50 protein-coding genes (1 of these 50 running past the window's edge) are annotated in these 53901 nt (G+C 37.5%); 41 read left to right on the plus strand and 9 right to left on the minus strand.

Annotated features, from left to right (window positions below):
• The 6 genes from rnr to rplI all read left to right on the plus strand — a co-directional run.
• Positions 1-1973, plus strand: the 3' portion of a protein-coding gene (rnr, locus tag H4J69_RS06465; RefSeq protein WP_404842628.1) for a ribonuclease R. It extends 415 nt beyond the left edge of the window; 1973 of the gene's 2388 nt are visible here — the last part of the coding sequence; its start codon lies beyond the left edge, outside the window; the stop codon is at positions 1971-1973.
• Positions 1974-2066: 93 nt separating this feature from the next.
• Positions 2067-2819: a 23S rRNA (guanosine(2251)-2'-O)-methyltransferase RlmB gene (gene rlmB / locus H4J69_RS06470; protein ID WP_070375544.1), complete on the plus strand. Its 753-nt coding sequence runs from the start codon at positions 2067-2069 to the stop codon at positions 2817-2819.
• A gap of 243 nt (positions 2820-3062) precedes the next feature.
• Positions 3063-3482: a 30S ribosomal protein S6 gene (gene rpsF, locus H4J69_RS06475; RefSeq protein ID WP_070375545.1), complete on the plus strand. Its 420-nt coding sequence runs from the start codon at positions 3063-3065 to the stop codon at positions 3480-3482.
• Positions 3483-3519: 37 nt separating this feature from the next.
• Positions 3520-3810 carry a primosomal replication protein N gene (priB, locus tag H4J69_RS06480; protein WP_083277989.1) on the plus strand — a complete coding sequence of 97 codons (291 nt, stop codon included), beginning with the start codon at positions 3520-3522 and terminating at the stop codon, positions 3808-3810.
• A gap of 58 nt (positions 3811-3868) precedes the next feature.
• Entirely contained in the window at positions 3869-4096 is a 228-nt protein-coding gene (gene rpsR, locus H4J69_RS06485; protein ID WP_070375547.1) for a 30S ribosomal protein S18, read from the plus strand.
• Positions 4097-4116: 20 nt separating this feature from the next.
• Positions 4117-4569 (plus strand): 50S ribosomal protein L9, encoded by a 453-nt coding sequence (rplI, locus tag H4J69_RS06490; RefSeq protein WP_182175428.1) that lies wholly within the window; start codon positions 4117-4119, stop codon positions 4567-4569.
• 140 nt (positions 4570-4709) lie between these two features.
• Here rplI and H4J69_RS06495 read toward each other — a convergent pair whose 3' ends face one another.
• Positions 4710-5639: a 1-aminocyclopropane-1-carboxylate deaminase/D-cysteine desulfhydrase gene (locus H4J69_RS06495; RefSeq protein WP_182244120.1), complete on the minus strand. Its 930-nt coding sequence runs from the start codon at positions 5637-5639 to the stop codon at positions 4710-4712.
• A gap of 115 nt (positions 5640-5754) precedes the next feature.
• On the opposite strand from H4J69_RS06495, the gene H4J69_RS06500 reads away from it, so the two are divergent.
• From H4J69_RS06500 to H4J69_RS20325, 12 genes are all read left to right on the plus strand, one after another.
• On the plus strand, positions 5755-6660 hold the full coding sequence (locus H4J69_RS06500) for an MSHA biogenesis protein MshI (protein ID WP_182244119.1): 906 nt from the start codon (positions 5755-5757) through the stop codon (positions 6658-6660).
• Entirely contained in the window at positions 6660-7265 is a 606-nt protein-coding gene (locus H4J69_RS06505; protein ID WP_182244118.1) for a PilN domain-containing protein, read from the plus strand. Before H4J69_RS06500 ends, H4J69_RS06505 begins: the two co-directional genes overlap by 1 nt.
• Positions 7258-7956 carry a hypothetical protein gene (locus H4J69_RS06510; protein WP_182244117.1) on the plus strand — a complete coding sequence of 233 codons (699 nt, stop codon included), beginning with the start codon at positions 7258-7260 and terminating at the stop codon, positions 7954-7956. The genes H4J69_RS06505 and H4J69_RS06510 overlap by 8 nt, the downstream gene beginning before the upstream one ends.
• Positions 7949-8290 carry a hypothetical protein gene (locus tag H4J69_RS06515; protein ID WP_182215557.1) on the plus strand — a complete coding sequence of 114 codons (342 nt, stop codon included), beginning with the start codon at positions 7949-7951 and terminating at the stop codon, positions 8288-8290. The genes H4J69_RS06510 and H4J69_RS06515 overlap by 8 nt, the downstream gene beginning before the upstream one ends.
• A gap of 14 nt (positions 8291-8304) precedes the next feature.
• Positions 8305-10014, plus strand: a complete 1710-nt coding sequence (mshL, locus tag H4J69_RS06520) for a pilus (MSHA type) biogenesis protein MshL (RefSeq protein ID WP_182230504.1) — start codon at positions 8305-8307, stop codon at positions 10012-10014.
• 12 nt (positions 10015-10026) lie between these two features.
• Positions 10027-10935, plus strand: coding sequence for an ExeA family protein (locus tag H4J69_RS06525; protein WP_182215554.1), 909 nt, complete (start codon positions 10027-10029; stop codon positions 10933-10935).
• Complete coding sequence (locus tag H4J69_RS06530) at positions 10932-12086, plus strand: lipopolysaccharide assembly protein LapB (RefSeq protein WP_182230503.1); 1155 nt, start codon at positions 10932-10934, stop codon at positions 12084-12086. The genes H4J69_RS06525 and H4J69_RS06530 overlap by 4 nt, the downstream gene beginning before the upstream one ends.
• 2 nt (positions 12087-12088) lie before the next feature.
• Positions 12089-13804: a GspE/PulE family protein gene (locus H4J69_RS06535; protein WP_182244116.1), complete on the plus strand. Its 1716-nt coding sequence runs from the start codon at positions 12089-12091 to the stop codon at positions 13802-13804.
• Positions 13805-13818: 14 nt separating this feature from the next.
• Positions 13819-15054, plus strand: coding sequence for a type II secretion system F family protein (locus H4J69_RS06540; protein WP_182244115.1), 1236 nt, complete (start codon positions 13819-13821; stop codon positions 15052-15054).
• A 139-nt stretch (positions 15055-15193) separates the two neighbouring features.
• Positions 15194-15727, plus strand: coding sequence for a hypothetical protein (locus H4J69_RS06545; RefSeq protein ID WP_182244114.1), 534 nt, complete (start codon positions 15194-15196; stop codon positions 15725-15727).
• 139 nt (positions 15728-15866) lie between these two features.
• Entirely contained in the window at positions 15867-16463 is a 597-nt protein-coding gene (locus H4J69_RS06550; protein ID WP_182215546.1) for a type II secretion system protein, read from the plus strand.
• A gap of 44 nt (positions 16464-16507) precedes the next feature.
• Positions 16508-16969, plus strand: coding sequence for a prepilin-type N-terminal cleavage/methylation domain-containing protein (locus H4J69_RS20325; protein WP_182244113.1), 462 nt, complete (start codon positions 16508-16510; stop codon positions 16967-16969).
• Between the two features lie 63 nt (positions 16970-17032).
• On the opposite strand, the gene H4J69_RS06560 is transcribed toward H4J69_RS20325, so the two are convergent.
• Complete coding sequence (locus tag H4J69_RS06560) at positions 17033-18664, minus strand: PglL family O-oligosaccharyltransferase (protein WP_182244112.1); 1632 nt, start codon at positions 18662-18664, stop codon at positions 17033-17035.
• A 232-nt stretch (positions 18665-18896) separates the two neighbouring features.
• On the opposite strand from H4J69_RS06560, the gene H4J69_RS20330 reads away from it, so the two are divergent.
• The 16 genes from H4J69_RS20330 to H4J69_RS06640 all read left to right on the plus strand — a co-directional run bounded on the left by H4J69_RS20330 (position 18897) and on the right by H4J69_RS06640 (position 37463).
• Positions 18897-19394 (plus strand): prepilin-type N-terminal cleavage/methylation domain-containing protein, encoded by a 498-nt coding sequence (locus H4J69_RS20330; protein WP_182221269.1) that lies wholly within the window; start codon positions 18897-18899, stop codon positions 19392-19394.
• A 26-nt stretch (positions 19395-19420) separates the two neighbouring features.
• Positions 19421-19921 carry a type II secretion system protein gene (locus tag H4J69_RS06570; protein ID WP_182244111.1) on the plus strand — a complete coding sequence of 167 codons (501 nt, stop codon included), beginning with the start codon at positions 19421-19423 and terminating at the stop codon, positions 19919-19921.
• A complete protein-coding gene (locus H4J69_RS06575) occupies positions 19908-20483 on the plus strand; it encodes a type II secretion system protein (RefSeq protein ID WP_259367722.1) in 576 nt (191 codons plus the stop codon). The genes H4J69_RS06570 and H4J69_RS06575 overlap by 14 nt, the downstream gene beginning before the upstream one ends.
• Positions 20484-20557: 74 nt before the next feature.
• Entirely contained in the window at positions 20558-21376 is an 819-nt protein-coding gene (locus H4J69_RS06580) for a PilW family protein (protein WP_182244110.1), read from the plus strand.
• Complete coding sequence (locus tag H4J69_RS06585) at positions 21366-21818, plus strand: MSHA biogenesis protein MshP (RefSeq protein ID WP_182221268.1); 453 nt, start codon at positions 21366-21368, stop codon at positions 21816-21818. The genes H4J69_RS06580 and H4J69_RS06585 overlap by 11 nt, the downstream gene beginning before the upstream one ends.
• A gap of 194 nt (positions 21819-22012) precedes the next feature.
• Complete coding sequence (locus tag H4J69_RS06590; RefSeq protein WP_182215532.1) at positions 22013-22564, plus strand: PEP-CTERM sorting domain-containing protein; 552 nt, start codon at positions 22013-22015, stop codon at positions 22562-22564.
• A gap of 710 nt (positions 22565-23274) precedes the next feature.
• Entirely contained in the window at positions 23275-24318 is a 1044-nt protein-coding gene (locus H4J69_RS06595) for a rod shape-determining protein (protein ID WP_070375565.1), read from the plus strand.
• Positions 24319-24454: 136 nt separating this feature from the next.
• Complete coding sequence (gene mreC, locus H4J69_RS06600) at positions 24455-25375, plus strand: rod shape-determining protein MreC (RefSeq protein ID WP_182244109.1); 921 nt, start codon at positions 24455-24457, stop codon at positions 25373-25375.
• Entirely contained in the window at positions 25362-25841 is a 480-nt protein-coding gene (gene mreD / locus H4J69_RS06605; protein ID WP_070375567.1) for a rod shape-determining protein MreD, read from the plus strand. Before mreC ends, mreD begins: the two co-directional genes overlap by 14 nt.
• A gap of 36 nt (positions 25842-25877) precedes the next feature.
• Positions 25878-26495, plus strand: coding sequence for a nucleoside triphosphate pyrophosphatase (locus H4J69_RS06610; protein ID WP_182215530.1), 618 nt, complete (start codon positions 25878-25880; stop codon positions 26493-26495).
• The gene (gene rng, locus H4J69_RS06615) at positions 26492-27958 is read left to right on the plus strand and encodes a ribonuclease G (protein WP_182175473.1); all 1467 of its coding nucleotides are present in this window, start codon (positions 26492-26494) and stop codon (positions 27956-27958) included. The genes H4J69_RS06610 and rng overlap by 4 nt, the downstream gene beginning before the upstream one ends.
• A gap of 243 nt (positions 27959-28201) precedes the next feature.
• Complete coding sequence (locus H4J69_RS06620) at positions 28202-32143, plus strand: YhdP family protein (protein ID WP_182244108.1); 3942 nt, start codon at positions 28202-28204, stop codon at positions 32141-32143.
• On the plus strand, positions 32136-32972 hold the full coding sequence (locus H4J69_RS06625) for a carbon-nitrogen hydrolase family protein (protein ID WP_182244107.1): 837 nt from the start codon (positions 32136-32138) through the stop codon (positions 32970-32972). The genes H4J69_RS06620 and H4J69_RS06625 overlap by 8 nt, the downstream gene beginning before the upstream one ends.
• 26 nt (positions 32973-32998) lie before the next feature.
• Positions 32999-34438: a metalloprotease TldD gene (gene tldD / locus H4J69_RS06630; protein WP_182175476.1), complete on the plus strand. Its 1440-nt coding sequence runs from the start codon at positions 32999-33001 to the stop codon at positions 34436-34438.
• A gap of 257 nt (positions 34439-34695) precedes the next feature.
• Complete coding sequence (locus H4J69_RS06635) at positions 34696-34935, plus strand: hypothetical protein (protein ID WP_182244106.1); 240 nt, start codon at positions 34696-34698, stop codon at positions 34933-34935.
• Positions 34936-35021: 86 nt separating this feature from the next.
• Positions 35022-37463 carry a TonB-dependent receptor gene (locus H4J69_RS06640; RefSeq protein ID WP_182242241.1) on the plus strand — a complete coding sequence of 814 codons (2442 nt, stop codon included), beginning with the start codon at positions 35022-35024 and terminating at the stop codon, positions 37461-37463.
• A 62-nt stretch (positions 37464-37525) separates the two neighbouring features.
• Here the strand turns inward: H4J69_RS06640 and H4J69_RS06645 are convergent, their stop codons facing one another.
• Entirely contained in the window at positions 37526-38356 is an 831-nt protein-coding gene (locus H4J69_RS06645) for a S1 RNA-binding domain-containing protein (RefSeq protein ID WP_182215524.1), read from the minus strand.
• A 70-nt stretch (positions 38357-38426) separates the two neighbouring features.
• A complete protein-coding gene (locus H4J69_RS06650) occupies positions 38427-38879 on the minus strand; it encodes a TerB family tellurite resistance protein (RefSeq protein WP_182215523.1) in 453 nt (150 codons plus the stop codon).
• 189 nt (positions 38880-39068) lie between these two features.
• On the opposite strand from H4J69_RS06650, the gene nagX reads away from it, so the two are divergent.
• The 5 genes from nagX (at position 39069) to H4J69_RS06675 (ending at position 45903) form a co-directional block, all read left to right on the plus strand.
• On the plus strand, positions 39069-40220 hold the full coding sequence (gene nagX / locus H4J69_RS06655; RefSeq protein WP_182244105.1) for a transmembrane glucosamine N-acetyltransferase NagX: 1152 nt from the start codon (positions 39069-39071) through the stop codon (positions 40218-40220).
• A gap of 266 nt (positions 40221-40486) precedes the next feature.
• Positions 40487-41686 (plus strand): efflux RND transporter periplasmic adaptor subunit, encoded by a 1200-nt coding sequence (locus H4J69_RS06660; RefSeq protein WP_182244104.1) that lies wholly within the window; start codon positions 40487-40489, stop codon positions 41684-41686.
• 3 nt (positions 41687-41689) lie between these two features.
• The gene (locus H4J69_RS06665) at positions 41690-44905 is read left to right on the plus strand and encodes an efflux RND transporter permease subunit (protein WP_182244103.1); all 3216 of its coding nucleotides are present in this window, start codon (positions 41690-41692) and stop codon (positions 44903-44905) included.
• A 174-nt stretch (positions 44906-45079) separates the two neighbouring features.
• Positions 45080-45382 carry a hypothetical protein gene (locus tag H4J69_RS06670; RefSeq protein WP_182215516.1) on the plus strand — a complete coding sequence of 101 codons (303 nt, stop codon included), beginning with the start codon at positions 45080-45082 and terminating at the stop codon, positions 45380-45382.
• 95 nt (positions 45383-45477) lie between these two features.
• Complete coding sequence (locus H4J69_RS06675) at positions 45478-45903, plus strand: hypothetical protein (RefSeq protein ID WP_182244102.1); 426 nt, start codon at positions 45478-45480, stop codon at positions 45901-45903.
• 340 nt (positions 45904-46243) lie between these two features.
• Here the strand turns inward: H4J69_RS06675 and H4J69_RS06680 are convergent, their stop codons facing one another.
• The 3 genes from H4J69_RS06680 to H4J69_RS06690 all read right to left on the minus strand — a co-directional run bounded on the left by H4J69_RS06680 (position 46244) and on the right by H4J69_RS06690 (position 49448).
• Complete coding sequence (locus H4J69_RS06680) at positions 46244-46771, minus strand: histidine phosphatase family protein (RefSeq protein WP_182244101.1); 528 nt, start codon at positions 46769-46771, stop codon at positions 46244-46246.
• 33 nt (positions 46772-46804) lie between these two features.
• A complete protein-coding gene (sthA, locus tag H4J69_RS06685) occupies positions 46805-48241 on the minus strand; it encodes a Si-specific NAD(P)(+) transhydrogenase (protein ID WP_182175485.1) in 1437 nt (478 codons plus the stop codon).
• Between the two features lie 88 nt (positions 48242-48329).
• Positions 48330-49448, minus strand: a complete 1119-nt coding sequence (locus tag H4J69_RS06690) for a fatty acid desaturase (protein ID WP_182244100.1) — start codon at positions 49446-49448, stop codon at positions 48330-48332.
• A gap of 229 nt (positions 49449-49677) precedes the next feature.
• Here H4J69_RS06690 and fabR point away from each other — a divergent pair, with 229 nt between their 5' ends.
• Positions 49678-50295, plus strand: a complete 618-nt coding sequence (gene fabR, locus H4J69_RS06695; protein ID WP_070375583.1) for an HTH-type transcriptional repressor FabR — start codon at positions 49678-49680, stop codon at positions 50293-50295.
• A 5-nt stretch (positions 50296-50300) separates the two neighbouring features.
• On the opposite strand, the gene trmA is transcribed toward fabR, so the two are convergent.
• A complete protein-coding gene (gene trmA, locus H4J69_RS06700) occupies positions 50301-51398 on the minus strand; it encodes a tRNA (uridine(54)-C5)-methyltransferase TrmA (protein WP_182230488.1) in 1098 nt (365 codons plus the stop codon).
• 247 nt (positions 51399-51645) lie between these two features.
• Between trmA and H4J69_RS06705 the strand changes: the two genes are divergently transcribed.
• Positions 51646-52914: a DUF5610 domain-containing protein gene (locus H4J69_RS06705; protein ID WP_182244099.1), complete on the plus strand. Its 1269-nt coding sequence runs from the start codon at positions 51646-51648 to the stop codon at positions 52912-52914.
• A 60-nt stretch (positions 52915-52974) separates the two neighbouring features.
• Here H4J69_RS06705 and H4J69_RS06710 read toward each other — a convergent pair whose 3' ends face one another.
• Complete coding sequence (locus H4J69_RS06710; RefSeq protein ID WP_070375587.1) at positions 52975-53418, minus strand: RNA-binding protein; 444 nt, start codon at positions 53416-53418, stop codon at positions 52975-52977.
• Positions 53419-53901: the final 483 nt, after the last annotated feature.

Raw genomic sequence — 53901 nt, forward strand, 5'->3', positions numbered from 1 at the left:
CCGGTATTGTTGGCCGTTTCTATGTTGAACATGGTATCGCTTATATTGTTCCAGACGATGCGCGTATTAAACAAGATATTTTGATTGAACCCGAAAGCAAGCTTGGTGCACGCCACGGACAAATGGTGGTGGTCAATGTTCTGCATCGCCCATCAAAACGCAATAATGCCGTAGGTGAAGTGATTGAAGTCTTAGGTGACCATTTAGCACCAGGCATGGAAATTGACATTGCTCTACGTGAGCATGATTTACCGCACGAATGGTCGGCTAGCGTTATTGAAGAAGTTGCAACAATAGCAGACGAAGTCGAAGACGAAGCAAAAATTTCACGAGTTGATTTACGTGACTTACCGCTAGTTACTATAGATGGCGAAGACGCCAGAGATTTTGATGATGCTGTTTACTGTCAGCCTGAAGAATCCGGTGGCTGGCGTTTATGGGTGGCTATAGCCGACGTAAGTTACTACGTACGTAATGGTACAGCGCTTGATGATGAAGCTATATCTCGTGGTAATTCGGTGTATTTCCCGAGCCAAGTTATTCCTATGTTACCGGAAAAACTATCTAACGGTTTATGTTCATTAAACCCTGATGTTGACCGTTTATGTATGGTTTGTGAAATGACTATCAGTGCGTCAGGTGAGTTGTCGGGTAGTAAGTTCTACTCTGCGGTTATGCGCTCACATGCTCGTTTTACTTATAGTAAAGTAGCAGCAATTCTATCGGGTGAAGACGCAACCGAAAAGGCAGCGTTGCGCGAACAATATCAGCCATTAGTCGGCGATTTAGAAAATTTATATCAAATGTATTTAGCATTAAAGACCTCGCGAACTAATCGTGGTGCCATTGCCTTTGAAACCTCCGAGTCTCTATTTTTGTTTAATAGTGATCGTAAAATAGAATCGATTGTGCCGCTTATTCGTAACGATGCGCATAAAATCATTGAAGAATGTATGGTTTTAGCGAATGTGGCAACGGCAAAATTTGTAGAAAAACACCAAATGCCGGGCTTATTCCGTGTTCATGACAAACCGAGTGAAGATAAGTATAAAAACTTTGTCAGTTATTTAACTGAACTCGGCATATCCTTGCCAACACGAGAGCAACCTGAACCTGCTGATTACGCTAATATTTTAAACCATGTTCAAGGTCGTCCAGACCAAGAGTTGATCCAAACCATGTTGCTGCGCTCTATGCGCCAAGCAGTTTATCAAAGTGAAAATTTAGGACATTTTGGTTTAGCACTCGAGTCTTATAGTCATTTTACTTCGCCAATTCGTCGTTATCCAGATTTGGTTATTCATCGAGTGATTAAAGCGATTCTGGCAAAGCAAGCACAAAGCGCTAACGAAAGTAATGAAGCGAATGCCGGATTTTACCAATACTCACCTGAAGAAGTTATTGAACTAGGAGAGCATTGTTCAATGACCGAACGTCGTGCTGATGATGCGACTCGTGATGTTGCTGATTGGTTGAAATGCGAATTTATGCAAGATCACGTTGGTGATACTTTCACCGGTGTTATTTCAACCGTTACTAATTTTGGTCTATTTGTACGCTTAACCGATTTACATATCGAAGGCTTAATTCATATAACCTCTTTAGGGCATGACTATTATCACTTTGATGATGTTCGCATGTGTTTGAGCGGTGAACGTTCGGGCACTAAATATCGTATTGGTGATGTTTTAGAAGTTAATGTTGCCGCAGTAAACTTAGATGAGAAAAAAATAGATCTCGTTTTGTCGGGTGAACAAGCCCCGAAAAGTAGTGGTAAACCTGATGGTAAATCGAAAGCTAAAAGTACAGGGCTGAGAAAAAACGCCGATCAGGGCTTTAATAGGCCCAAGGGAACTAGCGACAAAGGAGCGCCTAAAAAGCCAAAAGACAAGAAAACAGAAAAATCAAAAGCTAAAAAGCGTACCGCACGAAAAAAACGTCCAGGTAAAAATGCTCGTAAAACGGCTGAGTAATATCGGTTAAAAAGTCGTAACGATTAACGTTCGACCGATACGTAATGAAGCTCGATATAGAGTAATTAAAGAAGAAGTTGAAAAGAGAATAACATGGCAAAACAAGACGAATTAGTATTTGGCATTCATGCTGTTAATGAATTAATTAAACGTGCTCCAGAACGCTTTATTGAGCTTTTTTTATTAAAAGGTCGTGAAGATGAACGGTTAATGACGATCATTAATTTGTCAAAAAAGTATGACATATCCACCCAGCTTGTTAGCCGTAAGGTCCTTGATGAAAAAAGTGATGGCGAACAGCATCAAGGCGTCTTAGCACGTATTACTCAAGGAAAAACTTACACCGAAAATGATCTCGTTGATATTCTAGCCCAAGCCAAACAAAAAGATGAAACACCCTTTTTATTAATTCTTGATGGTGTCACCGATCCTCATAATCTTGGTGCGTGTCTTAGAAATGCAGATGCGGCCGGTGTACAGGCTATTATTGTTCCAAAAGATAATGCGGCCCGCTTAACAGCAACAGTGCGTAAGGTTGCTGTTGGTGCAGCTGAAACCGTGCCATTGGTACAAGTGACAAATTTAGTACGTACGATGAAACAGTTGCAAGACAATGGTGTTTGGATTATTGGTACAGCAGGAGAAACGGATCATTGTTTGTACGATGAGAAATTAGCTGGCCCAATGGCATTAGTGATGGGCGCAGAAGGCAAAGGTATGCGTCGATTAACCCGTGAAAACTGTGATCAATTAGTTAAATTACCTATGGCTGGCAGTGTTTCAAGTTTAAATGTTTCTGTTGCTACCGGCATTTGTTTGTTTGAAATAGTACGCCAACGCCGTTAATGCTTACCTACATTTATGGTAGTTAAGTTGCTCCACAGCTTTAAACCTCAATAAAATCATCAAAGAAGTCATTTTCTTGGTGATTTTTTTGTTTATTGCCCTGTATCCTTATATTTATCTTGCCTTCGCTGCTTATATTTACTACACTTCGCGACCTTAATTCAGCCCGAACTTTTTGTTCCTTGCCTCTTTCTGGTGTTTGGCTGAGCCAGCTAATGAGGCTACAACCGTAAGGAGCTCGTAATGCGTCATTACGAAATCGTATTTATGGTTCACCCTGATCAGAGTGAACAAGTACCTGGCATGATCCAGCGCTATACAGACTTGATCAATGCTGCTGAAGGCAAAGTCCACCGTCTTGAAGACTGGGGCCGTCGCCAATTAGCATACCCAATCAATAAATTGCACAAAGCACACTATGTTTTATTAAACATTGAAGCGCCACAAGCAGTTATTGATGAGCTTGAAACAGCTTTCCGTTACAATGATGTTGTTATTCGTAACATGATCATGCGTACTAAAGACGCAGTAACAGAAGCGTCAGCAATGGCTGCTGCTAAAGAAGAACGTCGCGACGATCGCCGCGAAGTTAAGAAAGATGCTCCAGCTGTTACAGAAGCACCAGTTGCTACTGAAACTACAGAAGAAGCTGCGAGCGAATAAGTAACTCGTGACAAACTCTCTTTATGAGAATTGCCTTGTGTTGGTAGGTGAAGTGGTAAAACCACCGAAAAAATCAACAAGCCCTGCAGGTATTCAGCATTGTCAGTTTTCAATGGACCATAAGTCCATACAAAATGAAGCTGGCATGAACCGACAAGCATTTGTCCGGATACAGGTTGTCGCAACAGGTGAGCTGTCACAAAACTTAACTCGTGATTTAATTGCGGGCAGTAAGCTCAAAGTGACTGGTTTTATAAACCGTCATGAATCAAGAAATGGTAACCCACTTCTTGTCTTACATGCTCAACATATTGAAATGATTAATTAAGGTGGTTTTTTTGGTTGGTTAATCTACCCAATAAAAACACCATATTTAGGAGAAATCCATGTCTCGTTTTTTTAGACGTCGTAAGTTCTGCCGCTTCACAGCGGAAGGTGCTACCTCTATCGATTATAAAGATATTGCTACACTGAAAAACTATATCACTGAAAGTGGTAAAATCGTTCCTAGCCGTATTACTGGTACTGCCGCTAAATATCAACGTCAACTTGGTCGTGCGATCAAGCGTGCTCGTTACTTAGCTTTATTACCATATACTGATTTACATAAGTAACCTAAAAAGGGGTTTTGAAAATGGAAGTAATACTTCTTGATAAAATCGCCAAATTAGGCGGCCTTGGTGACAAGGTATCAGTTAAATCTGGTTATGCACGTAACTTCTTATTACCGCAAGGTAAAGCAGTTTTTGCATCTGAAGCTAACGTTGAACATTTTGAAGCACGTCGTGCTGAAATTGAAACAGCATTAGCAGCAACTTTAAAAGCTGCTGAAGCTAAAGCTGCTAAAATCGTTGAATTGGCTGAAATCACTATCGCATCATCTGCGGGTGAAGAAGGCAAATTATTCGGTTCTATCGGTACTAAAGATATTGCTGATGCAATTACTGAAGCAGGCGTTGAAGTAGCGAAAGCTCAAGTGCGTATGCCTTTAGGTACAATCCGTGAAACGGGTGAATTCGAAATCGCAATTCACTTACACAACGATGTTGATACTAACATTAAAGTTGTTGTTATCGCTGAAGCTTAATTTAGTTCGCTAAATTACGTTGATAAAATACCGTTATTTCTTTTTAAGAATAGCGGTATTTTTTTGCCTATTGTTTCCGATAGTATAAATATTTATGCCTGTAAATTATCACTGTAAAATAATTCCCCTCTAAAATATCATCAAAAAGTAGGCATATTCCAGTCGTTAGCGTTAAGTAAACCTCGTTCAATTAAACCGCCAATACCTTGTAAACCACCAGTATGTAATAAGACGAGGCGATGTCCTTTAGGAAAGTACTGCTGATCTATTAGGTCTAATAACGCTAAAATCATTTTTCCTGAGTATACAGGTTCAAAAATGAAACCTGTTTGTTGGCTAAAGCTTAATATTTTTTCCACATCTTCTTTACTAAATTTAGCATAACCGCCACGGTGAAATTCTGGCATTATTTGCCAATTATTGAAATGTAGATTATCACCGAGCAGGCTATTTACTTGTTCTGTTAAGTAACCATCTTGCTTTAATACGCCAATCCCTAAAAGATTATGCTGATTATTATCTGCTTTTATAAGTCCGGCTAATGTACCACCACTACCGACAGGCGTTACTAAAGTATCAAATTCACATTGTTGATTTAATTCAGTTATTACTTCGCCAACGCCAGCTAATGCTAAGGTGTTACTGCCGCCTTCAGGCACAATTAAATAGCCAGGGTATGTGAGTTGTAATTGATCTAAGTACTCCTTGTTTTCACGAAGTCGATAGGATTTTCTGTCAACAAAGTGCAGTTCCATGCCCCATTGTTGCGCCATCGAGAGGGTGAAATTACTCGCATATTCTTTTTCACCACGAATAATGCCGATACTTTTTAACCCCTGCTGATGGCAAGCAAAGGCGAGGGCGTGAATATGATTAGAAAAACTACCACCAAAACTTATCACACCAATATAGTTATGTGCTTGGGCGTGGCGTAAGTTAAATTTTAATTTACGCCATTTGTTGCCAGATATTATCGGATGAATAATGTCGTCTCGTTTGATCGAAACAGAGAGTTGATGCTTCTCAAATAAAGGATGGATGATTTTCTGTAAAGGAGATTCTGTTTTCATAAAAGGTAATGTTATTCTTTACTTAAATATAACTACTCGATAAAAAACTTGCGCCTTCAATGGAATAGGGGATAATGATTTATAGACATCTGACTATAAATAATAATATTGATAAATGTCACTTATTAAAAAAATAAATAATTTTTTCTCCAAAGTTGAGTCCAAAGACTTGTTAGGTGTAAGTTTACATCAGCATTCTTTTGCCTTTTTTTCCTGTCCAGAGCAGGGAGAATCTCAGTTTCAACAAATTAACTCGCCATTGGCAGAGCATCCTCAACAGATTAAAATTCAAAAAGAAAAATATCAGTTGCAAGGGCAATGTCATCTAGTGCTGGCTTCATCACAAACCCAAATATTGCAAGTCGACAAACCCAATATTCCCGATAATGAATTAAACGCCGCTTTAAAATGGCAGATTAAAGATCTCGTTAACCATTCTCCAGAAGATATGGTACTCGATTATTTTGACGGTCCAACACTTTCTGGTGGCAATGAAAAAATAAACGTTGTTTGTGCTTCTAAAAAGGAATTATTAGCCTTAATTGGTCCACTTAATCAAGATGGGCTAATATTGAAGACGATTACTACCGAAGAATTCGCCTTTGCCAGTTTATTGCCAGTGAAAGATGATGCCTGTTTAATGGTATGTCAGCAACCTAACGAAGAAATAATTTTATTGATCGTTAAGCAAGGCAAAGTATTCTTCTCTCGTCGTTTACGTGGTTTTGCTCATATTGCAACCAAAACAGAAGAAGAGTTATCGTTTGGCATTGTTGATAATTTAAACCTTGAAATTCAACGCTCAACTGACTATTTTGAACGTCAATTAAAACAAGCACCTATACGCAGTATTGAAGTTATTGTGCCGATGGCTAATGAGGCGTTACTTGCACGTAAATTGGCTGAAAACACCAATGTTGCTGTGAACTTATTCACCATGCCTGAAGGTTTTAACCATGCACGAGAGTTTGCGGTAAGCTTAGGAGCAACAAAATTGAATAATATGGAGCCAATAAAATAATGGCAAAAAATTCAATTAATTTACTACAACAAGACTTATTGCCTAAACAAGTGCTGGTGACTTTACCCCGCGTTGTTATGCTTTGGTGTTTAACTCTCGTCTTTATGTTGTCTTGGACTTTTTTCAACCTTTATCAAGTAACTGAATTGACGGCTAAGTACGTAGCGCTTTCTCAAATAAAAACTAATCAAGATAACCAACTTGCTCAACTAGAAAATAAGCTCAAAGCGAACAGGGCAGACGTGACAGTGCTTGAAGAACTAGCAATGTTGAAACTTGTTTTGAAAAATAAAAGTGTGCTACTGAATGAATTAACTGACCGCACTCATACTTCGGTGGCAGGTTTTGCCTCATCGATGACAGAACTGTCTTTAATGCATCATAAAGACATTAGTTTGCAGCATGTTAATATTACTTATCAAGATTTAACGTTTTCTGGTGTGGCGCGAACGCCAGAAGCGGTACCCGCATGGTTAGCTAAATTTGAAACATCAAAGTTTTTATCAGGTAAATCATTTATTAATTTTTCTCTTAACGAAAATGAGCAAAAGCTTACCGAATTTTTAGTTAGTTCTAAATCAAAGACCGGAGGCGCCGATGAATAAACAATGGCAAGCGTATAGTGAAAAATATTTAACGATTACTCCTCGTGAACAATATATGGTGTTATTAACTGGGTTAGTTGCCATTATATTTATTATTCATAACTTCTTTATTGATGATAACGCGCTAAAGATTGTTAAGCTTGATAAGCAAATTATACAAGTGAACAACGACAATCGAACAGCGAAAGCTTCTATATTAATTTTTGAAGAAGGCTTGTCAAAAGATCCTAACGAATCATTAAATAAGCAAATCTCACAATATAAAGATAAATTAAATAAGGTTGATGTAAATTTATTAAAACTTACCTCAGACTTAATAGACCCTGTTCAAATGCGTTACGCGTTAATGCAGTTATTAAAAACCCAGAAAGGTGTTTCTTTACAATCATTTCAAGTTATTGCTGCACAGCCGATGAACATCGCTAGTACAGCGACTGCGGTTACCGGTGATGGCACTAAAACGGTTGTCGTTAACTCTGACCAGCCAGAATTGATACTTTATCGTCATGCGATAAAAATTAAACTCAGCGGTAGTTACTTTCAATTACGTGACTACTTAACACAGCTGGAAGCATTATCTTGGAAGTTTTTTTGGCAAGAGTTTACTTACCAGCTAAAAGAATACCCAGTGAGTGAGTTAGAAATAGAAATGTACAGCTTAAGTACTAAACGGGAGTTTATAGGTGTTTAAAATCTTAACTTTCAACAGTATTTTTTTTATAATTTTGCTGACTTCTATTGTGGTTAACGCTCAAGATGTTGACCCAACTAAACCGCTTTCAGGTACTGATTTTTCATCAATGAGCAAAGCTCAAACGACACCGAAAGCAGAATTAATATTAGAAAGTATTATTCATGGTGTAGAAGTACACACAGCTGTTATTAATGGCCAAGTGTTAAAAATAGGTGATTTTATTCGCCAGTATGAATTAGTAGCTGTGAACAATACCAGCGTGGTCTTACGTTCAGCAGAGAAACGCTTAAAGCTCAGTGTTTTTTCTAGTGTCGTGGTTAAATCAAAATGAAAAGATATGATCAAATGAAAAACACTCAAAGAAAATTTTATTGTTTCACCTTACTGTTAACTTTGTTTGGTTGTCAAACGGCGCCAGATAAACCAACTGAAATGATTAATGCACTAGACAAAGCGATTGAAGAATCGAGTAAGCCTGCGCCTAAAGCATTGCAACAAGTGCCAAATGCTATTCAGCAAGAATTAATGCAACGTAATGTTAGCCAAGCTCGAGAGGGTTTATTGGCAGAAAAACGCTTAGAAATTGCCGCTAGCGATGTTAGCGCACAAGAGTTTTTCGCAGCCTTAGTCGACGAGTCAGCGTACAGCGTTGTTGTACATCCCGACGTAAGCGGTACGATTACCTTGAACTTGAAAAGCAGTACGCTTAATGAAGTGCTTGATGTTGTTGAAGAGGTTTATGGCTATGAAATTAGACGTAGTGGCAAAATAGTACAAGTTTACCCAGCCGGTATTCGCACTGAAACTATTCCACTAAATTATTTGTTTGTTAAACGCTCAGGCATGTCGAGTACTAGTATTAATTCTGGTGGCGTGTCAGAAAATGACCAAGGTAGTGGTAATAACTCAAATAACAGTTCAAACGGTAATTCAAACAATTCTGGTAATTCAGGTGGTGGAAACAACCAAAATAGTCAGCAAGGAAGTAGCGGTATTAATATTTATACTGAGACCACATCTGACTTCTGGGCTGAATTAAAAGAAACGCTAACGGTATTGGTAGGTTCTGAAGAAGGCCGTTCAGTTTTTGTTTCTCCGCAAGCAGGCTTAGTGACTGTTCGCGCTTTTCCAGATGAAATAAAAGTCATTAAGAGTTTTATTAACGATACAGAAACTCATTTACGTCGCCAAGTCATTATTGAAGCTAAGATTATGGAAGTTACGCTCAACGATGATTATCAGCAAGGTGTTAAATGGGATCAAATTTTAGGCAGTATTGGTAGCACTAACTTAGCTTTTTCAACGTCTGGCTCCATCGCTGGCAATGTTATTTCAAATACTATTGGTGGCACAAGTAACCTTACCATTAACAATAACGATTTTTCAGGCGTTATAGATTTACTCTCTACCCAAGGAAATGTTCAAGTATTGTCAAGCCCAAGAATTACCGCTACCAATAATCAAAAAGCGGTAATTAAAGTCGGTGGTGATGAATATTATGTTACTGAGGTTTCAAGTACGACGACTACCGGTACGTCAACTACTACTACACCTGAAATTAACCTAACCCCTTTTTTCTCAGGGATTGCTTTGGATGTTACCCCTCAAATAGATGGTAATGGTGAGGTTATTCTTCATGTTCATCCTTCAGTTACTTCAACTGATGAGCAGACTAAAGTTATTAAACTTGGCAGTGAAGAAATAATTTTACCACTTGCACAAAGTAGCGTGCGTGAGTCCGATACTATTATTCGTGCTAAATCAGGTGAAATAGTGGTGATTGGTGGGTTAATAGAAACACGTAAAGTGATGTTAGATTCAAAAACACCTTTTTTGGGCGATATTCCATTTATGGGAGAGTTATTTAAAAGTAAAAGTGAAACTACCCAGAAAAAAGAACTGGTGATCATGTTAAAGCCGATTGTTATTGGCCAGGATACTTGGAAAAATCAATTACAAGATGCTCGCTCATTATTGAAACAATGGTTTCCTGAGGAAAATGATTTTTCTCAAAGTGAAAAAGGTAGGTCTGATGATTCTAGCGACAATGAATAATAGCTAAAATCTATGTACCTTTACCACTTTGGTTTAACGGAACTTCCGTTTACATTAACACCAAATACTGCATTTTATGTAGGGTTAGAGCCGCATAACGAAGCGTTAGCTGTCTTACTAACCGCGCTAAAAACAGGTGAAGGCTTTATAAAAGTTATCGGTGAAGTCGGTACGGGTAAAACCCTACTTTGCCGTAAACTGCTTAATGAAATACCCGAACATTTTGTAACCGCTTATATTCCTAACCCTTATTTAAAACCTGATGAATTACGACGAGCGGTGGCGGTTGAATTAGGTATCAAACAAGCACAGCGAATGTCAGTGCAATTGCTTACTCAACGTATTCAACAGAGATTATTAGAACTTCATTTAGCCGGTCATTCGGTAGTGCTTATACTTGATGAAGCACAAGCTTTACCAGAAGAAAGCCTTGAGGCTTTACGCTTATTTACTAATTTGGAAACTGAAACACGTAAACTTTTGCAAGTTGTGCTGTTCGCACAGCCAGAATTAGATGAGCGCTTAGCGACGAAAAGATTTAGGCAGTTAAAGCAACGTATCACTTTTTCTTATAAATTACGTGCGATGACAGCGCCAGAAGTTCAACGTTATATTCAACATCGTATGCAAGTTGCTGGCTATAAAGGTGCTTCTTTATTTAGTGCCGCCATATCGAAGAAGGTGGCGAAAGTTAGTTTAGGGATCCCACGTTTAGTTAATGTGTTATGTCATAAAATGTTGATGTTAAGTTATGGCCAAGGTCAATATCAGATAACGAACAAGCATTTATCTGTAGCGATAGAAGATACCGAAGCAACAACTCAAGCGAGCAATGTTAAAGGCTATTTAAGTATTACGGGTCTGATCATTTCAGCCATCTTAATCGTCTATGTTTTAAAAAATTATGGAGTGATAGCTTGAGCGTAATTAACCAGATGTTAAAAGATTTAGATCAGCGTAAAGCTGAACAACAAGGTTCGAGTGATTTTACCGTACCTGTTTCTTCAGCGTCCTTAAATAAAAAAACTGTTTTTATCAGTTTACTGGTCATTATTTTATTAAACATTTGCGGTATTTTTGTTTGGCAAATGTATGTTGAAAACCAAACATTAAAAATGTCTAATTCTTCAGAAATCAATCGAGTTGGGAAAAAAGCCGAGCAAGATCAAGTCGTAATAAGTGAACACTTAGCGCAACCACCGAACAGCACTGAACCAGTAAACATGACCCAAAATAGCGTTGTAGCATCTAAACAGGCTAGTTTAAATAATAATTTGAAAAGAGAACAGCTAATTCAAGTTGACTTAAACCAAGCTAATTTAGCTGAAACTCTGTCTCAGAATATTACAACCGAAGAAGCGCCCAGTAAGATTGATGCACCAGAGACAAAAAATAGTGGCTTAGTGAATGACTCAAATATTCAACAAGCGTCAATTGACTCTTTAGCGCCAGTAGCGAAAAAATCAACATTAACAATATCTCGAAAAGCACTAACGCCTTATCAACTTGCTGAGCAAAAATTAAAACGTGCTGAGCAAGCGCTTGCCAACAATGATATTTCTAAAGCAGAGACTATGTTCGAAGATGTATTATTAGTTCTGCCAACACATAAAACAGCGAGAAAACATTTAGCGGCTTTATGGTTTGGCCGTCAATCTTATGCTGCTGCGTTAAACTTACTTTCTCAAGGCATTAACTTATCCCCTGATGATAGCGAATTTCGGGTGATGCAAGCTCGAATTTATTTACAGCAAAACAGACTACAACAAGCATTCGCCACTTTAAATAATATGCCGAATGTCAATGATGTTATTAATGTCGAATATCAGAGTTTACGCGCAACAACAGCGCAGCAACTTAAGGAATTCACATTTTCTGCACAAGCCTACCAAATTTTAGTTAATATCGAACCTACTTCGGGGAGATGGTGGTTAGGCTTAGGCGTAGCTTTGGACAGTAATAGTGAATTTAAGCAAGCAAGTACAGCGTATCAAAACGCATTAACTAAAACAGGGTTATCTGCAAGCGCTGAGAATTTTGCCCGTCAGCGTATTATCGAGTTGGGAGAATAATTATGGCAGCACCTAAATTAAAAATGCGCCTAGGCGATTTATTAGTACACGAGCATATCATTACTAATGAACAATTAATGCAGGCACTGAATAGCCAGAAAGCGACAGGACGAAAACTAGGTGATACCTTAATTGAACTTGGCCACATCGGCGAGCGTCAATTACAAGAGTTCTTAGCGCAACAGCTTAATGTTCCTTTCTTAGATATTAGTCAACGTCGAATTCCCAATGAAGTTGCTTCATTATTACCAGAGGTTCATGCACGTCGTTTACGCGCGTTAATCATTGAAGACGAAGGTGAAAGTGTCTTGCTAGGGATGAGCGACCCTGCTGATTTAAGTGGTCTAGACCAGCTTGAAAGAATGCTTGCTCCGAAAAAAATAAACCTTGCTGTAGTCATGGAGTCACAGCTTTATCAAGCATTTGATGGCTTGTATCGACGCACAGCAGATATAGAATCATTCGCCAGTCAGTTAGAAGAAGAGTATGAACAAACCACTGATTTCGATTTATCATCAACATTTTCAGATGATAGTGGTGATGCAACGGTTGGTAAATTATTACAATCGGTCTTTGAAGACGCGGTGCAGATGCGTGCCTCTGATATCCATATTGAGCCAGATGAAAATCTATTGCGCATTCGTCAGCGAATAGATGGTGTATTACAAGAAAATATTTTAAAAGAAAATAAAATTGCCTCAGCCATGGTTTTACGATTGAAACTAATGGCAGGCTTAGATATTTCAGAAAAACGTTTACCACAAGATGGCCGTTTTAATCTTCAAATTAAAGGCCATAATATTGATGTGCGTATGTCTACTATGCCAGTACAGTACGGTGAGTCGGTTGTTATGCGATTACTTGACCAGTCTGCAGGTTTGCTGTCTCTCGATAAAATTGGAATGCCTGCCGACTTAGTCGCCCGTGTTCGGCACCAAATTACCCGGCCACATGGTATGGTGCTAGTTACAGGGCCAACAGGTAGTGGTAAAACAACAACTTTGTATGGTGCGTTAACCGAACTTAACCAAGCGAGTAAAAAAATTATTACCGTGGAAGACCCCGTAGAATATCGTCTACCTCGGATAAATCAGGTGCAAGTCGCACCAAAAATCAATTTAAATTTTTCAACCGTGCTACGTACTGCGCTTCGTCAAGATCCCGATATTATTATGGTTGGCGAAATGCGTGATCAAGAAACGGTCGAAATTGGTTTGCGTGGCGCATTAACAGGTCACTTAGTGCTATCAACACTGCATACCAATGATGCCATTACCAGTGCCTTACGATTAATTGATATGGGCGCAGCGGGTTTTCTTGTTGGTAGTTCACTACGCGCGGTGATTGCACAACGTTTAGTACGCAAAGTCTGTGAATATTGCCTTGAAGACCATTCGCCAGACAGTCAAGAAATGATGTGGCTGACTCATCTTGCTGGCGATGAAGCCACAACAGCCAATTATAAAAAAGGTCGTGGCTGTCAGTCATGCCAGTATACAGGTTATAAAGGACGTATAGGTGTATTCGAATTATTAGAAATGAATGATGCGATGATGGCGGCTTTAAAACGTGATGATGCTGAAGCATTCACTGAATTAGCAAAAGCTAATCCTACTTTCACACCGATAGCACAAGCTGCATTTAATTATGCTAAACAGGGTATTATTAGCGCAGAAGAAGTACTTCGTTTAGTTGATAGTATTGACGTTCAGGGTTAAGAGTAGACTTACTTATGGCTATATTTAGTTACGTAGGCAGAAATGCTAGCGGCTCACAAGTTAAAGGGACAATAGAAGCAACAAACGCTAATACGGTTGCTGAGCAATTGTCACGTCAAGGCATTATTCCCGTTGCTATTAATCAATCAAAAGATAGCGGTTCAACTGATATAGCAAATATAGATATTGGTGATTTACTGGGCTTTTCTGTTATATCATTGGATGAACTCATTGTCTTTTGTCGACAAATGTATGCACTTGTTCGTTCGGGCGTGCCAATATTACGCGCGATCAACGGTATGGCAGAATCAAGTACATCTGATAAATTAAAAGTTGCTTTAACTGATATTGGTAGTCAATTAGAAGGGGGCTACACCCTTTCAACCGCTTTAAGTAAATACCCTAAGCTTTTCTCACCTCTATTTGTTTCGTTAGTCCATGTTGGCGAGAATACCGGACAGCTAGATGGTTCGTTCTTAAAGCTGGCCAATTATCTTGAACGAGAGCAAGACACCCGTAAACGAATAAAAACCGCCTTACGTTATCCAAGTTTTGTCCTCGGCGCCATTGTGATTGCTATGGTCATTTTGAATATTTTTGTTGTTCCTACATTTGCAAATATGTTTGCAAAATTAGGTGCTGACTTACCCGTGACTACAAAAATGCTAATTGCCAGTTCGAATTTCTTTTTAAACTACTGGCCTCATCTGCTTGTAGGAAGTGTATTTGGCTTCTTTGGCCTAAAAAATTATTTAAAAACTGAACGTGGTATGTATTTATGGGACCGATTAAAAACAAAATTACCGGTTGTCGGAGGGGTGATTGAACGGTCTATTCTGTCACGGTTTTCCCATACATTTGCCATTGTTCTTAAAGCCGGTGTTCCTTTAACAACAGGATTGACCTTAGTTGCAGACGCCGTAGATAACACTTATATGCGAGATAAAATTTTAGCCATGCGCGGTGGCATTGAAAGTGGAGATAGTTTATTGCGCTCAGCCAATGCCAGTAAGTTATTTACACCTCTCGTTTTACAAATGGTGGCTGTTGGCGAAGAAACCGGTCGAGTAGACGAGCTTCTAGAAGAAGTTGGTGATTACTATGAACGCGAGGTTGATTACGAACTGAGTACGTTAACGGCTCGTATTGAGCCGATAATGATCGCTATTGTTGCCGCTATGGTGTTGGTGCTTGCACTGGGTATATTTACTCCAATGTGGGACATGATGTCGGCCTTTAAAGGTAAATAGTGTTTGTCTTTAATTGTTACGTTTGATTATTATCAATGTAATGAGCCTATGACTTGAAACGTAGATCAATTTAGCTTGTTGATTTAATCGTTGAGGTATTTATAGCCTAATAATTTTTATGGATTAAGTTAGTTATAATATGACATTACAACAGGTAAGTGCTAAAAAGGGTAAGTCGTTAGCTGAAAACCTGATCATACTTGCTATGATTGGCTTACTTATGGCGACATTCCTCTATTATTTTTTTAAACAAGAGCAGTATTTATCACGTGTAGGTTTTGATTCTGTTGCCAATACATTTTCCGCACGAGTTATAGGTATTCATGCGCAATGGTTTATGGATAATAAACCTAGCTGGGTCTTGATCAAAGAAGCAACAGCAGTCAATGGCGATCGCGAAAATAATCGCATTGCCGTAAACAAATTGGGTTGGGTTGATATAGCCACTGTAAATAGCCTAAGTAATGAAAACGAGTGTCAGAAAATATGGCAACAAGTGTTAGCAACACCTATGATTTATATAAAACAGCCTATTTCAGCAGTAATAGTCAATATCAAAACTAATCAAGTGGGGCAGCAACAAAAATATCTTTGCCAATATAGCTTACCTTCGGGTGAATATTTTGAATATCACCCAAGCAACGGTAAGGTTACTGAAATAAAAATACATTAATAAAAAGCATTGAATTTGTTTTATATACGTTAATAATGCTATAAAAGTACACTAAGTAAGTGACTTTATTAGTAAATCGTTGTTAGAATCAATTTATAACACTAGTCAAAGCGCTAGCAAAACGATAGAAGAGGTTGTGATGAAAAAACAAGCAGGTTTTACACTCATTGAATTAGTCATTGTTGTGGTTATTTTAGGTTTCTTAGCGGTAACGGCCATTCCTAAATTTATTGATTTAACTGATCAAGCTAAACAAGCCAATATCGAAGGTATGGCAGGTGGTTTTGCAACAGGTATTTCTCTAGCTAGAGCTCAGTGGGAAGCTGAAGGGCGCACGACTACTGGCACAAATAACACCACAGTTTATGATGGTGTGAGTCTAACATTAACCACTGAAGCAGCAGGTGTACGTCCTGGTTATGTAACGGGTTTAACCGATGGGGCAACATTAGGTGGTGGCTTCGACGCAGCTAATTGTAAAGAAATTTGGGATAATATTTTTCAACAACCTCCAACACTAGAAACATTTGCTAACTCAGACAGTACAACAAATTATATTGTTGCTGAAACAGGTGATGTCGCTGACTCACATTGTATTTATTATTTAACAGAAACATTGAATAAAGACGCAACAACGGGTGCTTTTGTTGACCCGGGTGTAGCAAATATAGGCAACAATTTTACCTATTATCCTGCGACTAGTCGTGTAGAGATTAATATTGCAGTAATAAACTAATCGTTAGATAGATAAGAATTTAAAATTAAATTAAAAGGTAAATTATGAAAAAATTACAAAAGCAAGCCGGTTTTACGTTAATTGAATTAGTTATCGTTATCGTTATTTTAGGTATTTTAGCTGCAACTGCAGCACCTAAGTTTATTGATTTGACTGGAGATGCTAAGGCATCGGTAATTCAAGGCGTGAAAGGTGCATTAAACTCAGCTGCTGATCTAGCACACGCTAAAGCATTAGTTGCGGGTAAAACTAGTGCTGAATCAGCAGGTCAAGCGATCAGTGTTGGTTCTTCAAACATTCTTTTAAATTACGGCTGGCCAACGAATGCGTCTATTGGTGATTTAATTGATATTGACTCAGATATAACAGCAAGCATATCAGGTTCTTCTGCTACGTTTACACATGATGACGCGGCTGACGGAACAGAATGCTTAGCAACTTATACTAATACAGTAACAAATAGTGAAACTAGACCAACGATTGGCATTGATACTGATAAGTGCTAACTGGTAAGGCAATAAAAAACCGAGCATTGCTCGGTTTTTTATTATTAGATGTTTATTAATACATTAATCATCTTTAGACTTTATAATATTTATTCCCCAATCTTCAACGAGCGGATATGTGAATTTAGCTTCTTTTAAAACTCTCTGATATACAACTTCCTGTTTCAAGATACCTAAACACAACAATATATTTGAATAAATGCTCTTTCTTGGAGCATGTCTAACACGCTCAAGTCCCCAATTAATATATCGCTGTAAAACTTGAGGGCTTTTCTCTCGCAACCCAGCAACTAATGTATGCTCATAAATGTTTTTATCTAGCCTACTTTGCCAAGAGATAGGGTTTTCAATATCTAACAAACGCTCAATATTTTGATAACCATGTTTTTCATGTTCAACAATAATGTTGCCTGTGTGTAAGGTCGTTATCAAGAAAGGGAGGAAAATGATGGGAGACAATATAGATAGAAAACGGAGTAAAAAGGTCTTGTCTAATGAAATAACGTGCGTCTTAATGTTACTTTGTACATCAGTATACCAAAGTAACATAATAAAAATAAACCAGTGACTTATAGAGGTATAAAAAGGAAACTCTAATTGACTGTGCAGCAATAGAGGAGTAATCAAACCTAATATAGCTAAGCGCTTAGCTGACTTATTATTAATTTTAAGCCAGCTATTCATATAAGCAATAAAGAAAAAAATCATACCAAAAAACGCTACTATTCCTCCTTCACTAACCCAATATAAAACTTCACTGTGCGGGTGAGACAAATTTAATTCAGGTTTTCTAAACTTAGGGTCTAATATTTTATGCTCGTTATATCGGTCTAAGAACTTGCGTTCAAAGTTACCGTAACCAACGCCTAAAAAAGGATTTTCTTTTATTATTAAACTTGTTACATAAAAGTTGTAAGGCCTTGTGCCTTCTGACTGATAACTGCTTTCACCTCTTTTAGCTACATTACTATCATCAAAGCTTTGCATTGCAGCTAAAGTAGAAATGATTATAAATAGGAAATTAATCCCCAGTTGTTTTTTATTTATAAAGCATAAAAAAGGGCTGATAAAGGCTAGTACTAGAAGTGTTGCGAAATGTCCGGTTCTTGACTGCAATACCACCACTAAAAAGGTCGCGGAGAATAAGCAGGAATAACAGAGCGCTTGTTGATATTTATCTATGGAAAATGTTTTTGATGAGACTGATAAATACAGTGCAATCGCAATGCCTGTCGCCATAAAACTTGCCATTACATTCGGTTGTAAAAAACTGCCATGAGGCCGACTAATTCCTACCGTATAACCTCCCCAATCACCTGTTTCTAAAATAAAATACTGTACTAAGCCAAAACTTGCTTGTAGAGCAACAGCTATTAATATCCACCATAAAATTTGTTGGGGGTTTATTCTTAATTCATCAAATTGATATAAACATAACAGAAGCAATAAACCACCAGCCAAACCTAGTAAGCGTGGAATAGCGTGGTCACTGAACTCACTGCCATAAAACATAGGCACACATAAACACAGAAACCCCAATAAACTGTAAAGCTGTAATTTACTAAGAATGACTTTTTTGTTAATGGTAATTTGCCAAAGACCTAAAGAAATAAGTATGGTGGCGATTAACCAACCAAAAACATTGAATGACAAATAAAGCCCTGTGCCACCGGGTGTTTCTAAAACTATGTGCATGGCAAAGCAGAAGTATAAAATGAGAAAAAATCGGAAATAGGGAAAAAGGCGCAATGGTATCAAATGAGTAAAAAAACAATATACAAAGACTAATGGTGTTCACTAGTATTTACAATATCTTATCGCCAGATTGTTTGTTAGGTGCAAGATATATTTTTTTTGATAAATGTTATATGCTATCAAATGATAATAAATTGAATTTTTAAACAAAAGTGAAAGACCGATGAAGTCTATGAATACACTAAAACAACCAAAGAAAAATCAGCAAGGATTTACCCTGATTGAGTTGGTGATCGTTATTGTTATTTTAGGCATTCTTGCAGTAACAGTAGTACCCAAGTATATAAACTTAACTGCCGATGCCAATACCGCGACATTACAAGCAGTTAAGGGTTCATTAGAAGGTGCATCAGCGCTTGTTTATAGTAAATCCATTGTTGCTGGAAATCAAAGTGATAGAACGGCTTCAATTACTTTAAAAGATGGTAACTCTCTTGCTATTAGTTATGGTTACCCTGTAGTACCAAGATCTCCTGGAGTTTATTGGCGTAGATTAATCAATTTAGGAGATGACTTTGTGATTAGTGCTAATAATACGGGGGCAATTTTAACTATTTATCCTGCAAATATTGACGCCCCAACGAGTTTAACGTCACCTTGTATGGTCACTTTTCAGGGATCCGTAGGGAAAGATATAGCACCTGTAATAAGTATTTTTGACTGTATTTAATTTATAACTATTTTAAGAGATGATTTGTGAGCATAAATAAACTTATCACCAATCAAAGAAAATTACTGAAACAACAAGGTTTCACAACAATTGAGTTAGTAGTTGTCATTATACTCATTGGTATACTCGCCACGACCATTATTCCAAAAATGCAAACTTCTGGTGGCTATGAAGAAATCACCTACCAAAACGAAACCGTAACTAAACTGCGTGGTATTCAATTACGTACCATGCAAGATACTTCAGCTAATCAATGCCACCTTGTTTTAATTACTAACGATAAGTTAGGCATTCCAGATGATAGCTGCAGCAGTTTTGTAAATAATAATATCAACAGCACGACTATCGTTAAAATTATCGATGATACTGTTAATTTTCAATATGCAGGTGGTACAACGCCATTTTCATTTGATCATTTAGGTCGGCCGATTAATTGCTCTTCTCCTTGCCAAGTTAGTATAGTTGGTCAAGAACAAACGCTCATTGTTGCTATTAACGAGCAAGGTTATATTTATGCTGTTAACTAATCGTATGAGTGCGAAAAAAAATTATAAGCAGAAAGGTTTTACGCTGATTGAGCTTATTGTTGGTATTGTCGTGCTATCTATTACCTATGCAGTGTTAACAAGTTTAATTTATCCAATGGCAAGTCAAAGCGCCGCACAAGTTCACCAGATCAGAGCCGCAGAATTAGGGCAATCGATGATTAATGAAATTTTAGGTAAAGCGTTTGATGAGAACTCTGATATGTCTGGTGGTTTTGTCAGGTGTGGCGAAATATCTGCGCTTAGTTGCACAGCTTCGAGTAACTTAGGAGCTGAGCCTGGTGAACAACGTAATAATTTTGATGACGTAGACGATTACAACTCAATTAATTTTGGCGATGAAATTGTAAATTCCTCAGGCAATAGTCTTGCTGATATTTATATGGGTTTTAATATGAATGTTTCAGTCATCAATGATAGCGACTATAGCGGTGAATACCAATCAGCTACAGATAATGAAAAAACAGCAAAATTAATTACTATTACTGTACGCAGCCCGCAAAACGATGATTATTTTTTTTCGGTATATAAGGCGAACTTCTAATGCTAATTCGTTTTAGGCAACCATATAGCACTGTAAAAAAAATTAAGGATGCTTCTTTGTTAAAAAGAGTACCTTTGAGAAGTACTAATTTTAAAGGTAAAGCTTCAAAAGGTTTTACCTTGATTGAACTTATCATTGCCATGGTATTACTGGGCATATTATCGGTAGGAGTAAGTAGCTTCTTACAGTTTGGTAGCCAGTTATATGCTGATGCTACTGCACGTGATCAAATATTATCGTCTGCTCGCTTTGCCATCGAAAGACTTAACAGAGAGCTTAGGGCCTCATTGCCTAATAGTGCACGAATAACTAATACTTGTTTAGAGTTTATGCCAATTAAAGCAAGCGCTGTATATGTTGATATACCTGTTTCTCCAGATTCAGCAAGTGATGAAATTACTATTGTACCCGCTTCAACTACTGTCAGTAGTGCCGATATTATAAACTTTAATGTCATTGTTTACCCGGTTGTGGCAAACGATGTTTACCTTAAATCAAATAAGAAGTTTTATCCTATTGATAGTGCAGCTTATTCAAGCGATCGTACTATTGACCCACATGTTTTAACCTTAGAATACTCAGTGCTTTTTGCTGAGGATTCCGCAACGAATCGGGTTTATTTTATTGATGATTCAGTGATGTATTGTATTGAAGGTAGTGGTGATAATAATAATTTAATAAGATACGATGTTACCGGGCATAGTAATGCAGGTGAACCACTTGGTTTAATTAACCGGGCTATAATGGCTGAGTTTTTAACAGATGATTCAGCATTTAGTACCGATGGCGCTAATTTACAACGTAATGCGATTGTATCTATTCGGCTACATTTTATGAGGTTATTTGAAGAAATTGTTTTTGATAATGAGATACAGGTGCCAAATGTTCCATAATCCAGTTCATCATTATAAATATGCTGCAAACCAAGTCAAAAGTAAGCAAGAAGGCAGTGCAATTGTTGTCGCTATTTTTGTTATTGTTGTCTTGGCATTACTGGGGGCGGGGCTAGTAAAAATACTATCCTCAAGTGCGGAATCTGTTGCCTATGAAGTTATAGGCACCCGTGCTTATGCGGCAGCACAGACAGGTGCTCAATGGCAGTTACTAGAAGTTTTTCCACACGATACTAATGTTAAAACGGCTTGCAAGAGCAATATTATTGTACCTGATTTTTCGAATGTTGAAGGCTTGTCTTCTTGTCAAGCAACAGTAACCTGTAAGGACGATGGTGTATTTGATGGTACAACATATTATGTGATTACCAGCGTTGGCCAATGTTCAATTGGAGGTGTTGTTACCTCTCGAACTGTTCAGATAGAGGCAAGAAGTTTATAACACTCTTATGGAAAACACTTAAATCAAGTGTGATTTAAGTGTTAGGTTTTTTTACAGTTAGCTTTGTTGATTATATTTTTACCTCACTATCCTATTGTTTTTTATTGCCTTTAATTGGTTGGCATGACTTATGCTCTATTGTTGGTTAAGTAGTAAACAAGTGTACTGATGTTCTTCATTAATTGAGGTTTATAATGATTAAGTTTTCTTTAAAATTTACCACGTTTATTTTTTTATTTTTATCTAATGTTGCCCACTCAGGGCTAATCAAATCTGAGCTCACTCAGGATAACTATGTCACTATTGGCGGCTTAGACTGGACTTGGGCGTCTGCTGAGAATGCGTCGTGGGCCAGTAATACTATTTATACGCCTGATTCAATTGACAGTCTTAATGGCTGGGATCGTAAAGGATGGAGACATGCTGAATCTTCTGAGTTATTAATATTTATAAATAATAGAGATATTGCAGACTTTAGTTACTTAAATGCTTCAAATGAACTTGTATACAAGAATTCATTTGTGTTTTGGAATACTGCTATTACAGAGGTATCTGATATAGATGTTGATGGTTTTAATGCAGGACTAATTGAGACCTACTTAGTGGGTGATAACAATACAAGTAGCTGGGCATATGAAACTTTTTACGTTCGCAATACCCCAGCTCAAGTACCTGAACCTACAACAATTATGATTTTTGCCATTGCTTTAATCGCATTATCCATGAGAAATCGTGTAATTCAATAGTTTCGAATTTGTAGCGTTTACGTGCAAACAGCCTCGTCAATGCGGGGCTTTTTATTGCCTTAAAATAATTATATAGACCTATATTAAGCTCGTTAAATTTATTTGAAAAGACGTGCCGATAAAAAATAGCTGGCTTTTAAGCCGAACATTCATCTTTATTCATTAGTCATAGTGAAATTTCATTCACCGATAAATATGATTAATTAGCATGGTTATTTCGTGGTAAAATGCTGAAATTTATTAAATAGGTTATCTAAAAAGATTGATTTGTAATTCGAAGCGAGTACAAAAATATTTTGTCATTTTATGGTAATAATTAGGGAACTATTGGTGTTGAATACAAGACTAAAGATTGGCGAAAGTGTAACTGCACCGCAAAAGTAAGTAACATAACCGATAAACGTAATTGTGCAATTGTAACATTTTGTCCAAATCGAGAAAATGTTACTGTGACTTTTTAACAAGAATGAGGGATTTAATACATTATTGATTAACAATTCCCTCAATTTTGGCTTAGTCATTAAAAATATGCTAAAAAAGTGATGTTTTTTATCATTCAAACAACACAAATTTGAAACACTCAGGTATGATTAGCCCATATAATATATTATTAACAAACTTGACAAAATGCTCATTGATTAACTCAATGCTTTGTTGAGAATAAAAGAGATTAATTCTCTTTTTATAACACTTTAGGATATTTAGATCTTATGTTTAAAAAATTACGCGGCATGTTTTCTAATGATTTATCAATAGATTTAGGAACGGCGAACACACTTATTTATGTAAAAGATCAAGGCATCGTTTTGAATGAGCCTTCGGTAGTTGCTATTCGCCAAGACCGCTCTGGTGGTTCAAAAAGTGTAGCCGCAGTAGGTTCTGCTGCAAAACAAATGCTGGGCAGAACGCCAGGTAATATTGAAGCTATTCGCCCAATGAAAGATGGTGTTATCGCTAACTTTTTTGTTACTGAAAAAATGCTGCAATACTTTATTAAACAAGTTCACAGTAATAATTTTTTACGCCCAAGTCCTCGTGTACTTGTTTGTGTTCCTTGCGGTTCTACTCAAGTTGAACGTCGCGCTATTCGTGAGTCTGCACTTGGTGCTGGCGCCCGTGAAGTTTATCTTATTGACGAACCAATGGCTGCGGCTATTGGTGCAGGTATGCCCGTTTCAGAAGCTACAGGTTCGATGGTAGTTGATATTGGTGGTGGTACCACTGAAGTCGGTATTATTTCATTGAACGGTGTGGTTTATTCTTCTTCTGTACGTATCGGTGGCGATAAGTTTGACGATGCCATTATCAATTACGTACGTCGTAATTTTGGTAGTTTAATTGGCGAAGCAACCGCTGAGCGTATTAAACATGAAATTGGTTCAGCCTACCCAGGTGAAGAAGTATTAGAAATTGAAGTACGTGGCCGTAACTTAGCTGAAGGTGTTCCTCGTAGTTTTACGTTGAACAGCAATGAAATATTAGAAGCACTACAAGAACCACTAACCGGCATTGTTAGTGCTATTATGGTTGCTTTAGAGCAAGCGCCACCAGAACTAGCCTCTGACATTTCAGAACGTGGTATGGTACTTACTGGTGGTGGCGCATTATTACGTGACTTGGATCGTTTATTAATGGAAGAAACTGGCATTCCTGTTGTCGTTGCTGATGATCCACTTACGTGTGTGGCTCTTGGTGGTGGTAAAGCGCTTGAGATGATTGATATGCACGGCGGCGATTTATTCTCTTATGAATAAGTAACCTTCCGTCTGTCGTTGTAGGGTAAATTTAGCGGGTAGAAGTACTTATTGACTGATGTCATCTTGTATCTATTACTTAAATTTACCTATGTAGCTTAACGATGACCATTCCCTAAATAAATTTTAGGTTTATATGAATCCAATATTTAAACATGGCCCTTCCCCTCAGCACCGACTCTTGTTGGTGCTGTTTTGTTCTGTGTCTTTAATTTTTTTCGATCACAAAATGAATAGCTTTGAAAATATTCGAGGTTATTTACAGTCTCTGGTCAGCCCCTTACAGTATTTAGCGACGACTCCTAAGCAAGTCATGACTTGGGCTGCCGAAAATATTGTTACGCGGCGACAACTACTCAGTGATAACCAGCAATATAAAGTTGAAGAATTGCGTTTTCATCAACAACTATTAGAACTTGAAATTATCAAGAAAGAAAATACGCGGTTGCGTTTATTACTGGCCTCGCCGATACGTGGTGAAGTAAAGAAAATGGTCGCTGAAATAATATCAGTCGACTCTGATCCGTATAGTCAGCAAGTCGTTATTAACCGTGGCAGTGATGATGGTGTCTTTGAAGGTCAACCTGTTATTGACGATGAAGGTATTGTTGGGCAAGTATTACATGTGGGTATTAATAGTAGTCGGGTTATTTTAATTACTGATGTCACTCACGCCGTACCTGTTAGAGTTAGTCGAAATGGTGTGCGTTTAGTCGCTTCAGGAACAGGACAAATAGACAGATTAACCCATAATTTTGTGCAACACAGTACGGATGTTCGCACGGGTGATTTATTAGTAACTTCTGGTCTTGGCGATAAGTACCCTGAAGGCTATCCTGTTGCACGAGTGACCAAAGTTTCACAGAATGATGCAAATGCCTTTGCTTTAGTACAAAGTCAGCCGGTCGCTAAAATTGATCGATTACGCTATTTATTATTGCTGTGGCCTGAAAAAGCATCAGAGATTTTTGCGCCTTCGCAAAAAGTAGTAACACCAAACGTACCTGATAATAAAAAAAGTGAAGATAACACAGGACTAAATAATGTCGATACGTAACCTTTTGATTATTATTTTTACGACGGTTATCGCTTTAATAGCCAGCATTATGCCATTACCCCAGAGTATTGATGTTTTTCGTCCAGACTGGGTGTTAGTGGTATTAGTATACTGGTGCTTAGCCTTACCCGCGCGTGTTAATGTTATAACCGCTGGTTTTGTTGGCTTATTACTTGATGTTTTACTGGGGTCTATTCTCGGTGTGCACACGATGGCGATGGCTCTTGCTGTTTATATTATCGCGGGCAACTTTCAAAAAATTAGAAATTTCTCTGTTTGGCAACAATCACTCATTGTTGGTGTTTTATCGGCGTTATATCATTTAATTGTTTTTTGGATGCAACGGTTTTTAACTGATGCCGTGTTCTTACCTAGTTATTTATATCCGGTGATCACAACTATTGTACTGTGGCCTTGGGCGTTTTTATTATTAAGAAAAGTACGCCGTCACTTTCGTATTACTTAACCCCTGTTATTGACCCGTTAACTGAGTAATTTTTCTATGAAGCCCGTTTTAATTTTAGCGTCACAGTCACCACGAAGAAAAGAATTACTTAGCCAACTGGGTTATCAATTTCAAACTATTTCTGCTGATATCGATGAAAGCATCATCGACAATGAATCACCGAGCGATTATGTGTTACGTTTGGCGATTGAAAAAGCGACGGTAGTCTCAAAAAATCAAGTAGCAGGCAGTGTCGTGCTCGGTTCTGATACTAGCGTTATTTTCGACAATCATATTCTTGGTAAACCTGAGAATATTGCAGCATGCTGTCAACAACTGCTAATGTTATCAAACAACACTCACCAAGTACTGACCGCCATTGCCGTTGTAAAAAACAAACAAATATTATCCGCGGTTATTTCTACGGATGTTACCTTTAAAAAATTGTCTGTTGAAGAAATTAAGCGCTACTGGCATACCGGTGAACCTCAAGATAAAGCAGGCTCGTACGGTATTCAAGGTATTGGTGGACAATTTGTGACACAAATTAAAGGTAGTTATTCTGCTGTAGTCGGTTTACCTTTATATGAAACAGCAAAATTATTGGCTGAGTTAGGTTTACCTACCCCTGTTCAAGACCAAACAAGCCCCCTCAGCGACGGAGAAATTTTATGAGCGGTGAATTACTGATTAATGTAACCCCAAGTGAAACTCGAGTTGCGCTAATAGAAAATGGCGTATTGCAAGAAGTTCATGTTGAACGTGAATCTCGTCGTGGTTTGGTTGGCAATATTTACCTAGGTAAAGTTATTCGGGTTTTACCGGGTATGCAAGCAGCCTTTATTGATATTAATTTAGAAAAAGCCGCGTTCTTACATGCTTCAGACATCAACACTAAACTCATTATTAGTAATGACGATTTGCCCGCTGACCACGTACCTGACATTAGAGCGTTAGTGCATGAAGGCCAGCAAATTGTGGTTCAGGTCATTAAAGATCCACTGGGCACCAAAGGAGCGCGCTTAACCACAGATATTACCGTAGCCGCTCGATATTTGGTGTTAATGCCAAATGCTAATCATGCGGGCATATCACAACGTATTGAATCTTCAAAAGAGCGCAATCGTCTCAAAGATATTATTACGCCATATTGTAGTGAGGAACACGGCTTTATTGTTCGAACGGCTGCTGAAGGTGCTGATGAAAAAGAATTAAAACATGATGCTGAATTTTTACGTCGTGTCTGGAAAAAAGTGCAAGACCGTAAAAAAAGAAAGCAAATGAAAGCGCCTATCTATCAAGATCTTTCATTAGCATTTCGTGTACTCCGTGATTTTGTTGGTATTGATCTTGAACGAATTCGTATCGATTCAAAACTGACTTTTGAGCAGTTGCGGGAATTTACCGAAGAATTTGTCCCTAATTTAACCCCTTTTTTAGAAAATTACCCAGGGGAGCGACCAATCTTTGACTTGTTTGATGTCGAAAATGAGATACAAAGAGCGTTGCATAGAAGAATTGAATTGAAGTCGGGTGGTTACTTAATTATTGATCAAACCGAAGCGATGACCACGATTGATATAAATACCGGTGGATTTGTCGGCCATCGTAATCTAGAAGAAACTATTTTTAATACTAATTCAGAAGCCACACAAGTCATTGCTCGACAGTTGAGACTGAGAAATCTAGGCGGCATTATTATTGTCGATTTTATTGACATGAACAGTGCAGAGCACCAAAAACGTGTGTTACACAGTTTAGATGTAGCGATGGCGAAAGATAATGTTAAATACAGTATTAGTAAGTTTTCTAAGCTTGGCTTAGTAGAAATGACCCGTAAACGTACCCGAGAGAGTCTAGAACATATATTGTGTGGAGAATGTTCAGTGTGTTCAGGTCGAGGGCATTTAAAAACTGTTGAAACCGTTTGTTTTGAAATTTTGCGTGAAATAGTACGAGTAAATCGCGCCTATGATTCAGATAAATTCACTGTTTATGCTTCTTCTGCAGTAAGTGAATCACTAATTAATGATGAATATCATCACCTTGCTGAGTTAGAAGTTTTCATCGGTAAGCAAATTAAAGTTCAGACAGAAACCATGTATAATCAAGAGCAGTTTGATGTGATTATGATGTAATTAAAAACTATCGATAAAGGCCATTAGGGTCTTATTGTTACTTAAACTTAGGTTTATAGTTCCAGACTAAACCTAAGTACCTACATCCGTGTAGGCACATGTTTACAGTTCCAGACTAAACCTAAGTACCTACATCCGTGTAGGCAATTTAGTATATTGGCTTCAAAACCTGATTTGACGGTAAATAAATCAATCACCGTAAGTTAAAAATTAAGATAATTAAGTGTGTAGTAAATTCATTTTATGAGTATTTCAGCTTTTTCGAATCGTTGGTTAAATCGACTGTATAAAGTATTGGCAATTTTGTTGGTGCTTTTTGCGGTACTGATCAGTGCGTTTCGTTTATCTTTGCCCTACGCACATAATTTTCATCAAGACTTACAATATTATCTCAATGAAACTTATGACAGCAATGTAAGCATAGGTTCGTTGAGCATGGATTGGGAGGTTGACGGGCCGACGATAGTTGTTGAAAAAGTTAATGTACTAGATACTCAAACCGCTAATATATTTGTGTCTCGCATGGAATTGACTGTTGATTTCTGGGGAAGCTTACGCCATCAAAAATTGATTTCTCAAGATATAACCTTAGCAGGTGTACAAGTTTTTTTTGATAAAGCATTATTAACGTCAAAAGATCAAAACGCGGAAGATAGTTCGGTTATTGCTACCATCAGCGATGTATTGTTTCAGCAAATTAATCGCTTTTCATTAATAAACAGTAATATCACCATACAAGATGAGTCAAAAACGCGAACCTTTTTAGTCGACCAACTTGCTTGGGTCAATAACGGTAATCATCATCGAGCTACGGGTAGTATGCTTATTGACGGGCTAACATCTAATAATATTAAATTTAATCTTGATGCATCAGGACAAGACCTTCGTGATTTAAGTGGTCAACTATACTTTGAAGCGAATAAGCTTAATGTAACTCCGTGGCTAGATACTGTTTTTGCTATCGAAAATGACAAAACTTATTCATCGGTTAATTTTAGTGCTTGGTATACCTTAAACAAAGGCAAAGCCAACAGATTACAAATCGCATTAGGCGATAATGAAGTGAGTTGGCTTTTTAAAGATGAATTACACAGTATTCGTATCGACGAAGGTAATATCTTGGTTGAAAATTTTGACGATGCTAAAAATATAAACACTACGACCACACCATTACAGTTCTACACCAACAATAAGGCTTGGCAGCCATTAACCATCAACACGAAAAGAACGGCCAATGGCCTACTTACGTATATTTCTTCATTAGAGCTGTTTGGTTTAGCTGACCTTTATCCACTTTTTTCTGGCCACCCAGAAAGTGAAACATTATTAAATGATCTTGCTCCGGTTGGACAGATAACCGACGTTTACTTGCTCAATAATGACGATGATATTAAAGCCGTAGCGCAATTTTCGGATGTTACCTCTTCGTTTAGTCAAGGGATCCCCGGCGTTGAAAATGTCAGTGGTGAACTTACCTTCACTCAAAAAAACTTGCAGGTTAAGTTGTTAGCTCAAAATGGAGAGCTAGATTTTGACCAACACTTTCTTTATCCCATTCCATACCAATCGATTGCTGCACAAGTTAATGTCGACTTTAATCATGCTGAACTATTAGTGAAAGTTCAGCAAATCGAAATGATATCAGAACAACTTAATGCTACCGCCGATGTAGAAATTAAAGCGCTAGAAGATGAAACAATCACGATGGCATTACTCGCTAATGTGCATCAAGGTGACGCTAAGCTCGCAAACTATTTTTACCCACATCTATTGATGGGACAGGAGCTGGTAGATTACTTAAACTTAGCCATCATTGACGGAGAATTCGCACAAGCGCAAGTGCTTTTTAATGGGCCACTCGATAAATTCCCATTTGAAGATAATAGCGGTATTTTTGTTGTTAATGCAGAATTGGTCAAGAGTAAATTTCAGTTTGATCCAAGTTGGCCGGTGATTAATGATTTTGATGCAAACTTAAATTTCACTAACAACAGCATGCTAATTACGGGTCGAGGTGGTGAGCTTACTGGCATAGACGTTACCGGTGTTAAGGTTGCTATTGATGATTTAGCTGGCCAACAAATATTAACAGTTGCCGCGAATTTTAAAGATACCCAAGCCAATGCAGTAAGTGACTTAATGAACAATAGTCCGTTGGCCGACACGGTTGGAGAGACACTAAACCAGCTACAAGTATCAGAAAACATTTCAGGTAGCTTTGCACTAAATTTACCTTTAAATGATCTTGATAGTGCTGTGGCAAGTGGCAAGGTTGAGTTCAAGAATAATAAAATAGCATTGCAAGCACCTGCCATGAACTTTACGGAAGTGAATGGTGAATTGAGCTACGAAAATGATGTAATAAAGACGCAAGGACTGACATTAAATTGGCGAGAAATGCCCTTAGTACTGAAAGTAGAAGCCCAGGATACTAACCGTAAATATTACCAAACATTGATTAACCTACAAGCGCAGTGGCCAGAAACCGCTTGGGAAAAAGAGCTGCCAGAATTACTTGAAAAATATGGTCAGGGTCTGTTAGCGTGGCAAGGTGATTTAACGCTAAAGATGCACCACCAAGGTAGTTTTAGTTATGAACTCTTACTGGACTCTACTTTAGAAAAGATAGCACTTTCATTACCTGCGCCTTATAAAAAAATAGCCGATGATGTACTTAATGTTGCGGTAAAAGTTTCTGGAGAGGAAAATTCATCAGTACTTTACGCACAAATCGGTGATGAGCTAAATTTTTATGGTGAGTTAAATCATAGTAAAGTGCAATTTACTAAAGCACATTTAGTCTTAGGTAATGAACATATGTTATTACCAACGGAAGGCTTTCATATCACGACAAACTTATCTACCGCCTCAGTAACCGAGTGGCAACCGTTAATTTTTGATATTCTTGATGGCATAGAACAAGCATCGGTAAATACAGCTGCAGATAATGTTGCCCTGTTAAGTGCGCCTAAACGTATTAGGGGCAAGGTTGAAAAGCTTAATGTGTTAGGACAAGAATTAACTGACGTCTCTTTTAATCTTAACGATGAAGAGCAATGGTGGTTACTTGAATTGCAAGCCAAAGAAACACGTACCAAAGCTAAGTTTTATCCTGATTGGCATCAACAAGGGATAGAGCTTAATGCTGATTTTATTCATTTAACGGCAGATGATGAACTTGTTAATGAAAACCTTGTTGAGGAACCATCAGCAGAACCGATAAGTAACGATGTTATTTTCGCTAATATTCCGCCTATTCGTGGGAAATGTTCGAGTTGTAGCTATGGAAAATTTGATTTTGGTGAAGTTGATTTTTCTATTGAACGGTCTGCTGTCGATACGTTAACCATTAAAAAATTTACGGCTACACGGGGTAAAACACAATTAAGTTTTGATGCCAGTTGGCAACATAATGCCGATGAATCTCAAACCACTATTATAGGCAAATTGAAAGCGAAAAATGTTGATCAAGAAGTCGAGAAATTAGGTTATCCTTCAACGATAAAAGATAGTGAATTGGATATGTACTATAATTTTAACTGGACAGGTAGCCCATTAGATTTTGCGATAGGAAGCTTTAACGGTACAAGCCAAGTTAAACTTTCAGACGGATATTTAGCTGAAGTACCTGATCAAGCCCGAGCATTTTCACTACTCAGTTTACAGTCCTTAGTTCGTAAATTGAAGTTTGATTTTCGAGATATTTTTAGTGATGGTATGTTCTATGATTCCATTAAAGGAGATTTTGAGGTCAAAAATGGCGTTGTTTATACCGATAACACTTTCATGAAAGGTGCGGCAGGCGACTTATCTATAAAAGGTAATACCAACTTAAACGACCAAGTACTCGATTATAAAATGTCTTATAAGCCCAATTTAACCTCAAGCTTACCTGCAATTGCCTGGATAGCGACATTAAACCCATTGACCTTTATTGGTGCTTTGGCTCTTGATGGCGTTATTACCTCGCAAGTTGTTTCAGAATATAAAATTGAAGTTACTGGGCCAATTGACTTACCCGTAGTAAAAGTCGTCGATAAAAAAACCCAAAATATAAAAGTTGGCCGTTCAACACCTCCTGAAGTTATTGATATCATTCCTGATCAGAACAATATCACTCCTGTTACACCAGCAAATAAAACAGAGGGTATAAAAGATCACAAGGAAATAAACCTAGATGGTTAGACTTACGGCAATACAACTATGCTCTGTACCCAATGTTGAAGAAAACCTAGTGAGTATTGAGGCTGAATTAGCTCGATTATCGCCAGTTACTTCGAATGATGAACATATTGTCGTTTTACCTGAGTGTTGTTTGTTCTTTGGAGGAAAAAACGCCGAGCAATTAGCGGTATCTAAACGATCATTAAAAGATAAGCTGGCAACGTTAGCCAAAAAATATCAGGTGCTTTTGGTTGCTGGTAGTATTCCACTAGCAACCTCAGCCAAAATTGAAGATAAGTTTACTAACAGTAGTTGTATTTTTTCACCGCAAGGTCATGAGTTAATACAGTACGATAAAATTCATTTATTCGATGCTAATGTTGAAGATAACGAAAAAAGTTATCGTGAATCTCGCTATACTCAAGCGGGTGATAAAATTTGTTGTTGGCAAGCTGAAAATGTAAATATTGGCTTAACAATTTGTTATGACTTGAGATTTCCTGAACTTTATCGCCAACTTCGCTTGTTAGGTGCTGATGTTATTACGGTACCAAGTGCCTTTACTACAGTAACTGGTCAAGCACATTGGCAAACATTATTACAAGCACGTGCCATTGAAAATCAAGTGTATATTGTAGCTGCAGGCCAACATGGTACGCATCTTAATGGTAGAGAAACATGGGGACACAGTATGATTATCAGTCCTTGGGGAGAAATACTTAGCTGTATAGAGCAAGGTATTGGTAGTATTAGTGTTGAATTTTCCCGTGACGAACTAGACAGAGTAAGAGCAGCAATGCCTGTTACTGAACATAATCAATTTGAAAGCACATTAAAACGCCCAAATTAAATAAATTAATACGATAAGTGAAAAATATGAATAGTGTTGAACGTGAACTTTTAGCCGATAGCCAAATTGACCGAGATCTTTTAGATCAAACGTTAAACAATATATATCAACGAAACATTGATTTAGCCGACTTATACTTTCAGTCGAGCTGTCATGAGTCATGGATGCTAGAAGATGGCATTGTCAAAGAAGGTTCATATAATATTGAACGTGGTGTTGGTGTGCGAGCAATATCAGGCGAAAAAACTGGTTTTGCTTACTCTGATGATATTTCTCCTCTCGCGTTAAAAAAAGCAGCTGATGCCGCTAAAGGTATTGCAAATGCCGACCAAAATGGTCGAGTACTTGCTTTTAAAAATCAAACAGTGAAATCAGTTTATCAAGCCACTGATCCGTTAGGCAGTCTAGCGCAAGAGCAAAAAATCACCTTAATGCATGAAATCGAAGCCCATGCTCGTTCAGTTGATAAGCGTGTTCAGCAGGTTATTGTTAGTTTGTCAGGTGTTTATGAAAAAATATTAGTGGCTGCTAGCGATGGTACTTTTGCTACTGATATACGACCACTGGTTCGCTTAAATTGCTCAGTATTAGTTGAAGATAATGGTAAACGTGAACGTGGCAGTGCTGGCGGTGGTGCTCGAACTGATTATAGTTATTTCTTTGAACTTGAAAATGGTAAAGCACGTTATTTAGCTTATGCCGAAGAAGCGGTTCGTCAAGCTTTAGTCAATGTGGTGGCAATAGAATCTCCAGCTGGCATGTTACCTGTTGTACTTGGTTCAGGTTGGCCGGGCGTGCTATTGCATGAAGCCGTTGGTCATGGTTTAGAAGGTGATTTTAACCGTAAAGGTTCGTCAGCATTTTCAGGTAAAATTGGTCAAAAGGTGACTTCTGATTTATGCACTATTGTTGATGATGGCACAATCCCTAATCGTCGTGGTTCAATTTCAATAGATGATGAAGGAACGCCAGGACAATACAATGTACTGATTGAAAAAGGTATTCTGAAAGGTTATATGCAAGATAAGCATAACGCTAAGCTGATGGGTGTAGCACCTACCGGTAATGGTCGCCGTGAATCTTATGCACATTTACCTATGCCTAGAATGACTAATACTTATATGCTTGCGGGTGAACATGATCCAAAAGATATTATTAAGTCAGTGAAAAAAGGCATTTACGCGCCACATTTTGCTGGTGGTCAAGTTGATATTACCTCTGGAAAATTTGTTTTCACCAGCTCTGAAGCTTACCTTATTGAAAACGGTGAAATTACTTCGCCAATAAAAGGCGCTACGTTAATTGGTAGTGGTCCTGAAGCGATGAAAAATGTCAGCATGGTCGGTAACGACCTGAAACTTGATGCTGGCGTTGGTGTTTGTGGAAAAGATGGACAAAGTATTCCGGTAGGTGTTGGCCAACCTACTTTGAAAATCAATGAAATGACAATTGGTGGCACTCAGTAGTTCATTTCTGAATAAATTACTTTTAAGAAAGTCATCCGCTATTTAGAAATAAATGGCTGATGACTTTTTTTTTGCGCTAGCTATTAAGAGGAATATTTTGGCAAAACATTATAAAAGTAATAACAATCGCTATTTTTATTAACAGGGATTGAAAAATAGTTCTAATTGTTATAATGTAACAACATATGCGTAGTAATCACTTTTTATTTACACAGTTTTTTTCACAGAGTCGGCAATCAATAATAAGTTTATTGATCATGTCTGCATTTCTGTGCGCCACGCTTAGTCATAGTTCGCATGGTGAATTGATACCTGATAATGTTGAATTACAGCAGTGTAAACTGTGTCAGCATAACATTGACACGCCAAAGAATAATATCACCTTAAAACTGGTTAACGTCAGTAATTATCAACAATACACGCAAACGTTAATTATAGTTAATCGTTACACGCCATTTTATTTGATACCACAGTTACGTGCCCCCCCTGTTCAATAGATAAAAATTAACACAGTTCAAAAATAAAAATTTTAGGAAATTAGCTTAATCGCTAATCTTCTTTAGATCTATCTATTGGAAAAAAAATGAAATCAATTTATATCAATAAAATTGCACCTTTGTGTGCCTTATCATTATTAATGGTCGGCGCTGCCAGCCATGCTCAAAAATTTTCAGGCGTAGTATTTGATGCCGATGGCAACAGGATTGCGAAAGCTAAAGTTTCTTTGGTTAATACTAAATATAAAGCAGTTACTGACGAAAAAGGCCAATTTACTTTTAGTGACATTGGTGTTGGTAAAGTAGAACTTCATGTTAGTGCTAAAAACTTTAGTCATATCAACGAGTATTTCACCATTACCGATCAAGACATTACCGAGGTGACAATTTCACTGAGCGCTACGGTCATGGAAGTGGTCGATGTTTATGCGACACCTTTGCATTCATCGAGTATTGAGTCGGCCTTGCCAGTAAATGTTATTTCTGGTGACGAGCTGCGTTTAAAGCAAGCATCTACATTAGGTGAAACACTGAAAAATGAAGTGGGTGTACATTCAAGTTATTTTGGCCCAGTTGCAAGTAGTCCTATTATTCGTGGTATGGATGGACCAAGAGTGTTAATCACACAAAATGGTTTAGACGTAGGGGATGCATCTCGTGTAGGACCAGACCACGCGGTTGCAGCCGAAGCTGGTACTGCCCAACAGGTAGAAGTACTTCGTGGGCCGTCAACGCTTTTTTATGGCAGTGGTGCGATAGGTGGTGTGGTGAATGTCGTTGATAATCGAGTACCTACAAATATTGATAATCAGGTCGATTATTTACTTAAGCATAATGATGTTGCAGATGAAAGTGAAGCAACACTCAATATAAACACAGGGTACAAAAGTTTAGCCGTTCATCTTGATGCGTTTTGGCGTGAATCTAATGATTATAAGATCCCAGGCTATGCGACTGCAGAAGAAGACGATGATGAACATGAAGAAGGCCATGATGAACATGAAGGCGAAGAAATTAAAGGTATTCTAGAGAACAGTGCCTCGAAGTCATCAGGTTTTACCCTGGGTTCAAGTTATTTGTTTGACGCAGGATATATTGGCTTTTCGTATGGCCGAATGGAAAGAACTTACGGTATTCCTGGGCATTCAGAACACGGTGAAGAAGAACATGAAGAAACAGGAACTGAAATCAGTGAAGAAGGCGCTGTTTTTGGTGATTTAGTACAAGACAGATATCAACTATTGAGTGAAATTAGTTTTGAAGACAGTTTTATTAATCGTGTAATGAGTAAAGCAGCTTACACAGATTACCAACATCAAGAAATTGAAGGAGGAGAAGTCGGTACTCAATTTAATAATGAGATGTTAGAAACACGCTTTGATCTTTATCATCAAGCCGTTAACGGTTGGAAAGGTGCATGGACATTGCATTATAAAGAAAATGATTTTAATGCGATTGGAGAAGAAGCATTCACGCCTCCTTCAAACACAGAATCAATTGCTATTGCTTGGCTTGAAGAGAAACACATAGACGATGTTTTATGGCAATTAGGTATACGTGCCGAACATGTAACCTTGAGTGCAAATAGTGAAGTTGAATCACACGATGAACATAGCGATGAACTAGGCAGCCATGAAGAAGAGTCGCATTTTAATAAACAGAGCTTTACGCCTATAAGTGCGTCTTTAGGTGCTGTATGGGAATATTCAACGGGTTATAATTTAGGATTTTCTGCTGCGTTTTCTCAGCGAGCACCTTCAGCGAGTGAATTGTTTTCGAATGGTGCTCATATCGGCACGAATACTTATGAAGTTGGGGCATTGTTTGAGGTACATGAAGAAGACCATGAATTACATGTAGACCTGTCTGATCAAAATGTTGAGTTAGAGACAGCTTATAATCTAGATCTTACTTGGAGAAAATTTGAAGGCGACTTTGGTTTTGTTGCCAGTGCTTTTTATAATCATATTGACGATTATTATTATCAAGCGAATACTGGGCTATTTGCAGAAAGCGGCCATGATAGTCACGATGAAGCCATTGAAGAAAACCATGAGGAGGAAACTGCCGGTTTGCCCGTTTATGTATTCCAACAAAATAATGTGGTGATGTATGGTGTAGAAGCTGAGTTTTTTTATCAGGTAGCACCTTCACTTAAAGCGACGCTATTTACTGATTATATTCGTGCAAAGCTTACTGATAATAACAATGATAATCTACCTAGGATCCCGCCAATGCGCGTTGGTGGTCAATTAAATTATATGACCGATAAGTATTCAGCAGAGCTAAGTGCAACACATTACTTTAAACAATCAGACACAGCGGTATTAGAAAGTGAAACAGACGGCTATACTATGCTAGATGCTAACTTTAATTACTTTATTAATAATGTTGGCGACGATATGGTGGCATTTTTAAAAGTGAATAATATTACAGATGAAGAAGCACGAGTACATACGTCATTTCTCAAAGGTGTTTCACCATTACCGGCACGAGGGTTTACGGTTGGTATTAGAGGAAGTTTTTAAGCAGTAGAATAATAGCTTTGTAGATGAGGCCAAGGCTTCATCTACAAAGTATGTTTAACGATTTACTTTAATCTAAGACCTGACTTTTCAATCGTGATTTTGTCTTTCTTCAATAAGTTTCCAACGGTAGCTTTAAAGGTTTTTTTACTAACACCAAGAATACGCTGAATAAGTTCTGGCGAACTTTTGTCATGTAATGGGCTAAAACCATCATTTTCTGCAATGTGCGCTAATAATTTATCGGCAAAGTCATTAACTTTCCCTTCACCTGAACGAGAAAGTGATAAATCGATACGACCATCTTCACGGATGTTTTTAATAAAACCGTCAATAATTTTACCAACACGTAATGGTTGAAAAATTTCATTGTCGTAAAGTAAGCCCCAGTGCTTATCGTTGATAATCGCTTTGAAACCCAGATCAGTTTTTCCACCAATCATTAACTTAACTTTGTCCCACTTTTGATAATCAGCAGGCCAAATATCAATATATTTGTCGAGCTTACTTGAAGCGGCAATTCGGTCTGTGGTGGTATCAAGAAAAATACGTACTAGATAATATTTCCCTTCTTCCATTGGTGTATGCTGCTGATTAAAAGGTACTAATAAATCTTTAGGTAACCCCCAATCAAGGAATGCACCCATTTTATTGAGCTGTTTTACTTTCAATGAAACGAATTCATCTACTTGGCCAAACGGCTTTTCAGTGGTCGCAATAATGCGTTCAGCTGAATCAACATAAATGAAGACAGTGAGTTTATCGTCTACTTTACAGTTTTCAGGAATAAAACGGTTCGGTAGTAATACTTCACCCAGTTCTCCAGCACTTAAATAAGCACCTTTTTCGGTGACTGCAACTACAGAAAGGGTATTATATTTACCAATGTCGGCCATTTGAATTTACCAAGAAAATTAATATGAAAATCTTAAGGGCTATAATAACGCATATCAAAAATGAATGATGTTATTTTCTTGGTTTGGTTTGAATATATTCAGCGTGGCGTAGCTGAAGTAAATCGCCAATTTTGCGAATAACATGCTCTTCAATACTTGCCAGCTCACCATCGGCATAAGCCATATTCCATAACTGCTTAACAATTGATATTCGTTGTTCGATAGAAAAATGTTTATTTATTTTCGATGTATATCGATAAAAATCAGTCGCTTGTTCACTTTGAATCAGCGCCTGGTCAATAATTTGCTTAACTTCTTCTTCATTCAAGTGAAACTGTTCAACGAGTAACACGGCCAGTTTAGCTTGTTCTTTTTGGTCAAAGTGTCCATCAGCACGCATCACTTCACACAATAATACCGCACAGGCTAGCTCTATAGTCACCTCATCAGAATTTTTTTTAGTGTTATTGTCTGTTAAATCATCGGCCAGGTTTTGAAAAAAAGAACTTATTTTTGTAAGCATGTTTATTCCTTAAATAAAGTAATCACTTTATTGTTACGCTCAGCAATAAAGAAAACAAGCAGATAATAGCTATATTTGATAACAAAGTGTGTCTGATTGCTATTTTTTGCTGGTAATATTATGATAACAAATTGATGACAGCGCTGTCTTTGGTGACAAGGTTGCACTGAAAGTTTATAAGGTAAAAGAATGTTAAGTCAGTATCCCTCTGCAGTTGTAAAAGCAAGTCCAAATAAAAAACGACTATTGTCAATTGACGCTTTACGTGGTTTCGATATGTTTTGGATTTTAGGCGCCGAAGGTTTGTTTGCAGCATTATTTATAGCGACAGGCTGGCCCATTCTTGCGGTGCTTGCACAGCAAATGGAACACAGTGCTTGGCATGGGTTTCGTGTTTATGATTTAATTTTTCCCTTATTTATTTTTCTATCAGGAGTCAGTCTAGGTATCGCAGCAAAGCCCTTATCTAGCTATGAGCCAGAACAAGCAAAATCGATTTTATATAATGGCATCAGGCGCTTATTGCTTTTGATTAGTTTTGGTATTTTATATAACCATGGTTGGGGCGGCGGTATTCCCACATCATTTGATAGTATCCGTTATGTTAGCGTACTGGGGCGTATTGGTATTGCGTGGTTTGTAGCAGCATTATTAGTTTGGTACGTCAGTGAAAAAATACAGTGGTTCGTTGCAGGCGGTATTTTAATAGGATATTGGTTACTACTAAGCTTAGTCACATTAGGTGGATATGGTGGCGGTGATTTTTCAGCGAATGGAGCATTGAACGCTTGGTTTGATCAACATTTATTACCGGGGTCAACTTATCAGGGGCTCGCCATCGACCCAGAAGGGTTGTTATCAAATATAACATCGATTGTAAATGCACTAGCGGGTGTCTTCATTGGTCGTTACATGATAAAAAATATTTATACGCCCAAGACACTATTAACCGGTCTTTGGGTTATTGGGACCTCTATTTTATTACTCGGTTATTTATGGGGCGTTTTTTTCCCAATTAACAAAACATTATGGACGAGTTCATTCACTTTGGTCACTATTGGTTACAGTATCTTATTACTGACGCTATTTTATTGGCTGATTGATGTATTAGAGTTCACCCTATGGGCTAAATTTTTCGCAGTAATTGGTACGAATTCAATCATTATTTATTTAGGTTCGAGTATTGTTGATTGGCAATATACCTCGAAAAGTATTTTCGGAGGCTTAATCAACTCTGTACCTGCAGGTTGGCAAGATTTTATTCTTTATGCTGGCATGGTGCTTTTACAATGGCTAGTCCTGTATTGGCTATATCGAAGAAATATTTTTATAAAAGTATAAATATTGGTTAAAAGGACGAATATTGTCGAGGACTGTTTTATCAAGGCAGTCTTTTTTTATATCAGTAAATAAACAGGGTGTTGTTAACTTATTGTTTTTGATTGAAAAATAATGTTTTTTTTGTTTTTGTTTACTGAATTTGTTATTTCGGCGCGTATCTTGTAACAAGCATTTACAACTTAATTGATTGTATAGACTGTTAATTAGCTATCCTATAGACAATTAAAAAAATTATTAGTTCAGATCACATTTATGAGGACATAACCGTGACACGTAAAAAACAAATTATTATACCCATTGCCATTCTAATCATTGGCATTTTATTGTTTTTTGGCTTTTCAAGCATGAAATCGCCACCAGAAGAAAAAGCGGAAGTTGATAATACCCCCATCGTTGCTGTTGAAGAGGTTCATGTTGCACCGATGAATTTAACGGTTAAATCATATGGTGTCGTTCAGCCTAAGTATGAAACCGAACTTGTCGCTCAAATTAGTGGTGAAGTAGTTGAACTGGCAGATGTTTTTGTACGTGGTGGTTTTGTTGCAAAAAACCAATTGCTCGCCCGTATCGACCCTAATGATTACCAAGCTGCATTAATTGATGCTGAAGCAACAATGGCCTCGGCACGTGCTTCGCTAGAAAAAGAGCGTGCCCAAGGGCAGGTAGCTGAACAAGAATGGAAACGCATTACGGATACTTCTCCTACTGAATTGAGCTTGCGTAAACCGCAACTAGCACAAGAACTTGCTAATGTTAAATCGGCACAAGCCTCTGTACTTCGTGCCAAACGTAACCTAGAACGTACCGAAATTAGAGCGCCTTATGATGCAATGATTGAAAGTCGTATGATTGGTTTAGGCTCTTTTGTCGGTACTGGCACTAAAGTGGGTAAATTATTAGGAACAGGGATAGCTGAAGTTCGCTTACCCGTAGCCGATGATCAACTGCAGTTTTTAGCTTCACAAGGGGAAAATGCCCAGGTTAATTTACTTGGAACATTTGCGGGTGAAAATATTACATGGTCCGCAAAAATTGCTCGCAGTGAAGGTGTTGTAGACAATAAAAGCCGTATGACTTATTTAGTGGCTGAAGTTAAAGACCCTTATGGTTTGAAGTCTCAAAAAAATGTAAATAAACACAATCCTATTCGCTTTGGCTCTTATGTTAAAGCAGAAATTTTTGGTATTAGCCTTAATCGTGCCGCTTTGTTACCTCGATACCTCGTTAGTAATAACCGCGTTGCCATTTTAGATGCCGATTCTAAATTGCACTATGCTGACATCATTATCGCTCGTCAAGAAGGCTCAAATGTTATTGTAACTAACGGTTTGAAGGAAGGTGACCAGCTCATTGTTTCAGCATTAGATTACCCTGTTGATGGCATGAAATTAGCTTTGCAAGGTAGTAAAAGTGAAGTCATTAATCAAAATGAACTTGAAACACAAATCGCAAGCACTAAGGATTAGATGATGGATGATACCAATAAAGGCTTAATTGCTTGGTTCGCCCGTAATAGTGTCGCGGCAAATTTGTTGATGATATTTATTCTAGTGGGTGGTTTTTTTACGATTAGCACCATCAACAAACAAATGTTTCCACAAATAAACATTAACTGGATTTCTTATACCGCACCTTACCCAGGGGCAGCCCCTCAGGAAGTAGAGGAAGGTATTACCATTAAGGTTGAAGAAGCTTTAGAGACTGTCCAAGGCTTAAAGCGTGTGATCACTTATTCTAACCGCAATTTTTCAAATGGTTGGTTTGAGGTTGATCTCGATTACGACCCACAAGTTGTTTTAGAAGAAGTTAAATCAGCAATTGATTCTATTTCAAGCTTTCCTGACGGTATGGAACGTATTAAAGTTGAACGCGAAAAGTTTCGCCAAGAAGTTATGTATATCAGCTTATACGGTGACCTAACTAATGGCGAGCTTAAAGAGTTAGGACGAAAAGTCCATAATGAAATTCAACAATTACCTTTAGTCAATATTGCAGAATTATACAGCGGCTTAGACTACGAAATTTCAATAGAAGTTAGTAAAGATAAGTTACGCGAATATGGCTTAACTTTTAGAGATGTTGCTCAAGCGGTACGTGGTTATTCTGGCAATATGTCTGCTGGACAAATTCGTGCAGAGAATGGCTACATTAATTTACGCGTTGAGAACCAAGCTTATCGAGGTTACGAATTCGAGCAAATACCTATTATTACCTTAGCCGATGGTACTAAAGTCTTGTTAGGCCAAATGGCGACTATTATTGATGGTTTTACTGAAGGCCTACAGTATTCAAAATTCAATGGTGAAAACTCGGTCAGTATCTTTATTGGCGCAGCTGATAATCAAAGTATTACCGATGTTGCCGATGTCATTAATAAGTATGTTGATGAAAAGTCGAATGTTCTTCCTGCAGGCGTTAAGTTAGAAACTTGGGTTGATATGACCTACTATCTTGAAGGCCGTTTGACCATGATGATCGACAATATGAAAAGTGGTGCAATATTAGTCTTTCTAATGTTAGCGTTATTTTTACGTGTCCGTTTGGCTTTTTGGGTAATGATGGGCTTACCGGTATGTTTTCTTGGTACTTTATTCCTAATGCCATTAGAATTTATTAATGTCACTATTAATGTCATTAGCTTGTTCGCCTTTATTTTGGTGTTAGGTATTGTTGTTGATGATGCCATCGTTATGGGGGAGAGTGCCCATGACGAAATTGAACAACATGGCCATAGTACTGAAAATGTTATTCGCGGTATTCAACGTGTTGCTATGCCAGCAACCTTTGGGGTATTAACAACGATTGCGGTCTTCTTGCCTTTTCTTTTTGGTGAAGGGCCTTCTGCCGCGTTTGGTAAAGCCATTGGCTCGGTAGTTATCTTGTGTTTAATTTTTTCTTTAATTGAGTCAAAACTCATTTTACCGGCGCATTTGGTTAAAATGAAGCCTAAGGTTAATATAATAAAACTTAAGAAATTAAACGAGTATGGCTTCTTTTGGTTCATTCAATATCCTTTAGATAGGATCACTAAAGTAGTAGACAGGCTTCGAGGAGCCATTGATGACAGTTTAAAATCTTTTATTCAAAATATTTATCAGCCAGCGTTACAGAAATTTCTAGATTATCGTTATGCCGTACTAATGTTTTTTATTAGTTTAATGTTAATCAGCGCAGGTTTGTTTAGTGGTGGTTTTGTTCGCTTTGTTGGTCAACCTAAGATCCCACATGACTTTCCTCGTGTTAATGTTGAAATGAATGTAGATGCCTCAGAGAAAGCAACCTTACAAACCTTATTAAATATCCAAGGTGTAATTAATACCATAGATAAAGAGATTGAAGCTCAATACGGTCAGTCAATGATCTCTGATATGCAGGTCGATTTACGCAGCAGAACCAGTGGTCAATTGATGGTTAAATTAGTGGTACCTGAATTAAGACCGATGAATACTTTCGAACTGGCTGATTTATGGCGTGCCGCTATACCGAATTATCCTGGGGTAAAATCGTTTACCATTGGTGATAATTTATTTGGCTCTGGCCGAGACGACGGTGATATTGCCTTTAGATTAGAAAGTAAAGACGATGCACAACTACTCGCCGCATCAAGAGAGTTAAAAACTAAACTTAATTCTTTAAAAGGTATTGGCGATGTTAATGATAGTCGTCAAACAAGTGCCAAAGAAGTTCAGTTTGAATTGAAACCGCTTGCTTATAGTTTAGGATTAACTTTAGCCGAAATTGCTTCACAAGTGAGTTACAGTTTCTATGGTTTAGAAGCACAACGCATTTTACGTGACAGCGAAGAAGTGAAAGTGATGATCCGTTATCCACTTGAGCAACGAAGCTCTGTTGGACATGTTGATGATGTGATGATCAAAGCGCCAAATGGTGCGGAATTACCTTTGTCGGAATTGGCTAATATTACCTTACAAGAAGGGGTGACTAGTATTCGTCGTGAAAATGGTAATCGGACAATTAACGTCTGGGCAAGTGTTGACGCTGAACAAGTTGAGCCATTCAAAGTTGCTAACGATATCAGAGACAACTTTATTCCTGAACTATTAAGAAAATTTCCAAAAGTTCAAAGTGAAGTGTCGGGCAGTATTCAAGAAGAAATGGAAGGTGCGGACAATCAAAAACGTGACTTTATTATCTCATTGTTGATTGTTTTCTCATTACTGGCTATACCATTGAAGTCTTACTCTCAGGCAGTGATGATTATGATCGTTATTCCTTTTGGTATTATTGGTTCGGTCTTTGGCCACTTCCTTTTAGGTATGGACTTAAGTGCACTATCAGTTATGGGGATATTAGCGGCTGCGGGTGTGGTCGTTAATGACTCCTTAGTCATGGTTGATTATGTTAATAATGCTAGGAAATCAGGCGTCAAACTAAAAGATGCGGTAATACATGCCGGCACTAAACGTTTTAGAGCTATCATGTTAACGTCAATAACAACCTTTATTGGTTTAGTGCCTATCATCTTCTTTGAGGTAAGTGCCCAAGCACAAATCGTAATTCCAATGGCGATATCTTTAGCCTTTGGGGTATTATTTGCGACTATAGTTACACTGGTATTGATCCCAAGTTTATATCTTATTATTGAAGATATGAAAAAGATCTTTAAGCGTAAAAAGAAACAACCGCTTATTGTTGAAAACACAGGTGATTTATCGGTTAATTAATCGGTAGTATTTTTATCAAAGCCATTACTTTTGTAATGGCTTTTTTATGCGATTCATTAAATTTATTGACCAATATCTCTCTGCTAGTCTGGTCAAGAAAAGCTATCGTTAATAATAATAGCTGGCTATAATGGTGTTAATGCTAATATTAATAAATGAAGCGAACTCATTATAATGAAATATATTTATCTTTTTTCAACACTTACTCTCATGACAATAACGGGTTGTTCGACAACTGAAAATGCTTGCGAAGATATAACCATCGCGAGTGAACAGATTCAAATGTGCCAGTCACTGCAACGCCAAATAGCAGACGCCAAAGGTAAACCTATAAAACGAACTGAGTTAGAACGTCGTTATCAAGTTGACTGCATCGACATTCGCTACTATCGTGATGACAAACAACCAGCAATTTGTGGTAATAAACAAAAAATTGGCGAAGAAATTAAGACGCTTAAAAAAGAGGCTAATCAGTAAACGATTAAGCTCTTGGTCGCTTACTTTAAGGCAAACTTTAGGGTTTGCTTTTTTGTTTACTTTTCTTAAAATTAATCATCAAATGAGTGTGTCATATGTTTAAAAAAATAGTCGGTTTAGTCTTCACTTGTAGCTTTTTATTCTCATGTCAGCAAGCCGCTGAGGAAGTGACTAGCAGAGATACAGCCAATACCGAAGCTATTTCAGCCGCAGAGGTATCAATAATGCCTAAAAAAAGTTTGTCTGCTAAAGCGGAACCTGAGCAAATATCATTTACCGCAACAATTAAATATATGAATTTAGAAGGGGGCTTTTTTGGATTAATTTCTAAAGAAGGTAAGCATTGGTTACCGCTGAATTTAGAAAAAGAATTCCAAAAAGATGGCGTTGTTATCAAAGTAACAGGCAAAGCTATCACGGGTATGATGACTATTCAGCAATGGGGAACTCCTTTTTCAATTACCGATATTGAATTAATTACTGCAGCGAATAAAGCGCCTGAAAATAAGAACCTGCAGTAGTTTTACTTACTGAGCGAAGGTTGCATCAATAATGTTAGATGACTAATGTTAGGTGACGATTTTCACCTGAAATGATGATTTGATAGATACCACGATATTCTTGTTCTGTCATTACTGATACAAAGCTTTGGCTTAGTCATTCTGCCAATTGTATTAAGGTATGTAGCGGTGTTACTTACAGAGCGAAGGTTGCATCCATAATGTTAGATGACTAATGTTAGGTGACGATTTTCACCTGAAATGATGATTTGATAGATACCACGATATTCTTGTTCTGTCATTAGTGATACAAAGCTTTGGCTTAGTCATTCTGCCAATTGTATTAAGGTATGTAGCGGTGTTACTTGCAGATCGAAGGTTGCATTAGTAATGTTAGGTGACGATTTTTACCTGAAATGATGATTTGATAGATACCACGATATTCTTGTTCTGTCATTGGTGATACTGAGCTTTGGCTTAGTAATTCTGCCAATTGTGCCGTGGTGTTACTGTGTCCAAACACTACGGTGTTCTCTTGTTCTTTGATCAATTGCCAGGCGAGTTGCTCTAATTTATTGGGCGCATAATTTTTGATCGCAAGTTGTTGCTGTTGTGCTAGCGGTGTAGCTGTTGCCATAGTCCGTTGATAGCGCGTACTGTATATATTTTCTATTTCTGCATTCTCTAGAATACGCGCAAGTTCTTTTGCCCTATATGTACCACATTGTGTTAATCCAGAATCTTCTTGTTCAGTTTTGTTTTCAGCATGACGAATTAAATAAAGGCTGTAGCTTTTACTTTCCTTTTGTACATAAGCGTTTTCAGTCGCATTAACGATTAAAATAGGTATGTTGATAAAAAAAATTAACAGTAAAATTAATTTATTCATAACATACCTTTTTCGATTCATGCTTATTCACTATTAAAATAAACGATTCAAACCATTCAATGCAGCAACACGAAATGCCTCAGCCATCGTTGGATAATTAAACGTGGTATTAACAAAGTATTCAATGGTATTACCGCCATTGGTTTGTTGCATAATTGCTTGACCAATATGAATGATTTCAGCTGCATTTTCACCAAAACAATGAATACCTAAAATTTCTTTAGTTTCGCTGTGAAAAAGTATCTTCAGTGAACCGACTAAACTATTTGATATTTGTGCTCTTGCTAAATGTTTGAACTGGGCACGACCAACCTCATACGGAATTTTTGCCGCGGTCAGTTCTTGTTCTGTCTTACCAACAGAGCTTATTTCTGGAATCGTGTAGATACCTGTAGGAATATCAGCAATAAGTTTTGCAGTACTTTGGTGATCTATCATCGCTGAAGCTGCTAACCTGCCTTGATCATAAGCGGCACTGGCTAAGCTTGGGTAACCAATGACATCACCTACCGCATATATATTGTCGACACTGGTTTGATATTGATCGTTGACTTTTAGTTGCCCACGTCCATCTGCTGATAATCCTGCATTTTCAACTTTTAAGTCGGCTGTATTACCTGTTCGCCCATTAGCAAAGAGTAAACAGTCGGCGCGCATTTTTTTACCTGATTCTAAATGAACAACCACAGAGTCGTCGGATGCTTCAACTCGTGCAATCGCTTCGCCATGACGGATCACTACACCATTATTCCATAAGTGGTAGCTGAGTGAATCAGACATTTCTGCATCTAAAAAAGAAAGTAGTCTATCTCGGGTATTAATTAAATCTACCTTTACACCTAAACCTCTAAATATAGAGGCATATTCGGAACCAATAACACCAGCACCATAAATAATGATAGAACGGGGATCATGCTTAAGTGATAAGATGGTATCTGAGTCATAGACTCGCGGATGGTTAAAATCAATATCTTTAGGTCGGTAGGGATGTGAACCAGTAGCAATAACAATTTGCTTTGCCGTAATTTGTTCAATAGCGCCCTCGTTATTCACTATTCTAAGCGTATGGGCATCAATAAAAGACGCTTCACCCGAAATCAGTTCAACGCGGTTACGATCATAAAAGCCACTGCGTAGCTGCACTTGTTTACGAATAACCGAAGAGGCATGTTTAAGAATAGCTGGGAACGTTAAATGTTTTGCTTTTTCATGGCCTCTAAAAAGTGGGCTCGCGTTATACTCAATGAGTCGGCTAACACTTTGACGTAAAGCTTTTGAAGGAATAGTTCCCCAATGCGTACAACCACCGCCAACGTCTTTATATCGCTCAACAATAGCAACACGTTTTTCTTTTTTAGATAGCTCCATAGCCGTACCTTCGCCACCTGGTCCGGTACCTATAATTATTGCATCGTAATCGTAATCGTTATTTGTTTTCTTCTTCGTTTTAGCTTTATTTTGAGTTGCCAAAATCTTGCCTTAAATTCCTACTAAGATAAAAAAATTTTAGCAGGAATTTAGACATCTGACCATGTAAAAGCTTATTAATCTAGAGGGTTTATGCCAGTTGGGTTAATAAGCGTTGAAAATGTTGTTGCTGGTCTGCCAAGTGCTGCTTAAATTCTTGGTATTGCGCTGCTAATTCAGAGCTCTCAACGTCGGCGATTAATTTATCGCGCCTACTGGCAAGTAATTTTTTACGCACATCATAGTAGTCATTAATTCTACTAATGAGTAAATCATATTCTTGCTGTAGTTTTTCTCGCATTTGCTCCGCATTTGGATGAGAGAGTAACTTCTTCTGGCTACGTTTAAATACCATAGCTAAGCGCGCTTTTTCAATTTTGTCATCCGGGTAAGTCCGTAGTTTTGAGGTAAGATTCAAAAACTCACAACCCTTAATCAACCATTTAGTTGGATCAAACTGCCACCAACGAATGCCGTTACGATAATCATTTTCAAAAATATGATGATAGTTATGATAGCCCTCACCAAAAGTTAAAAAAGCAAGAAAGCCATTATCTCGTGCAGTATTTCTTTCTGTGTAAGTTTGTTTACCCCAGATATGTGCCAAAGAATTAATGAAAAAAGTAGTGTGATGGCTTAACACTAAACGCAAGAAACCGACTAAAAGTAAACTACTAATAATATCGCCGTGCCATAAACCAAATAAAATAGGTACACCAAAGTTCATTAATATTGTCAGCAACAAATAATTTCTGTGCTGCCACATTACAATAGCGTCTTTTTGTAAATCACGGGTATTGTCGTAATTAGCATATCGATGCGCTTGATACTCACGAAGCATCCAACCGATATGTGAATACCAAAAGCCTTTTTTAGCTGAATAGGGGTCTTTGTCATTATTATCGACATGCTTATGATGAACTCTATGATCAGAAGCCCAATGTAATATACTATTTTGTAAGGCAAATGCTCCGCCTAGTGCAAAAATGAAACGCAGCGAAGCATGTGCTTGATAGGTTTTGTGCGACCATAATCGGTGATAGCCAGCAGTAATAGACATACCACAATAAATAAAGCAGCATAGTGCTACTACAAGTTCAGTGGTATCAAAACCGTGTGTTATTGCTCGATACGGGACGCCAATTGAGGCAACTAAAAAGGTAATTAAAAACACACTAAAATTTAGCCAAACGATTTTAGGTTTATTCATGTAATAAGAATTCCATCAGTAAAAAAACGAACACTAAGTAAATAATTTCAGTGTACACGTGTACTCTATTTTAACTTTGATCACTTTTCAGTCAAGGTAATTTTTATTAAACTTTTTATCTTCAATCAATAATACTGGATTTAAATGTAGATGTTAGTGATCAAGTTTCTAGTAAATAGATGAAAATTCAGTATGATATAAACAGGCTAAAGTATAGGTTAATTAAGTAATGAGCGGGATTCGGGCACAGCAAAAAGAAAAAACACGTCGACAAATAATTGATGCTGCTCTTGGGCAGTTAAGTAGTGAACGTAGCTTTTCGAGTTTGAGCTTACGGGAAGTCGCTAAAGAGGCTGGCTTAGCACCAACATCATTTTATCGACATTTTTCTGATATGAACGAACTAGGTTTGACGCTGGTCGATGAAGCGGGTTTAACTTTGCGTCAATTAATGCGACAAGCTCGCCAACGAATTGAAAAAGGTGGTTCTGTCATTCAAATATCTGTCGTTACCTTTATGGAGTTTATTGAAAGTAACGGTAATATATTTCGCTTATTATTACGAGAGCGTTCTGGAACGTCAGCTGCTTTTCGAGCGGCGGTAAATCGAGAAGTGCGTTATTTCACCTTAGAACTATGTGATTATTTACAGCAAGCAAATAAATTGAATGCGGATGTGGCTTTTTTACAAGCCGATGCAGCGGTGACTATCGTATTTAGTGCTGGCTCTGATGCATTAGATGTTGATAAAGAGGATCGTCAACAAATATCAATGCGTACCATTCAGCAGCTGCGTTTTATAGCACGGGGAGCTGCTGAATTTAGCAATAGGGGAGTAAAAAAGTAAAAACGTTACTTTTTACGTGAAAGTATCACACCTGTTTCAACATGGTGGGTATATGGAAACTGATCAAATAACGCAAATTTTTCAATATTGTGTGTCTTTATTAGTTCAACTAAGTTTTCTTTTAATGTCTCAGGATTACATGAGATATAAACAATACGTTCAAATCGGCTGACTAACTCTACGCTGTCAGGGTCAAGGCCAGCTCTTGGTGGATCAACTAATACTGTATCGTAATTATAGCTTTTAAGATCGAAACCTTCTAGACGACGAAATACTCGCTCACCGTTCATCGCTTGACTAAAATCTTCACTGGACATTCTTATTATATCAACATTGGTTAACTGGTTTGCGGTGATATTATTTTGTGCTGATTTTACTGATGTTTTCGATATTTCAGTACCTAAAACCCGATCAAAGTTTTCAGCGAGTGCGATACTAAAGTTACCATTACCACAATAGAGTTCGATTAAGTCACCACCGATATTTTGTGTGCCTTGCTTTGCCCAAAGTAGCATTTGCTCATTAACGTGCCCATTAGGCTGTGTAAAACTATTTTCTACTTGCTCGTAGATATAAGTTTTATCGCCAACAGTTAACTTCTCAGTGACATAATCTTTATCGAGGATAAATTTTTGTTTTTTAGCACGGCCAATAATATCAACAGGGGCTATTGCTGAAAGGGTTGATTTTAGTGTTGCCGCTTCAGTTAGCCATTCTTCATCTAATTGTCTGTGATATAACAAGCTTATTAAAAGCTCGCCACTGAGCGTTGATAAAAAATCGACTTGAAATAATCGATGACGAAGTGACGGTTTATCTTTAATTTCGTCAAGCAAGGCTTTCATAGCTTGATTAATGAGTTTACTGGCAACCGGAAAAGTGTCGACGCGATACTTTTCTTTCGTTTCACTATTAAACATAATATAAAATAAGTCATCATTGTCATGCCAAACTCTAAATTCTGCTCGTAATCTATAGTTTAAAGGCTCTGATCGAAAAACATCAAAATTTGGTAAGTCAAAATCACTAAACAATTTAGCGATATCATCCTGTTTGTTATCAAGTTGTTTATCATAAAATTGTGGTGCAATGTGACTAAACATATATAAGCCTTAAACGTAGAAAGAATTAAACAATATTATACCCAACTCTAGTGAGTATTAAAGAGGCGCTGAGTTTAGCGATTGTGATTACTTTGTCTAGTCATTTGTCTATAATTTTCTTACAAGAGATTGACTTCTTGCTAAAGTTTTACGAAAAAATGCCGATATATTAGCCATATTAAATTTAAGGATCTTTAGATCTTTGATTGTGTTTAATTAAAATTTAATTAGATACTGGAGAGTAACAATGAATAAAATTGATAATCAGACAAGGTTGCCGAATTATTTAGGGCAAAGTCGTAAAAGTGAACCAGCAAATAATGAAGTCGTTAAACGAGAAATGCCAGCAGAGTCAGTTAATACACTGGCATTAAACCATCGTGCTGCCATTACGATGAAAATTATATCTCAATCAATTTCTAGTCAGATTTCAGCAAATTTTCAAAAGATTACCGATGCACCGCAAGCAACTAATGTAGTGATGAGTGATATCAGTAAAACAGCGTTAACTGAAAGCGAGCCATCAACTAGCCTTTTTGATTTCGAAGCAGTGGCTCGTAATGTTATGGACTTTGTTAGCGCGAGTATCTTAGCTGCCCAAGCAAATGGAGCGAGTGAGGACAAGTTGAAAGAGATGTTTGAGCAGGGGCGTGCTGGGGCGAATTTAGGTATTGATCAAGCAAAAGGCGATTTAAAAGATCTCGCCATGCTTGACAATGACTTAAACCAAGGTATAGAAAAAAGTCGTACGCTTATTAACAAGGGAATTGATGACCTCCATGAACAAATGTTTCCTTCAGCCAATAAATCAAATGAGAAGGTATCAGAGTTAACGCCAATTATCAGTTCTACAGCAATTGATAGCGAATTATACACAAGCAATTCAAAAAGTAGCGAGCTGAGTATTACCACTACTGACGGTGATGTAGTTTCAATATCATTTAGCGAATTACAAGAATATGCCAGTAAAGAAGCTTACCAGTATCAAGAGAGTAGCCAAGGGGGATCGACAAATTATAGTAGAACCAGTAGTCAGTATCATGAAATCAACTTTTCTTATAGCGTAGAGGGTGAACTTGATGATGATGAAAAAGCAGCAATCGAAGCATTAATTAAAGACGTAAATTCATTACAAAAAGATTTCTTTAATGGCGATGTTAATAAAGCTTTTGAAAAAGCAGTTGAACTTGGCTTCGATAATAAACAGATAACTAGTTTTAGTATGGACTTGCAACAAACAAAAACCAGTTATGTTAGCCAAGCGTATACAGCAGTGGCAGAGTTGGATGATAAATTAGCGCCTAGTGTCGGAAAAGACCTGAGGCCTTTAATTGACTTCTTAGATCAGTTTAACCAACTGCAAGAACAAGCAGATAAAATATTGTCTAAGAATGATGATGCATTTGGTCAGTTACTTGATGCAGTCTTTAAAGCTGAGTTTGGTGACGATAAAGTCGCTAAAGAAAAGTTCGATAAAGTAATAGATACGGTTAAGTCTGACAACATTAAGCTTTAATAGATAAAATAAACCCACGCTAACGTGGGTTTATTTAGGATAACTTACCAAGAAGAACGGTTATTCTTCTTCGAGATTTTTTTCTGGACGTTCCTTAGCTTCACGAACTTTCAAAGTACGCTGCTGAAATTCAGTATCATTAAGCGATGAAACAGCCGCATCAGCCGCATCAGCTGACATTTCAACAAAACCAAAACCACGACGCTTTCCAGTATGTTTATCTTTCATTAAACGAACAGAATGAACTTGACCATGTTCAGAGAATAACTCTCTGATCGATGATTCATTTGCTCGGTAAGGTAGATTCCCTACATATAACGTTTTTATTTCTTCATCAGCACTTTCTGCAGTAGTTGATGAACCTATAAGTGGCGCAATAAAAGTACTTACTAAAACTAATATCGCAGTAATTTCTGGTGAGCTGCCAATAACAGTTGATAAAATGTAAGCAATAACAGCAAATACTACTGCGACTATAAATGTTAACCCTTGAGGAGACTTCATATATGAATACCTAATTATTATTTTAAATTCTAAATTAAAAAACTAAATTGCAATGTACCTGCTACCCAGCCTTGAATATTGTACAAAGTACAAAGTTGTAAAAAAGATAAGTGTAATTTATATGCAAATAACACCTTACTTATATTAAGCAAAAAATAAAAAGTTTACTACACTAAATAAGCATATTAATTAAAAGCACTATTTTAGTGCTTATATAAGCCACTTTAAATGGATTATTATATAGTAGGAATAAGAACGTTGATGTTTATTGAGCGATTAGAGAGTATATTGCCCACATTGTTTTTATTTTCAGCAAACAAACATAAAGATGAAAATAGTGCTTGATCCTTTTCAAAATATGTCTAGAATGCGCTCCAGTTCCAAGGGGTAACCCAAACGAACGTTTTGATAAGTTATCTACATCACTTTAGAGTAAAGTAGTTAACTTAACGTTTTATAGATAAGGTTTGAATCTTCGAAAAG

Origin of the sequence: Colwellia sp. BRX10-9, from assembly GCF_014077405.1 — a bacterium.
Taxonomy (GTDB): Bacteria; Pseudomonadota; Gammaproteobacteria; order Enterobacterales; family Alteromonadaceae; genus Colwellia_A.

Excerpts from the sequence above, each read along its gene's own strand:
- rlmB (WP_070375544.1), top strand. The coding sequence starts at position 2,067 with ATGGCAAAACAAGACGAATTAGTATTTGGCATTCATGCTGTTAATGAA.
- rpsF (WP_070375545.1), top strand. The coding sequence starts at position 3,063 with ATGCGTCATTACGAAATCGTATTTATGGTTCACCCTGATCAGAGTGAA.
- rpsR (WP_070375547.1), top strand. The coding sequence starts at position 3,869 with ATGTCTCGTTTTTTTAGACGTCGTAAGTTCTGCCGCTTCACAGCGGAA.
- rplI (WP_182175428.1), top strand. The coding sequence starts at position 4,117 with ATGGAAGTAATACTTCTTGATAAAATCGCCAAATTAGGCGGCCTTGGT.
- H4J69_RS06495 (WP_182244120.1), bottom strand. The coding sequence starts at position 5,639 with ATGAAAACAGAATCTCCTTTACAGAAAATCATCCATCCTTTATTTGAG.
- H4J69_RS06500 (WP_182244119.1), top strand. The coding sequence starts at position 5,755 with ATGTCACTTATTAAAAAAATAAATAATTTTTTCTCCAAAGTTGAGTCC.
- H4J69_RS06505 (WP_182244118.1), top strand. The coding sequence starts at position 6,660 with ATGGCAAAAAATTCAATTAATTTACTACAACAAGACTTATTGCCTAAA.
- H4J69_RS06510 (WP_182244117.1), top strand. The coding sequence starts at position 7,258 with ATGAATAAACAATGGCAAGCGTATAGTGAAAAATATTTAACGATTACT.
- mshL (WP_182230504.1), top strand. The coding sequence starts at position 8,305 with ATGAAAAACACTCAAAGAAAATTTTATTGTTTCACCTTACTGTTAACT.
- H4J69_RS06525 (WP_182215554.1), top strand. The coding sequence starts at position 10,027 with ATGTACCTTTACCACTTTGGTTTAACGGAACTTCCGTTTACATTAACA.
- H4J69_RS06535 (WP_182244116.1), top strand. The coding sequence starts at position 12,089 with ATGGCAGCACCTAAATTAAAAATGCGCCTAGGCGATTTATTAGTACAC.
- H4J69_RS06540 (WP_182244115.1), top strand. The coding sequence starts at position 13,819 with ATGGCTATATTTAGTTACGTAGGCAGAAATGCTAGCGGCTCACAAGTT.
- H4J69_RS06545 (WP_182244114.1), top strand. The coding sequence starts at position 15,194 with ATGACATTACAACAGGTAAGTGCTAAAAAGGGTAAGTCGTTAGCTGAA.
- H4J69_RS06550 (WP_182215546.1), top strand. The coding sequence starts at position 15,867 with ATGAAAAAACAAGCAGGTTTTACACTCATTGAATTAGTCATTGTTGTG.
- H4J69_RS20325 (WP_182244113.1), top strand. The coding sequence starts at position 16,508 with ATGAAAAAATTACAAAAGCAAGCCGGTTTTACGTTAATTGAATTAGTT.
- H4J69_RS06560 (WP_182244112.1), bottom strand. The coding sequence starts at position 18,664 with ATGCACATAGTTTTAGAAACACCCGGTGGCACAGGGCTTTATTTGTCA.
- H4J69_RS20330 (WP_182221269.1), top strand. The coding sequence starts at position 18,897 with ATGAATACACTAAAACAACCAAAGAAAAATCAGCAAGGATTTACCCTG.
- H4J69_RS06575 (WP_259367722.1), top strand. The coding sequence starts at position 19,908 with ATGCTGTTAACTAATCGTATGAGTGCGAAAAAAAATTATAAGCAGAAA.
- H4J69_RS06585 (WP_182221268.1), top strand. The coding sequence starts at position 21,366 with ATGTTCCATAATCCAGTTCATCATTATAAATATGCTGCAAACCAAGTC.
- H4J69_RS06590 (WP_182215532.1), top strand. The coding sequence starts at position 22,013 with ATGATTAAGTTTTCTTTAAAATTTACCACGTTTATTTTTTTATTTTTA.
- H4J69_RS06595 (WP_070375565.1), top strand. The coding sequence starts at position 23,275 with ATGTTTAAAAAATTACGCGGCATGTTTTCTAATGATTTATCAATAGAT.
- mreC (WP_182244109.1), top strand. The coding sequence starts at position 24,455 with ATGAATCCAATATTTAAACATGGCCCTTCCCCTCAGCACCGACTCTTG.
- mreD (WP_070375567.1), top strand. The coding sequence starts at position 25,362 with ATGTCGATACGTAACCTTTTGATTATTATTTTTACGACGGTTATCGCT.
- H4J69_RS06610 (WP_182215530.1), top strand. The coding sequence starts at position 25,878 with ATGAAGCCCGTTTTAATTTTAGCGTCACAGTCACCACGAAGAAAAGAA.
- rng (WP_182175473.1), top strand. The coding sequence starts at position 26,492 with ATGAGCGGTGAATTACTGATTAATGTAACCCCAAGTGAAACTCGAGTT.
- H4J69_RS06620 (WP_182244108.1), top strand. The coding sequence starts at position 28,202 with ATGAGTATTTCAGCTTTTTCGAATCGTTGGTTAAATCGACTGTATAAA.
- H4J69_RS06625 (WP_182244107.1), top strand. The coding sequence starts at position 32,136 with ATGGTTAGACTTACGGCAATACAACTATGCTCTGTACCCAATGTTGAA.
- tldD (WP_182175476.1), top strand. The coding sequence starts at position 32,999 with ATGAATAGTGTTGAACGTGAACTTTTAGCCGATAGCCAAATTGACCGA.
- H4J69_RS06635 (WP_182244106.1), top strand. The coding sequence starts at position 34,696 with ATGTCTGCATTTCTGTGCGCCACGCTTAGTCATAGTTCGCATGGTGAA.
- H4J69_RS06640 (WP_182242241.1), top strand. The coding sequence starts at position 35,022 with ATGAAATCAATTTATATCAATAAAATTGCACCTTTGTGTGCCTTATCA.
- H4J69_RS06645 (WP_182215524.1), bottom strand. The coding sequence starts at position 38,356 with ATGGCCGACATTGGTAAATATAATACCCTTTCTGTAGTTGCAGTCACC.
- H4J69_RS06650 (WP_182215523.1), bottom strand. The coding sequence starts at position 38,879 with ATGCTTACAAAAATAAGTTCTTTTTTTCAAAACCTGGCCGATGATTTA.
- nagX (WP_182244105.1), top strand. The coding sequence starts at position 39,069 with ATGTTAAGTCAGTATCCCTCTGCAGTTGTAAAAGCAAGTCCAAATAAA.
- H4J69_RS06665 (WP_182244103.1), top strand. The coding sequence starts at position 41,690 with ATGGATGATACCAATAAAGGCTTAATTGCTTGGTTCGCCCGTAATAGT.
- H4J69_RS06670 (WP_182215516.1), top strand. The coding sequence starts at position 45,080 with ATGAAATATATTTATCTTTTTTCAACACTTACTCTCATGACAATAACG.
- H4J69_RS06675 (WP_182244102.1), top strand. The coding sequence starts at position 45,478 with ATGTTTAAAAAAATAGTCGGTTTAGTCTTCACTTGTAGCTTTTTATTC.
- H4J69_RS06680 (WP_182244101.1), bottom strand. The coding sequence starts at position 46,771 with ATGAATAAATTAATTTTACTGTTAATTTTTTTTATCAACATACCTATT.
- H4J69_RS06690 (WP_182244100.1), bottom strand. The coding sequence starts at position 49,448 with ATGAATAAACCTAAAATCGTTTGGCTAAATTTTAGTGTGTTTTTAATT.
- fabR (WP_070375583.1), top strand. The coding sequence starts at position 49,678 with ATGAGCGGGATTCGGGCACAGCAAAAAGAAAAAACACGTCGACAAATA.
- trmA (WP_182230488.1), bottom strand. The coding sequence starts at position 51,398 with ATGTTTAGTCACATTGCACCACAATTTTATGATAAACAACTTGATAAC.
- H4J69_RS06705 (WP_182244099.1), top strand. The coding sequence starts at position 51,646 with ATGAATAAAATTGATAATCAGACAAGGTTGCCGAATTATTTAGGGCAA.
- H4J69_RS06710 (WP_070375587.1), bottom strand. The coding sequence starts at position 53,418 with ATGAAGTCTCCTCAAGGGTTAACATTTATAGTCGCAGTAGTATTTGCT.